The organism is Paracoccus maritimus, assembly GCF_025195095.1.
Lineage (GTDB): Bacteria > Pseudomonadota > Alphaproteobacteria > Rhodobacterales > Rhodobacteraceae > Paracoccus > Paracoccus maritimus.
The window spans coordinates 513,668-555,881 of sequence record NZ_JANAVZ010000002.1; the positions used below are offsets into that span (position 1 = coordinate 513,668).

The following is a 42,214-nucleotide window of genomic DNA, read 5'->3' on the forward strand; positions in this document are numbered from 1 at the left end:
AAAGTCCGGGCATCACGATTTCGGTCTGCGGCGAACATGGCGGCAATCCCGAATCGATCGGCTTCTGCCACGAGGCTGGTTTCGACTATGTCTCGTGCTCGCCATTCAGAGTGCCGGTCGCGCGCCTTGCCGCGGCACAGTCGGCGATCCGGGCGCGGCGCGAAGAGCGCTAGTCAGCCGTGACCTGCGATTCGCTGATCCCGCCCGGACAAACAACCTCAAGTTGCTGATTTTCGGTCCGAAACGGTCCTTTTCAAACCGCATCTTGCCGTTTCTCGCCGGTTGGACCGAAACGGCTCGGCAGAAAACCGCCGGAAAACTGGTTAACGCTGGGTTAGCCGGGTTTGTCTTGCCGAGGTCGTGGAATTCTCGTTCCTGAAAATCCTAGACATCTCGCTGATCTTGGTTCCGGGCCACCTGCTCGCGGTCGCGGCGCCATTCACAACCTGTCAACGAGATCCGTTTATAGGACCACACATGAAAACGCTGCTTTCGCGGCTGGCGCTGATCTGCCTCAGCACCGCCGCTGCCACCATTGCCATCACGAACAGCGCCTCTGCCGGGGGGAACGGGTCGCTGTTTTCGACCGATGCCCAGATGTTCGCCGCCGCGTCGAATCCGATGGATCTGCCGCGACCGAAACCGCTTCTATACACAGGTGCCGAACCTGTGAAGATCGAAAACGGACCCGAGCAGGTGTTTCTTGCCCGTTCGACCCCGCGCTACTCGAACGAGGATCTGGGGTGCCTTGCCGAGGCGCTGTATCACGAGGCGCGCGGAGAGGGCAGCAAGGGCCAGGCCGCCGTCGCCGAGGTTATCCTGAACCGCGTGGACAGCCGCGCCTTCCCGCCGACGGTCTGCGGCGTGGTGAACCAGCCCAGCCAGTTCAGCTATACGATCGGCGGGCGCAAGGCGATCCGCAACAAGGCGGCCTACATGCGGGCTCGTGCGATCGCCGAGGCAGCGCTGTCGGGGGCACCCCGCGTGCTGACCAGTGGCGCGACCTATTTCCACACCCCTGCGGTTCGCCCGGCATGGTCGCATCGCTTCCAGCGGACCGTCCAGATCGGGCGCCACATCTTCTATCGCCGCGGTCAACGCGTCGCATCAAACTGATCCAACTCGGGCTTGTCAGCCACCTTTTTTTGAGGTGAATGACCGTCATGGAAAAGCCCGACCGCATTCATCTGCGCGATCACGTCCTGTCGGCCGAGATCGGTGCGTTTCAATCGGAACGCGGCCGCGTGCAGCGGCTGAGATTCACAATCAGTGTGGATCTTGCCGATGCCGTCAGCGGATCGGACGATCAGGTCGATCGCATCCTGTCGTATGATGTGCTGACGCAGGCCGTGGATACGGCGCTGTCTGATCGCAGATATGCGCTTGTCGAGACATTGGCCGAAAAGATTGCGGCCGAGATTCTGGCACATCCCGCAGCTGCCCGCGTCGAGGTCAGCGTCGAGAAACTGGATCGCGGTCCGGGTGCGCTTGGCATCACCATCAGCCGCGATGCCCCCCGCGTGGCAGCGACGCCCCCGGACCTGCCCTGCGAGTTGATGGTCTGGCGCGCGCCGACAGAGTTGCCGCGGGGTGCCGTAGTCATCCTGCCCGCCATCCACGATCCTGCCCCGCCGTCCACCAGCATCGCGCGTCGCCGGATCGCCCTGCTGACGCTGGATCAGGCGGCATGGGCCTTGGCCGAGCGGATCGGGCTTGAGATCGCCGAAACTCGCACTGAACTTGACGCTGCCATCCACGATCGCCGCCCAGTGATCTGGGCGCCCGCGCGGCTTGCAGCCGACGATGCCGCCGCCGGCGAGACGGCGGAAACCATCGCCTTCTGGCTGGCCGCGCGGATGCCGGTTCGGCGGATCGCCTTCTCACTGGCGGAACCCGATCCGCTGCCCGTGGCGCCGGATGGGCTGGCCGTCACGATCTGCCGCGCATGATCCAAGTTGTCCGATGACTGAAGACCGTCCCTATTTTCGTCCCGTTCCGTCGTCCCATGGTGGTCGTTGGCCGCTGGCCGGGGGATCGGTGCGATTTTCACATCTTGAACGGCTGCAGCGCGGCCACGCGCCACAGATCGTCGATGACGCCCCGACCGAGGTGATTGCCGCGCTGACAGCGCCGCGTCGCCCGTTGCTGGGCCTGACGCTGGACCGGCCACGGCTTATGGGAATCGTGAACGCGACGCCGGACAGCTTTTCGGATGGCGGCGCGTATGACCCGCTTGCACAAGCTGCGTCGCTTGCGGACGCTGGCGCGGATATTCTGGATATCGGCGGGGAATCCACCCGCCCCGGTGCGGTCGAGGTTTCGGTGGACGACGAAATCGCCCGCATCAGTCCCGTCATCCGCGCGCTTGCCGGTCGGACACCGGTTTCCGTGGACACGCGCAAGGCCCAAGTTGCGCGCGCCGCGCTGGCGGACGGCGCGATGATGGTCAACGACGTTTCTGGATTCGACTTCGATCCGGGCCTTGCGGGGGTCGTCGCGGCGGCCGATGTGCCGGTCTGCCTGATGCATGCCCAGGGCCTGCCCCAGACGATGCAGGACGATCCGCGATACGACGACGTTCTCTTGGACATCTACGATGCGTTGCAGGCGCGGATCACGCGCGCCGAAAGCTTTGGCATCGTTCGGTCACAAATCGTGATCGATCCGGGCATCGGTTTCGGAAAGACGCTGGCGCATAATCTGGCGATCTTGCAGCGGATCTCGCTGTATCACGGTTTGGGATGCCCGATCCTTCTGGGCGTGTCGCGAAAGCGGTTCATAGGAACTGTCGGCGGGGCCGAGACCGCCGCAGACCGGTCGCCCGGAACCCTTGCACTGACGCTGGCCGCGGTGGCGCAGGGCGTGCAGCTGCATCGGGTCCACGACGTGGCCGAGATCGCGCAGGGATTGCGGCTTTGGCAGGCCGTCAACAAGAATGACGAGGCACAAGAATGAGCAGAAAGCTTTTCGGAACAGACGGGGTGCGCGGGCGCGCGAACAGCCATCCTATGACGGCGGAAATGGCATTGAGGCTGGGTGCCGCGGCAGGGCGCTTCTTTCGCCGCGACGGGCGCAATCGGCATCGCGTGGTGATCGGCAAGGACACAAGGCTGTCGGGCTACATGCTGGAAAACGCACTGACGGCGGGTTTGACCAGCACCGGCATGAACGTGCTGCTGCTGGGGCCGGTGCCAACGCCGGCGGTCGGCTATCTGACCCGGTCGATGCGGGCGGATCTGGGCATCATGATCTCGGCCAGCCACAACCCGGCCGAGGATAACGGCATCAAGTTCTTCGGCCCTGATGGTTTCAAACTGTCCGATCATGCCGAGACCGAAATCGAGGCGATCGTCGAAGGACAGATTGACCCTGCCCAGCCCCGCAATATCGGCCGCGCCAAGCGGATCGACGACGGGCGCGGCCGGTATGTCGAATATGCCAAGACGACGTTCCCCGCGGGTCAGCGGCTGGACGGGCTGAAGGTGGTTGTGGACTGCGCCAACGGCGCAGCCTATCGCGCCGCCCCCGAGGTCTTGTGGGAACTGGGTGCCGATGTGATCCCCTTGGGGGTCGAGCCAGACGGTTTCAACATCAATGATGGCGTCGGCTCGACCCATCCCGGCGCCTGCGCGGCGGCGGTGCTGGAACACGGCGCCCATCTGGGCATCAGCCTGGATGGCGATGCCGACCGGGTCGTGATCATCGACGAGACGGGCCGGCTGGCCGATGGCGACCAGATCATGGCGCTGCTGGCGGCGCGGTGGGCAGCGCAGGGGCGACTGAAGGGCGACGCGCTGGTCGCGACGGTGATGTCCAATCTTGGCCTTGAACATTTCCTTCAGGGGCGCGGCTTGCGCCTGGAGCGGACCCGCGTCGGAGATCGCTATGTGGTCGAACGCATGCGCGAGGCAGGCTTCAACCTTGGCGGCGAACAGTCGGGACATATCGTGATGACCGACTATGCCACGACCGGCGACGGGCTGATCGCGGCGATGCAGTTCCTGGCCGCGATGTCCGACACCGGCATGAAGGCCAGCCAATTGGCCAGCCAGTTCGATCCGGTGCCGCAACTGCTGAAGAATGTTCGCTACGCCGCCGGGGCGGACCCGTTGTCGGTCGATGCGGTCCGCGCGGTGATCGCCGACGCAGAACTGCGGCTGGCCGGTTCCGGCCGGGTGCTGATCCGCAAGTCGGGAACCGAGCCGCTGATCCGCGTCATGGCCGAGGCCGAGGACGAGACGGTGCTGCACGAGGTCGTCGACGGCATCGTCGCGGCGGTCGAACAGGCCGCCTGAGCCGCGTCGGGTCCATCAGTGCCGATGGACCACATCTTCGCGTGGATCAGCACTGCGCCGAGACCGGATCATGGTCATAGATCCAGTCGAATCGCGATATCAGCCGGGTGGGCGCCACCCGTCCGGCCAACCGCAGCACCGCGTGGGCGGCAAGCCGCCTGGATCCCGTCAGATGATAGTTTCGCGCGTTGGCGTTCGCGGCCTCGACGACGCGGCTGACGCGCGGCCTGCGCAGCGCCTGGAACCTGACAAGCGCGGAGTCCTGATCGGTCCCGGCGTCAAGGCAGGCCGCCAGGGTCCACGCATCCTCGATGGCCAAGGCCGCGCCCTGCGCCATGAACGGTAGGGTCGGATGGGCCGCGTCACCGATCAGGACGCATCTTCCGTCCTGCCAGACCGGCGCGACCGGATGGCGGAACAGCCCCCAGACATGAACCTTGTTCACCGCCGCAAGCCAGCGCGGCACAGGTCCCCCGAAGCCTGCGAATGCCGCCCGCAGATTGGCCGGATCGTCAGCATGCGACCAGCCTTCCGCTTGCCAGTCATGCCGCTCCTGCACAGCGACGATATTGCGTCTGCCTTCGGCCAGCGGATAGCTGACCAGATGTCGGCGCGGACCCATGAAGATCTCCGCTACCGGGTCTGGGTTATCATCTGGAATGACGGCGCGCCACGCGGTTTGATGGGTGAAGAAGGGAACTTCCCGACCGTTCAGATGGCGTCGGATCACGCTGTGCAACCCGTCCGCACCGACGACCAGCGCGTCGTCCGGAGGCTCGGATATAGGCGTGTCCAGAAGAATGCGAACACCGGCCCGACGCGCGGCGGCCTCCAGCACCGCAATCAGTCGCGCCCGATGGACAAGTCGGAACTGCGCCTGCGGGCGATGCCCGACCAGATCCAGCCTGACGACCCCTGCCCCGGTGGCATCGCGCAGTTGGACCGCGCGGCTGCGCAAGGACACGGCTTCGACCGCCTGTTGCAGATCCAGCACCTGCAGGACGCGCATCGCGTTGGGCGAAAGCTGGAGCCCGGCCCCAACCTCTTTGATCGCGGGCGCACGTTCAAGCACGGTCACGCTGGCCCCGCGACGGGTCAAGGCGATTGCCGTCGTCAACCCGCCGATCCCGGCACCGACAATGGTGACCCGCCTGCCCTTCAACGCACCGCGGTTCATCAGCGGGCCTCGTCGGTACGACAATGGAAAGGCCCGCCGATCACACGGATCGACGGGCCGTTTGCAAAGCCCGTGCCAGATGTTGCGGGCGTTGCAAGCTGTCTGTGACACATGGTCGTCATCGTGTCGCGGCCGATCGGTTCGGTGGCGATCACTCAGTCGTCGCGATGCACGCGTTCGCGACGCTCGTGCCGTTCCTGCGCCTCCAGCGTCATGGTCGCGATCGGACGGGCGTCCAGACGTTTCAGGCTGATCGGCTCTCCGGTCATTTCGCAATAACCGTATTCGCCGGTCTCGATACGGCGCAGCGCGGCATCGATCTTGCTGACCAGCTTTCGCTGACGGTCGCGGGTCCGCAGTTCCAGCGCGCGATCGGTTTCCTCGCTGGCGCGGTCGGCCAGGTCTGGCACTGCGCGGGCACTGTCCTGCAACCCTTCCAGCGTTTCTGCCGACTGGTCCAGCAATTCCTGTTTCCAGGCCTCCAGCTTCCGACGGAAATATTCCAGCTGCCGTTCGTTCATGAACGGCTCGTCCTCGGCGGGGCGGTAATCTTGGGGAAGGAAGGTCTGGGCTTTCATTTGTCCTCCGGCGGCGCCGGGCGGGATCTGAAATCCGGCACCTTGCGGCCCCATTAAAGGATGAAGTGAGGCTTGTCACTAGTCGATGAACCGCTATTTGTGCGATTGATACAGAACAGTTGGCCGTGCGGCTCGCCGGTGACGCTAATCCCGGCAAGCTTTTCACGTGAAAGGAGAGTTTTGATGCAATTCACGGGTACAGACCAGTATGTCGCGCCGCCAGAACTGGCCATTGCGGTCAATGCGGCCGTCACGCTGGAACGGCCGTTGCTGGTCAAGGGCGAACCCGGAACCGGCAAGACCGAGCTTGCCCGGCAGGTCGCGGCAAGCCTTGGCATGCCGATCATCGAATGGCATGTGAAATCAACGACCAAGGCGCAGCAGGGCCTGTATGAATATGATGCGGTCAGCAGGCTGCGCGACAGCCAGCTTGGCGATGAACGCGTCCACGACGTCGGAAACTATATCCGCAAGGGCAAGCTGTGGCAGGCCTTCGACGCGGAAACCCGCGTGGTTCTGCTGATCGACGAGATCGACAAGGCCGATATCGAGTTTCCGAACGATCTGCTTCAGGAACTGGACCGGATGGAGTTTCACGTTTACGAGACCGGCCAGACCGTGCGTGCGGCGCATCGCCCTGTCGTCGTCATCACCTCGAACAACGAAAAGGAACTGCCCGACGCATTTCTGCGCCGCTGTTTCTTCCACTATATCCGGTTCCCAGATGCAGACACGTTGAAGGCCATCGTCGAAGTGCATCATCCCGGCCTGAAACCACGTTTGCTGGACGAGGCTTTGAGCCAGTTTTTCGAGATGCGAGAGGCCCCGGGACTGAAAAAGAAACCCTCTACCAGCGAGTTTCTGGATTGGCTCAAACTGATCCTGGCCGAGGATCTGTCGCCCGAGGATCTGAAGCGTGAGCCCGGCGAGATGCTGCCCCGGCTGCACGGCGCGCTGCTGAAGAACGAACAGGATGTGGCATTGTTTGAAAAGCTGGCCTTCCTTGCGCGCCGCCAGGGCCGATAGCGGCGTCACCCACCTGTCTGGGGAAGCACGCAACGTGATTATTGGGGCGGATTGCCCATTGCCGCCGTGCCCGCCGCACGACTAGGCTGCCCGCGACCTAGACGGAGGGGACGATGACACAAGAGCTTGATTTCGACACGCTGACGATTCACGCGGGCGCGACGCCTGACCCGGCCACCGGCGCGCGGCAAACGCCGATCTATCAGACGACCTCTTATCAGTTCCGCGATGCCGACCACGCGGCGCGGCTGTTCAACCTGCAAGAGGTCGGCTACATCTATTCCCGGCTGACCAATCCGACCATCGCCGCCCTGCAGTCGCGCGTCGCAATGCTTGAGGGCGGCGCGGGCGCGGTCTGCTGTTCGTCGGGACATGCCGCGCAGATCCTGGCGTTGTTCCCGCTGATGGGTCCGGGCAAGAACATCGTCGCTTCGACAAGGCTTTATGGCGGAACCGTCACCCAGTTCAGCCATACGATCAGGCGTTTCGGCTGGTCCGCCAAATTCGTCGACATGGATGATCCGCAGGCCCTTGAAGCTGCCATCGACGACGACACGCGGGCAATCTTCTGCGAGTCCATCAGCAATCCCGGCGGCTATGTGACCGATATCCCGGCGGTAGCCAAGATCGCCGACGCGGCGGGCATCCCGCTGATCGTCGACAACACGCTGGCCACGCCCTATCTGTGCAAGCCGATCGAGATGGGCGCCACGCTGGTGGTGCACAGCCTGACGAAGTTCATGACCGGAAATGGCACCGTGACCGGTGGCGTCGTGGTGGATAGCGGCAAGTTCGACTGGTCGGCCAGCGACAAGTTCCCGTCCCTGTCCGAGCCGGAACCCGCCTATCACGGGCTGAAGTTCCACGAGACCTTCGGCGCACTGGCCTTTACCTTCCACGGGATCGCGATCGGGCTGCGGGACCTGGGCATGACGATGAACCCGCAAGGCGCCCATTACACACTGATGGGGATCGAGACGCTGGGGCTGCGGATGCCACGCCATGTGGAAAACGCCCTCAAGGTCGCCGAATGGCTGGAACAGGATCCGCGTGTCGAAAGCGTGACCTATGCCGGGCTGGCGTCGTCGCCATGGAACGCGACCGCCAAGCGTCTTTACCCGAAGGGCGCCGGATCGCTGTTCACGTTTTCGATCAAGGGCGGCTACGACGCGGCGGTGAAGCTTGTCGATGGGCTGGAGTTGTTCAGCCATGTCGCAAATCTGGGCGATGCGCGGTCGCTGGTGATCCATTCCGCATCGACCACACACAGACAGTTGACCGAAGATCAGCAGCGTGCCGCAGGCGCCGCGCCCGAGGTGGTCCGATTGTCCATCGGCATCGAGAACGCAGACGACCTGATCGCCGATCTGGATCAGGCTCTGGCCAAGGCAGCCGGCTGACCTTCGGCCGGTGAAGAAAAAAGGGGGCGCCATCGCCCCCTTTCATTCCAATGACTTGGATTGATCAGTTCGAATCGTTCTCGGGCACCTCGACGGCATCCTGATCTGCGGGCGCGGTTTTGCCATCCGCATCTTCCGCGTCCTTGCCGTGCATGCCGCCCTTCTTGCCTTTGCCCTTGTGCGGCCGACAATCCTGCTGCCCGCCGTTCAGCGCATATTCCATCTGCACGACGGCATTCACCGACAACTCGCCCGCCTCGACCGGGATGCTTTCGGCCATCGGCGCGGCGTCAGCGGCCATCCGCATCATCGGCCGTGGCCCACCGGACATCTGCGTATCCCCGATCACCAGAACCCGTCCCAGTGAAACACCCGCCGCCTCGGCCAGGATCTCGGCCTTGTGGCGCGCGTCCGCGACAGCGGCCCGGCGCGCCTCGTCCTCGGCATCCTTGCCGTCCTTCCGGCCGAAGGTGATGCCGTCGATCTGGTTGGCGCCTGCCGCCACGATGGCGTCCAGCACCTCGCCCAGGCGCCCCATGTCGGAGACGCGGACGGCAACCATGTTGCTGGCCTGATAGCCCGTCACGGACGGTGCCCGATTCTCGCCGTAATCCATCATCGGGTTCAGGTTCAGCCCCGAGGTCTGGATGTCGGTGTCGGCGATTCCCGCACTCTTCAGCGCCTCGATCACCGCCGATTGCTGGCTTGCGTTCTGGCGCATCGCCTCGGCCGCGCTATCTGCCTGACTGGTCACGCCAAGCTGGATGGTCGCCAGGTCGGGGGCGATCCGCGCCTCGCCCTGCCCGGTGACGGTCAGGCGCGAGGTCATACCCGGGGCGCAATGATGGGGCATCATGCCCTTGCCGGGGGCCGCGACAGCGGGCGTTGCCAGCGCCAGCCCGAAGGCCGCCGAAGCGATCATCGCCGAGCGCGTGATGACGTGGATCGGATGGGTCATGAAATTGTCCTTTATTCTCGTTTGCGCGACTGCGGCCGCAACGCGGGATCATAGCGCGGCGTTCGACGAAAAGCGTTCACACCTGCGCCAGATTCGCTTTTCTCACACCACAATTTGGGGTAGATCAAGACGAGGCCCACCAGATCGCGGCAAGACAGAACCGCGACGCCATTTCGAGCATGATATATAGATATGAACCAGCACGCGCCTGCCCCCGAATTCGCGATGAGCTTCACCCAAGAGGCCGTCCTGTTGGAACGCCATGACGGGCGAGACTGGCTGCCACTGGGTCAGGCCCGGTTCGGTGGTGGAAACCTGGGTGCGACACTGAACGCCCTGCGGGTCGAGGCGGGCGGCGCACCCGGCCAGTCCGACACCGTGCTGGTGATCCCCGACGATCAGATTCTTTACACCACACTGACCGTGCCTGTCGGTGCCGAGACCGGCGCCGTGGTGGCCCGCGCATTGGAGGCGATGACGCCGTATCAGGCGGACGAACTGGCCTTCGACTGGTGTCCGGCAGAGACCGGCGATATCGAAACCTTGCGCGTGGCCGCGGTTGCGCGCCGAACGCTGGACGAGGCCGAGGAATTCGCCCGCGCACAGGGCTTCTTTGCCACCGGCTTCGTGGCGCGTCCCGGCGATGCGCGGTTCGACGGGCAGCCGGACTTCGGTCCCAGCCGCGCCGCCGCACACGACGCGGCGATCCCGCCCTTCAGCGCGCCGGACCTGTCGCAGGCCCGGATCACGGCACCGGTGATCGAGGATCAGCCTGAACCCGTTGTGGCCTTGCAACGCGCAGAGGCACCGATCGTATCGCGGATTACGCCGCATCACCTGCCCGAACCCGAGGTCATCGAAACGGTCGTCGCAGCCGATAACGCACCCACCGGCGCGCCAGAGCCGCAGCCGATTCCTGACCAGCCGTCGAACGCCGGTCCCAACGAACCCGAAGCTTCGGTGGCCACTGCGCCGGTGGTGGCCGCCCCGCCGGTCATCCGCCATGGTGACCGCAAGCCGTCAGACACGCCTCGACTGTCGCCACGCGCTGCCGCCGTGCATGATCGCGCCGCCGAGGCTCGCGCGAGGCGCGTCGCGACCGAAGAACCCGCGCTGAAACCGCATCAGGCATTGATTGCCCGGCTGAAACGGATGGATCCGGCACGTCTGCCGGTCATGATGGGCTTGCTGGTCGCGGCGCTGGTCGCGGTTCTGCTGTTCTTCGGTGGCGCGGATGACACACAGCAGATCGCAGGCGACGCGCAGCCGCCCACATCCCAGTCGTCAGCGCCCCAGCCTTCCGAAGACCAGTCTTCCGCATCGCAGCCCTCGGCAGATCCCGTGGTGTCGGATATTTCCCCTGCGTCAGAGCCAGCCTCTGAAATCGCCGGCGAACCGGCCCTGCCTGACAGCGCGGTCACGGACCCCGCCGCCGCACCCGCGGAGACGACACAGTCCGCGATGGCAGAGAACGGCCCCGATACCACATCAGCCGAAGCACAACCCGTCGCACCGACCGAGACAACGGAGGCCCCGGAAACTGCCGCAGCGCCCCCCTCGACCGACGATGCGGGTTCCGATGCCTTGACCCGTGCCTTGAGCGAGGCCCTTGACGGCACGACCCGCGAAACAGCCTCGGCGCAAGCAACGCGCATCGCGGACGCCCCGACATCCGAGGCTGCCGCGCAGGATATCGACGCACCTCGTGCCGAGGCGTCGTCCGCAGCGCCCGAAACATCATCCACCGCGCCATCGCCCGAGGCCGCTGCCCGCGCGGCGGCTGCGGCAAGCACGCTGCGGCTGTCGCGCTCGGTCCGCCCAGGCACTGCACCCGTGCGCGCGGAAACGCCGCCCGCGCCGGATAGCCGGCCTGCCGTCCCGGCCAACCCGCTGCCCTTCGATCAGCGGACTCAGCCGGAACCGCCGCGTGTGACGGGCACGCGTCCCCCGGCGCGTCCTGCCGCAGCGGCCCGGTCCGCACCCCGCCCTGAAGCCGCTGCCCCGGCCACGTCGGGGACGGGTGCGCCGCGTCCGGCAGCCGCCAGCGCCCCCCAGCGCGCCCCCTCGGCGCAGCCGCTGGGATCGTCGCGCCGTCCACCAGCCCGCCCCGACAGCCTGACCCTGCTGGAGGAGGGCAGTGCCAGCGAATCTGGCACGCCGACGCGGCTAACCGCAGCCGAAGAGGCGTTTCTGACCGGATTGCTTCGCGATCTTCGCACCGCCGAAGCCGGTGCGACGGGTCTTAGCAATGCCGAGCATGATGTGCTGATCCGGCTGGCGGATGCGCGCCCGCAACGCCGGCCGGTATCGGTCTCGGCCCCGTCGGACAAGGCGGTTCGCGATGCGGTGGCGCAGGCCGTCGCAACCGCGGAACGCCCGGTCCCGCGGGACACATCAGCAGCCGCGCCACCCGCGCCCGCGCCATCAAGCAGCGTCCAGGCATCCCTTCGCCGATCGGCACGCCCCCTGACCCGCCCCTCGGATTCCGGTCCTGGCAATCCCAGCCTGTCCAGCGGCGCGGTCGACGATGCGATCGCCGCAGCCGTCGCGAATAGCCCGGCCCCCGCCGGGGCCGTCGCGCTGACAGCCCTCAAGGCCTCTGCGCTGCCACCCCGCCGCAGCGCTGCAGCGGCGCGGGCGGCAGCGTCGTCCCTGGCGCCATCGACCCCCGGCTCGGCGCCGTCGGCCGACGATCTTCGCGCTGCCGCCGAAGCACAGCAACGTGACGCCGCGCAGGCCGAACAGCGCCGGATGGACGAAGAACTGCAGCGTCAGGCCGAGGCGCGTGCCCGTGCCCGCGCCGCCGCGGATGCTCAGGCCGAGGCCCAAGCCCGCGCCCAGGCCGAAGCCCGCGCCCGCGCCCAAGCCGAGGCCGAAGCCCGCGCCGCCGCCGCGCGGAAACAGGCCTATACCCCACCCGAGGCCGAGAAAGAGCCAGAGGTTGCAGCCAATGTGGCAGTCGGGCGCGGACAGGGCAGCGCCGCCGCCAATGCGACTGTCAAGGATGGCATCACCCTCAGCCGGACCCAGATCATCGGCACGGTCGGTGCCGGCAAGGCCAGCCGCGCATTGGTCCGGCTGTCGAACGGACGCGTGATCACGCTGCGACTGGGCGACAAGATCAATGGCGGAACGATCACCGATATCGGCAACAGCCGGATCACCTATGTCAAGGCCGGACGGCCCCAGCAATTGTCGGTGCTGAACGGACAATAGCAAAGCGGACGGTACCAGGCGGCGATGGAAAACTTTCTGCTTCTTGCCACAGTCTATCTGATCACCATGGTGATCGCCGTGCCGCTGTCGGCGCGGCTTGGGCTTGGATCGGTGCTGGGCTATCTGATCTGCGGCATCCTGATCGGCCCGGTCCTGCAACTGACCGGAAACCAGATGGCCGATCTTCAGCATTTCGCCGAGTTCGGCGTGGTGATGATGCTGTTCCTGATCGGGCTGGAGCTTGAACCCCGCAGCTTGTGGAACATGCGTCACCGGCTGATTGGTCTTGGCGGCGCGCAGGTGTTGTTGTCGATGGGCGCCGTCGCGGGAGTGGCCATGCTGTTCGGACTGAGCTGGCCGACGGCGGTTGCGCTGGGGATGATCCTGTCCCTCAGTTCGACGGCGATCGTGCTGCAGACGCTGACGGAAAAGGGGCTGATGCAGACGGCGGGCGGACGCTCGGCCTTTTCGGTTCTGCTAACCCAGGACATCGCAGTGATCCCGATGATCGCGCTGATGCCCTTGCTGGCGCCCTTCGGCGGCAATGTCGCCACCGACGCACATGCAGCCACCGATACCCATGGCGAAGAACATATCGGCGAAATCTTCATGGCCGGATTGCCTGCGTGGGGCGCGACATTGGTCACGGTTGCCGCCGTGGCGGCAGTGATCCTGCTGGGTCAGTATCTGATCCGTCCGGTCTTTCGCTTCGTGATCTCGTCGCGGCTGCGAGAGATCGAGACAGCGATGGCGTTGCTGATCGTGGTGGGCATCGCCTCGCTGATGATCCTTGTCGGACTGTCTCCGGCGCTTGGCACATTTCTGGCGGGCGTGATGCTGGCAGGGTCCGAGTTCCGGCACGAACTGGAATCGCAGATCGAACCGTTCAAGGGGCTGCTGCTGGGACTGTTCTTCATCACCGTCGGCGCGGGCATGGATTTCGAGGTTCTGGCGCAACAGCCGGTGCTCATCCTGTCCGCAACCGCGGGGGTGATCGCAGCCAAGGCCGCGATCCTGTGGGTGATCGCGCGTTCGACCAAGATGGGCCGCAATGACCGGTCGCTGTTCACACTGTCACTGGCGCAGGCGGGCGAATTCGGCTTCGTGCTGATTTCATACGCTGTTTCTTTGACCATCCTGCCGACACCGCTGGCCAAATCGGTCCTTCTGGTCGTGGCGTTGACCATGCTGATCACGCCGCTGCTGTTCATCCTGCACGAACAACTGTCACGGCGGAAATCCGAGGCGGGACTGACCGAGGATCCCGATCAGATCGAGGAACAGCAACCGATCATCATCGCGGGCGTTGGGCGGTTCGGACAGGTCATCAACCGCATGGTCACCATGTCAGGGTTTCAGACCACCGTACTGGACCACGACCTGAAGCTGATCCAGCTGATGCGCCGTTTCGGCTTCAAGGGATATTTCGGCGATCCGACCCGCCCCGAGATCCTGACGGCCGCCGGACTGGACAAGGCGCGCATCCTGGTCGCCGCCCTGGACGATCCCGAAGCCAATCTCAAGCTGATCCGCTATGCCCGCGAACGCCGCCCTGACCTGCATATCGTGGCGCGGGCGCGCGACCGCGTGAATGTCTATCAGCTTTACAGTTCAGGCGCGAACGACATCGTCCGCGAAACCTTCGACAGCTCTCTGCGGGCCGGTCGTTATGTGCTTGAAAATGCGGGGCTTTCCGAATACGAGGCCTCCGAGCTGGAGCGGATCTTCTATCGCCTCGATCGCGCGTCCCTGCGCGAACTGGCCGAAGTGTGGAAACCGGGCGTGCCGCTGGACGAAAACCCGGAATATGTGCAACTGAGCCGAGAGTTGAACCGCAATCTGGAAAACGCCCTGATGGAGCGTTTCGCCAGCGGCCCCAGTGCCGCGCCGCTCAGTGACGACGATGACGAGGAAGAACCCGAACACGGTCTGGGCCGACCGCCTGAACCACGCAAGAGCCGACCGGGTGGGCGAAGCTGAGATCACCGGCTATCCGGGATCGGCCCGGCCGCGGTTTCAATCATCCAGCCGTTCGATCGTCCAGCCGTCCTTCTCAAGCAACCGCAGGACGCCCTGCTCGCCCGGCAAATGCAAGGCCCCGAAGCCAGCGACGATCCCGTGCCCTTGAAGGGCAGCTTCGTCGGCCGCGCGGCTTAGCGGCGCGATCCACGCCCTGTTGCGATCATCCATCAACTGCGTCTTGGCAAGCTGCATCTGTTCGTCTACCGCCGCGCGGGACAGGCCCGAATTCGCATAAGCGTCGATACGACCGAACTCCCATATCTGCCAGACATCGCCGGCGAAATACGCGTCCGTCAGCGTCACGGCATAATCGTCGGCATAGGATGCGGCAGGCAAGGCGGCGCGGATCATGTCGATTTCCTGCGCGGGCGACATATCGTCGAACAGCGTGAAGACCGTATCCCAAGGCTCAAGCGCGCGAACCGGCAGATCCAGCGCCTCGGCACGATCGACCAGCAAATGGTCCAGGCCGGCCGTGCCCCCCTCGGCCATGCCCTTCATCATGCACGGCGAGACGCCCAGCATCATCGCCACATACCAGGGCCGCAGCTTCGCCGTCACCACCGCCGGTGTCCCACGTTCGACCATGGCCTGCGACAGCGTATCCCATTCCGGCTGCGTCAGGCGTTCGGGCAGCGTCGGCCCATCGGCGTTCACCATCAGGTCCGGGTCGGCGACAAGCGCCTCGGTCAACTTCCGCTCCTCTTCCGGGCCAGCTTCGACGAACACCATTGCGGCGTCCCGCAGCGGTGCATCAAGTCGTTCCAGCATCGCCTGATGCCGGGGATCACCGAAATGGTAAGTGCCGACAATCGTCATCTGCGCATCGCCTCGCGTCGCGCGCCACAAAAGGCCCTGGTGATAGGGCACGCCGTCCACCGCCTGCTGGATCAAAGCGCGGCGATCAGACGGCATCGCTTCGATCAGGTTTCGACCTTCGCAGGTCGCGGCCGCCCCGTTTCCGGCAAAGCCCATCCAGATTGCCAAAGCCGTTGCCAGGTGTTTCATCCCGATCTCCTGCTCATCACCGCACCCATGATTGTCGGGCCGCGGCCGGACGCTGACACAAAACCCGACACGCGACCAGAGCGGCCGGTAATTTCGCTGAATTCGCCCGTTGACAGGCACCAGCAGCTTGCCTAGATCACTGTCATTGGCACTCGCATTCGGTGAGTGCCAACAAAGGCACTGGAACCTGAAACACGGAGTGTTCACCCATGGCATTCAAACCGCTGCATGACCGCGTGCTGGTCCGCCGCGTCGAGTCCGATGAAAAGACCAAGGGCGGTCTGATCATCCCCGACAGCGCCAAGGAAAAGCCCGCGGAAGGCGAAATCATCTCGGTCGGCGAAGGCGCCCGCAAGGATTCGGGCGAACTGATCGCACCGGCGGTGAAGGCGGGCGACCGCGTTCTGTTCGGCAAATGGTCGGGCACCGAGGTCACCATCGACGGCGAAGAGCTGCTGATCATGAAGGAAAGCGACATTCTGGGCATCATCGGCTGAACGGCCGCACCCAGAACACGCACTTCACGATAGAAATTCCAGGAGATTCAAATGGCTGGTAAAGAAGTCAAGTTTAGCACCGACGCCCGCGACCGGATGCTGAAAGGCGTCAACATCCTCGCCGATGCGGTGAAGGTGACGCTGGGCCCCAAGGGCCGCAACGTGGTCATCGACAAGTCGTTCGGCGCCCCGCGCATCACCAAGGACGGCGTCACCGTCGCCAAGGAAATCGAACTGACCGACAAGTTCGAGAACATGGGTGCACAGATGGTCCGCGAAGTCGCTTCGCGCACCAATGACGAAGCCGGCGACGGCACCACCACCGCGACGGTTCTGGCCCAGGCCATCGTCAAGGAAGGCATGAAGGCGGTTGCCGCCGGCATGAACCCGATGGACCTGAAGCGCGGTATCGACCAGGCCACCGCGAAGGTCGTCGAAGCCATCAAAGGCGCCTCGCGTCCGGTGAACGACAGCGACGAAGTCGCGCAGGTCGGCACCATCTCGGCCAACGGCGAAGCCTCGATCGGTCGTCAGATCGCCGACGCGATGCAGAAGGTCGGCAACGAGGGTGTCATCACCGTCGAAGAAAACAAGGGGATGGAGACCGAGGTCGAAGTCGTCGAAGGCATGCAGTTCGACCGCGGCTATCTGTCGCCCTATTTCGTGACCAACCCCGACAAGATGGTCGCTGAACTGGAAGACTGCTACATCCTGCTGCACGAAAAGAAACTGTCGTCGCTGCAGCCGATGGTTCCGCTGCTGGAATCGGTGATCCAGTCGCAGAAGCCGCTGCTGATCATCGGCGAAGACGTCGAAGGCGAGGCGCTGGCCACTCTGGTCGTCAACAAGCTGCGCGGTGGCCTGAAGATCGCAGCCGTCAAGGCACCGGGCTTCGGCGATCGCCGCAAGTCGATGCTGCAGGACATCGCGATCCTGACCGGCGGTCAGGTCATCAGCGAAGATCTGGGCATGAAGCTGGAAAACGTGACCATCGACATGCTGGGCACGGCCAAGAAAGTTTCGATCAACAAGGACAACACCACCATCGTCGATGGCAATGGAGAGAAGTCCGAGATCGAGGCACGCGTCAGCCAGATCCGTCAGCAGATCGAGGAAACCACCTCGGACTACGACAAGGAAAAACTGCAGGAACGCGTGGCCAAGCTGGCCGGCGGTGTTGCCGTGATCCGCGTCGGCGGCATGAGCGAAGTCGAAGTCAAAGAGCGCAAGGACCGCGTCGATGACGCGCTGAACGCGACCCGTGCGGCCGTTCAGGAAGGTGTTGTCGTGGGCGGCGGTGTCGCACTGGTCCAGGGCGGCAAGGCGCTGGAAGGCCTGAAAGGCGAGAACTCGGATCAGGATGCCGGGATTGCCATCGTGCGTCGCGCGCTGGAAGCTCCGATGCGCCAGATCGCCGAAAACGCCGGCGTCGATGGTGCGGTCGTTGCGGGCAAGATCCGCGAATCCAGCGACAAGGCCTTTGGTTTCAACGCTCAGACCGAGGAATATGGCGACATGTTCAAGTTCGGCGTTATCGACCCGGCCAAGGTCGTGCGGACCGCGCTGGAAGACGCGTCGTCGGTTGCCGGTCTGCTGATCACCACCGAAGCCATGATCGCCGAGAAGCCCGAGCCGAAGGGCCAAGGTGGCGGCGGCATGCCCGATATGGGCGGCATGGGCGGCATGGGCGGCATGATGTAATCATCGCCCTGCCCCAAGGCAGATATCGAAAGGGCGCCCTGTCGGGCGCCCTTTTTCGCATTCTCGGACAGGCTTTTCATTCCCGGTCCGCCGCCTAAAGTGGCACGGCAGCAGGCCAGAAGGGGGATACGAGCGTGAAGACGGCAATCGTCACGGGTGCGGCACGCGGGATCGGGCTGGCAACGGCACGACTGTTCGCGCAGCAAGGCTGGCAGGTCGCGATGGTCGATCGCGACTGCGCGGAATTGGAAAAGGTCGCGCCCGGAATTGATCATGCTTTCGCGGTCTGTTGCGACATATCGCAGGCCGATCAGGTCGAAGTCATGGTGCGGACGGTTCTAGAGCATTGCAAAACGATTGACGCGGTTGTCAACAATGCCGGCGTCGCCGATTTCGGGCCCATCGAGCAGACCGATTTCGACCGCTGGCGGACAGTGATGGCCACCAATCTGGACGGCACCTTCCTGGTCAGCCAAGCCTGCATTCCCGCGCTGAAGCACCGCGGCGGCGCCATCGTCAACATCGCCTCCATTTCCGGGCTGCGTGCCTCGACGCTGCGCGTCGCCTATGGGACGTCCAAGGCCGCGGTGATCCATCTGACCCGTCAACAGGCTGCGGAACTGGGTGAATACGGGATCCGCGCCAACTGCATTGCCCCCGGACCGGTCAGGACCAAGCTTGCCATGGCCGTCCACAGCCCCCAGATCATCGCGGCCTATCACGACGCGATCCCGTTGAACCGGTATGGAACCGAACAGGAACTGGCCGAGGCCATCGTGTTTCTGGCAGGCGACAAGGCCAGCTATATCACCGGACAGGTGCTGGCCGTGGATGGCGGGTTCGAATCGACCGGCGTCGGACTGCCGGCGCTGCGCGCCGACCCGGCCTAGTCGGAGACCAGCGGTTCGACCCCCATCGCGCTGCACAACGAACGGAACCGCGAATGGGCGACCTCGCCCATCAGGCTGCGGCCGGTTCGTGTCAGGGTCAGTTCAAGCTTTGACTTCTTGTCCTTCAGCTTCAACTGGCCGGCATCCGAAGGATCGTCGATTGCGAACATGGCACCGAACCGCATCGCCTTGCCCAGGATCTCGGCATCGCGGATTTCGTCCGGATCAAGCAGCGCAAATAGCGGCTCCATGGGGGATTTTGCACGGCTGTTCTTGTAGCGATGCAGCAGCGCAAGGCCCAGAAAGACCCGTTCGGGATGGCTAAGCGCGGCCATGTTCGCGCGGGTGACATTGTCGAAACAGGCCTCGGCGCGATAATCGGGATGGGCGCGCCAGGTCGTGTCGTGCAGCAGGCATGCCGCCCGGATCAGCCTTTCGCGTTCCGGGCCCACGTCGCCGAACAGCGGTAACAGGAAATGATACAGCTTCCTGCCGAAGCCGGGCATCCGGGCCATCTGCCGTTCGGTAAATCGTGCCGCCTCGATCAGCGGGTCGCGGCGGCGAAGGCTTTCGGACATGTGTTCGTACAGCAAGCCTTCGCGAATGCCATAGCTGCTGATGGCCAGTTCGGCAGGCTGGAACGTCTCGACCAGTTCGGACAGCACCCGCGATGCCAGCGGCACCAATTCCATTCGCGAGGATGAGATTCCCACCCGGCCACGCAAGTCGTTCAGATCGTTCGCGCCGATCCAGTCCACGGTTTCCTCGACCGCCTTCGGAGTCATGCGATATTCGTGCAGAACCGTCATCGGGTAGCCGCGCCGTTCCATGTCGAGACGCGCGATGGCCCGCCACGAGCCGCCGACCAGATAGATCCGCTGATGATCGGTGCCCAGCTTTTCGGCAAGCTCGGACATCATCTTGCGGATGTGCTTTTGCAGCCCGTCCTTGCCGCCCTTGACCTGCTGCAGTCGAAACGGCCCAAGCTGCGACGTGGCGCGACGCCCCACCTTGCCGCCCTCGACCTCGGCCAGTTCCATCGAGTTGCCGCCGATGTCGCAGACAAGGCCCTTCGCCTCGGGCCAGCCCAGAAGGACACCCTGCGCCGACAGCCGCGCCTCTTCCTCGCCGTCGATGACCAGCATCCTGATGCCCGTCTCGCGTTCCACGCGCTCCTGGAAGGCCGGGCCGTCTTCGGCCTCGCGGACGGCGGCGGTGGCCACGCAGGTCAGCGGCTCGATATCCATGCCACGGGCCAGCGCCGCAAAGCGCCGCAGCGCATCGAAGCCGCGTTCGACCCCGGCAGGGTTCAACCGACCGGTCGTCGCCATCTCGGCGCCCAGTCCTGCCATGACCTTTTCGTTGTAGAAATAGGCGGGCGATCGCGCCGCCCCGTCGAAGACCACCAGACGAATCGAGTTGGATCCGACGTCGACGACCCCAACCCGCGACAGCGCGCGCTTCGGAAGCTTGGCGAATGTCTTGACCAATGGATCGGCCTTCTTGCCGCTGGTCGTTGCCACACCGTTCATTGCAAGGCCTCCTGCTTGCGCATCGGGGCGTTAATGACCCGTCCGGGCGTCCGGGTCAATCGGACGAATGTGTCAGGGCCGGAACGTCACGCGCGCCCGCCGTGCCCCGCCCGGAAAGTGACGGATTTTCCATGAAGAAGCGATGACAATCGAACAGATCGTCGCGGCCATCGGGCAGATAGCGCACGAATCGCCCGTCGGGATGCAGCAGCCAGCTTTGCGCCTCGTCGGCCATGTTCGCGGCCATGATCTGGCTGACGATCTGCGCCTTGACCGTCTCGTTCATGCACTCGACCAGCGTCTCGACCCGCCGCGACAGGTTGCGCCCCATCCAGTCGGCCGAGGAAAAGAACACCCGCGCCTTTTTGGACGGCAGGCCATGACCGTTCCCGAAACACACGATTCGCGAATGTTCCAGATATCGACCGACGATCGATTTGACCCGAATGTTCTCCGACAACCCCTTGATTCCAGGACGTATGCCGCAGATCCCGCGAATGACAAGACTGATCTTGACCCCCGCCGCGCTGGCCGAATACAGCGCCTCGATCACGTCCTTCTCGATCAGCGAGTTCATCTTGGCCCAGATCGCCGCGGGGCGTCCCTGACGCGCAAATTCGGCCTCTTGCGCGATCAGCGACAAAAGCCGCTCCTTGAGATCCAGGGGTGAGATCGACAGGTTCTCAAGCCCGGCCGGCTGGACATAGCCGGACAGGTAGTTGAACACCTTCGTCGCATCGCGTCCCAGTGCGGGATCGCAGGTGAACATCGACAGGTCCGTATAGATCCGCGCGGTGATCGGATGATAGTTCCCGGTCCCGTAGTGGGTATAGGTCACCAGACGGTCGCCCTCGCGTCGCACCACCGTGCTGATCTTCGCGTGGGTCTTGTAGTTCACGAAACCATAGACGACATGCGCCCCGGCGCGCTCCAGTCGCCGCGACTGGCGGATATTGGCGGCCTCGTCAAACCGCGCCTTCAGTTCCACCAGCGCAGTGACCGACTTGCCCGCTTCGGCCGCCTCACACAGCGCCTCGACGATGGGGCTGTCGCGGCTGGTGCGGTAAAGGGTCTGCTTGATGGCCAGCACGTCGGGGTCGCGCGCTGCCTGCTGCAGGAAACGCACCACCATGTCAAAGGTCTCATAGGGATGATGCAGCAGCATGTCCTTTTGCCGGATCGCGGCGAACATGTCGCCGCCATGGTCCTGAACACGCTCGGGGACGCGCGGTGCGAAGCTGGGCCACAGCAGCTCGCGGCGGTGATCCAGCACCAGTTCCTTCAGGTCGGCCACACCCAGCAGCCCCTCGACTTCGATCACCTCGTCGGGGCTGACCTCCAGCTCGTCCATGATCAGCTGACGCAGCTTGTCCGATGCGCCTGCCGTGATCTTCAGCCGGATGACACTGCCGCGCCGCCGCCGCTTCAACGCGGTCTCGAATTCGCGCACCAGATCCTCGGCTTCTTCCTCGACCTCCAGATCGCTGTCGCGCAACACCCGGAAGGCACAGTATCCGGCATTGCGATAGCCCGGAAACAGGCTGGACAGATGCATCAGCAAGAGATCCTCGAGCCGCAGGAAACGCTCGGCTCCAGGCATCGGAACAAATCGTGGCAACTGCGCCGGTATGGGCAGCAAGGCTTGCATCGGGCGGCCCTTGCCCTCGGGCGCAAGTTCAAGCGCCAGCGAAAATCCGGTATTCGGAATGAAGGGGAACGGATGGGCCGGGTCAATCGCAAGCGGCGACAGGACCGGCAGCACGCTTTCCTCGAAATAGCCGCGCAGGAACTCTTCTTCCGTACGGGTGAGACGCGACCGCGAGAGGATGGTGATCCCCTGCTCTTCCATCTCGCGGCGCAGTCGGTTCCAGACGCCTTGCTGCGCGCTCATCAGCCTGCGCGCATCGGCGTTGATCAGGCTCAGCTGTTCTGCGGGGGTCAGCCCGTCATCCGAGATATTGGTGCTGCCTTCGCGCACCAGCTCGCGCAGTCCGGCGACGCGAACGGTGTAGAATTCGTCCAGATTTGCCGCGCTGATCGACACGAAGCGCAATCTTTCCAAAAGCGGCACCCGCGTGTTGCGCGCCTCGTCCAGGACCCGCCAGTTGAACGACAACCAGCTGAGCTCGCGATTGAAGAACCGCCCCGCCCCGTTCGGGGCACCCTCGGGCATGTCCTGCGGCTCTGGGAGCGGTGTGCGAAGAAAATCAGCCTGTGTCATCGTCGGTCGTCTCGGTTCGGAAGGCGCGCGATCATGCGTCAGCGGCGGCAAGATTGTCCAGAAGGTCGGCGGCGATCTTTCGTGTCACGGGCCCCTGTTTCGCCATCGCAGCGCGGTCGATCGCAGCCACAAGACGGCGTGCGGTGCCCAGATCCCGCTGCATCCGCATCACCAGCCAATCGATCAGGCCGGGCGGCACGGCAAGCTGACGATCCGAGAACAGCTTGACCAGCACGGCAGCCAGAAGCGCCTGGTCGGGCGGTCCCAACCGAACCTGCGGCATCGCGTCCATGCGGCTTCGCAGATCCGGCAGCACCAGCCCCCAGTCGCGCGGCGCACTGCGCGCGGTCAAAAGCAGCAGGCAGTCGCGCGGGCCGCACAGGTTCCACAGATGGAACAACGCCTGTTCGGCCCCCGCGGCCCGACCGGCCCGATCGGCATCCTCGACCACCAGCGCGCCGCCTTCCGTGGCCAGCAGATCGGCCGCCTCGGGCCGCAATGCGGCGGCCTTGATCCGGCGCGCGCCGTTCTCGGCCGCCCAGAAGGCCGCCATGTGGGTCTTGCCCGCACCCTCGGGACCAATCAGAAGCATTCGGCCCTGCGGCCAGTCCTGCGGTGCGTCCAGCGCGCTCAGCGCCGCGGCATTGGCGGGTGCGGGCAGGAAGTCGGCGCGCGAATGCGCAGGTGCCGTCGTCAGATCAAGGGTCAGCTGGCGGGACATTTCGCGTCAGTTCCGGCCGCGCTCAAGATCTTCGCGCTGCGTCTCGATCTCGGCGCGGGCCCGTGCACGATCGACCTTCAGCTGCGCATCGCGCAAATCGGCCGCGACGGTGCCTCGCGGGGCAAGTTCGACCAGGATTGGCGGCGACGGATCGGCGGGCGGGGTCTGGCCCGTGTACAACGCGCTGTCACGATAGCGTTCGATGGCGAACCGCGCCAGCACGCCCAATGCGGCTGCCAGCGGAACGGCGGCGACCATCCCGACAAAACCGAACAGCGCGCCGAAAACCGACAGCGCCAGCAGCAGCCAGACGGGATGCAGACCGACATGACCGCCGACGATCTTGGGCTGAAGATAATTCCCCTCGACCACCTGCCCGATCGCGAAGATCGCGATCACCGCGCCGATCCACAGCGGATCTCCCCAGAAGCTGAACAGGGCGACGCCAATGGCCGTCACCCCGCCGATCAGGACGCCCACATAGGGAATGAAGGACAGCACCGCCGCCATGATGCCGATGAAGAACCCGAACGGCAGCCCGACGAACATCAGGGCGATGGAATACCATGTGCCCAGGATCAAAATCACCAGCCCCTGCCCGCGCAGGAACCCGGACAGCGCCTTGTCGATCTCGGAGGCAAGACGCCGCAGTACCGGGGCGTGTTCGCGCGGCAGCAGCCGGTCGATCTGGTCCACCATCCGATCCCAATCCAGAAGCAGGTAGAACGCGACCACCGGCACGATCACCAGAATCGCCACCGCGCTGATCACACCGCCAAGCGAACTCATCAGGGTCTGGGCGACATTGCTCCACTGATCGCCCATCGCCTTGCCAAGATCGCTCAGGGCGGTGCCGATGGTGCCGCCCTCGGGCAACAACTCGGGGAAACGCGCGGCGACGAAGCCGTGAGCCTGCGCCATCATCTCGGGGGCAGTGTCGATAAGCGCGGTGGCCTGCCGGATCAGCACCGGCACGATCAGAAGGATGACCGCGACAAAGATCAGCAAGGCGCCGATGGTGATCACGACGACCGCCATGGTGCGCGACAGCCCGGCCCGTTCCAGCCGGTCCGCCAGCGGGTCCAGCAGATAGGCCAACCCCGCACCAAGGATGAAGGGCAGGATCGCCTGACCCAACAGCCACATCGTGACAAGCAGCGCCACGGCCGCAGCGCCCCACCAGATCAGTTGCTTGCGCACCGGCACGTGCATTGCGGCTCTCCTGCGAACGGGTTGCGCCGAATTTGGACGCGCGCGGTGGCGGTTGCAAGCAGAACCCCGCGGGAATTCGCGCCGCGCGGGCACGGGTTCTTGGCAAGGTCATGCCGATCCGATAACCCTCGGCGCAAATCGAACCAAAGGACCACGCCACATGCGTCTGTCGCGCTATTTCCTGCCCGTCCTGAAAGAGGACCCCAAAGAGGCCCAGATCGTCAGTCACCGGCTGATGTTGCGCGCGGGCATGATCAAGCAGCAGGCGGCGGGGATCTATTCCTGGTTGCCGCTTGGCTACAAGGTGCTGCGCAACATCGAACGGATCGTGCACGAGGAACAGCAGCGCGCCGGCCATATCCCGCTGCTGATGCCGACGCTGCAACCCGCCGATCTGTGGCGCGAAAGCGGCCGCTATGACGATTATGGCGAGGAAATGCTGCGCGTGAAGGATCGCCACAAGCGCGATCTTCTGTATGGTCCCACCAACGAGGAGATGATCACCGACATCTTCCGCGGCCATGTGAACAGCTACAAGGAACTGCCGCTGACGCTGTATCACATCCAGTGGAAATTCCGTGACGAGGTCCGCCCGCGCTTTGGCGTGATGCGCGGGCGCGAGTTCCTGATGAAGGACGGCTACAATTTCGACCTGACCCGCGAAGACGCGCTGCATGCCTATAACCGGCATCTGGTCAGCTATCTGCGCACCTATGAACGCATGGGCCTGCAAGCGATCCCGATGCGTGCCGACAGTGGCCCGATCGGCGGCGACGACACGCATGAATTCCTGGTGCTGGCCGAAACCGGTGAATCCGAGGTTTTCTATGACAGCGCGATCACCGACCTGACCTTCGGCGACCGTCAGATCAACTATGACAGCCATCAGGAATGCCAGGCGATCATGGATGAATTCACCAGTCGCTACGCCCGCACCGACGAAACCCACGACGAAGCTCTGTTCAACCAGGTCCCCGAAGAACGCCGCCGCAGCGCGCGCGGGATCGAGGTTGGTCAGATCTTCTATTTCGGCACCAAGTATTCCGAACCGATGGGCGCCACCGTGGTCGGCCCCGACGGCGCGAAGGTGCCGGTCCACATGGGCAGCCACGGCATCGGAGTCAGCCGCCTTCTGGGCGCGATCATCGAGGCCAGCCATGACGACAAGGGAATCATCTGGCCCGAAGGCGTGACGCCTTTCCATGTGGGCCTCGTCAACCTGAAGCAGGGCGATGCCTCGACCGACAGCGCGTGCGAGGCGATCTATTCCGAACTGAAGGCGCGCGGGCTGGACCCGCTTTACGACGACCGCGACGAACGGGCGGGCGCCAAGTTCGCGACTGCCGACCTGATCGGCCTTCCGTGGCGGATCACCGTCGGGCCGCGCGGCCTGTCGAACAACCGCGTCGAACTGACCAGCCGCAAGACCGGCGAAAGCCAGGAACTGTCGCCCAAGGACGCCGTGGCGAAGCTGGTCGAGATCTACCGGCCGGTGCTGACGGCCGGTGCATCGCTGCCTTGATCGGCTTGCTGCGGCTGGTTGCGGCGCTGTGTTGTGGCGCCGCCCTGTCGCAGTTTCCTGCGTTTTCGGACCAGTATGTGCAGCGTTTGGGCGGCCGCGTGGACGCCTTGCAGCAGGTCGCGGCCGATTTCGATGCAAGCGCGCGCGACGCCGGGCTGACCCGAGCGGAGGCGCTGGCCGATCTGTCGGGCAGCGCGTTTCGGAAGGCGCATCAATCCGACATGCGGCGCGTGTTTCGGCGCCTCGACAATGCCCGCGCCGATCTGACCATGCTGCGGATCGCCGGGCCACTGGAACGGATGCTGCTGCCGCATCGCCTGCGCGATGCCGAAACGCTTCGAAACACCTGGCAGGACTTTCGCCCGGCCTTGCCGATCACCGCCGCAGGGCTGACATGCGCGGCCATCGGCTTCTTGTTCGGTTGGCTGCTGCTGTCTGTGGTCAGTCTGGCCCTGCGCCGCAGTCCCGAGCCGTTGGGCTGGCGCTGAGACAATTTCGTGCGCCGTCACGAACCTGTCTCAAAGGCCAGAGAAAACGTCACGTTATGATACTTTCCTTTTTCAGGCGGGGCTTCTAACCTCGCCCTCAGGAACATGTTCCAACTGGGAGACAAACCAATGAAAAAGCTTCTTCTTGCGACCGCCGCCGGCGCTCTGATCGCCGGTGCCGCCGGTGCTGAAGACATCAAGATGGGCATCTCGCTCGGCTTCACGGGACCGCTGGAATCGATGGCCCCCGCGATGCGCGACGGTGCCAAACTGGCGATGAAGGAAGTCAGCGACTCGGGCCTGCTGCTGGACGGTTCGACCGTAACCGCGGTTGAAGGGGATTCGACCTGTGCAGATGCTGCCGCAGCGACCGCGACAGTCGAACGTCTGATTACCGCCGAAGGCGTGAAAGGCATCGTCGGCGGCATGTGCTCGGGCGAGACGATCGCCTCGCTGGAGAATGTCGCCAAGCCGAACGGCGTGGTGATGATCTCGCCCTCAGCTACCTCGCCGGCGCTGTCCACGATCGAGGATAACGGCCTGTTCTTCCGCACCTCTCCGTCGGATGCCCGTCAGGGTCAGGTGATGGCCGACATCATCATGGAAAAGGGCATCAACAGCGTTGCCGTCAGCTATACCAACAACGATTACGGCAAGGGTCTGGCCGACAGCTTCCAGGCCGCGTTCGAGGAAAAGGGCGGCACCGTCACGGTGAACAGCGCCCATGACGACGGCAAGGCCGACTATTCCGCCGAGGTTGCGGCGCTGGCAGCCGCGGGCGGCGATGCGCTGGTCGTGGCGGGTTATGTCGATCAGGGCGGTTCCGGCATCGTGCGCGCCGCGCTGGATACCGGTGCGTTCGACACCTTCGTGTTCCCCGACGGCATGGTCGGCACCGCGCTGGTCGAGAATTTCGGCACCGAGATCAGCGGCAGCTTCGGGCAGAACCCCGCTGCCGAGGGCGAAGGCCGCGACACATATCTGAAACTGGCCGAAGAGGCCGGATATGACGGCTCGGGGGCTTTCTCGGCCGAAGCCTATGACGGCGCCGCGCTGATGCTGCTGGCCATGGCCGCTGCGGGCAGCAGCGATCCCGGCACCTACAAGGACAAGATCATGGACGTCGCCAACGAGCCGGGCGAAAAGATCATGCCGGGCGAACTGGCCAAGGCGCTTGAGATCATCAACGGCGGCGGCGATGTAGATTATGTCGGCGCAACGTCGGTTGAACTGGTCGGCGCCGGTGAATCCGCAGGCGTCTATCGCGAGGTTTCGTTCAACGATGCCGGCGAAATGGAAGTCGTCGGCTATCGCTGAGACCCGCTGATCACAAGGGCCCGGCGCCATCGCGGCGCCGGGCCTTTTTTCAATGACAAGAGCCGCGTTGACGGCCACACTTCACCAATCCAGTGAAGACAGGGATGCAGGAATGATAAGGGTCGAAGACCTTCACCGCCATTTCGGCGGTTTCCGGGCCGTAGATGGGGCCAGCCTCACCATTCGCGAAGGCTCGATCACCGGGTTGATCGGGCCGAACGGTGCCGGAAAATCCACCTTGTTCAACGTCATTGCGGGCGTTCTGCCGCCGACATCGGGCAAGGTTTACATGGACGGCGAGGACATCACCGGCCTGCCCCCCCACGCGCTGTTCCATCGCGGCTTGCTGCGCACCTTCCAGCTTGCGCATGAATTCGCGTCGATGACGGTGCGCGAGAACCTGATGATGGTACCCGGCCAGCAGACCGGCGAAACGATCTGGAAGACCTGGTTCAAGCGCGGCCAGATCTGGCGCGAGGAAGATGCGTTGCGCCGCCGCGCCGACGAGGTGCTGGATTTCCTGACCATTCGCCATCTGGCGCATGAGAAGGCAGGCAACCTGTCGGGCGGCCAGAAGAAGCTGCTGGAACTGGGCCGCACGATGATGGTCGATGCCAAGATCGTATTCCTAGACGAGGTCGGCGCCGGGGTGAACCGCACGCTTCTGGGCACGATCGGCGATGCCATCGTGCGTCTGAACAGGGAACGCGGCTATACGTTCTGCGTGATCGAACACGACATGGATTTCATCGGCAAGTTGTGCGACCCGGTCATCGTCATGGCCGAGGGCAAGGTGCTGGCCGAAGGCAGTGCCGCCGACATCATGCAGAATGAAGAGGTGATCGAGGCCTATCTGGGCACCGGCCTGAAGAACAAGGACATGGTGGGCGCATGAGCGACGCGGAAAAGGCATTCGGCAAACGCGGTAATCGCGATGCCTCGGTCGTCAATCCGCGGCCTGCGGGCACGGTGGACGGCAGTCGGCGGTCGGGCCCGGTCGGACCGGGCCGCGAGGGCGATCCGTTCCTGATCGGTGAAGGCATGTCGGGCGGCTACGGACGCGGGCCAGACATTCTGCACGACTGCACCATCGCCGTCGAGAAGGGCCAGATCGCGGTTATTGTCGGTCCCAACGGGGCGGGCAAATCCACCGCCATGAAGGCGATATTCGGCATGCTGGATCTGCGCAAGGGCAGCGTCCGGCTGGACGGGCGCGACATCACGGCCCTGAACCCCCAGGACCGGGTCAAGGCCGGGATGGGTTTCGTGCCGCAGGTGAACAACATATTTCCGTCAATGAGTTGCGAAGAAAACCTGGAAATGGGTGCGTTCATCCGCAAAGACGACATCGCGGATACCATGGCGCAGGTCTATGACCTGTTCCCGATCCTGAAGGAAAAGCGCCGTCAGGCGGCCGGCGAGTTGTCGGGCGGTCAGCGCCAGCAGCTTGCCGTGGGACGGGCGCTGATGACGCGGCCCAGCCTGCTGATGCTGGACGAACCCACGGCGGGCGTCAGCCCGATCGTGATGGACGAACTGTTCGACCGGATCATCGCCATCGCGCGCGGTGGACTGCCGATTCTGATGGTGGAACAGAACGCAAAACAGGCCATGGCGATCGCCGACAAGGCCTATGTGTTGGTGCAGGGCGCCAACGCGCATACCGGATCGGGCAAGGAACTGATGAACAATGACGAGGTGCGCCGCACCTTCCTGGGGGGCTGAGGCATGGACATCCTGAACGCCCTCGTGGCCTTTCTGAACTTCGTCTTCATTCCCGCCGCGGCCTATGGCGCGCAGCTGGCGCTTGGCGCGCTGGGGGTGACGCTGATCTATGGCATCCTGCGGTTCTCGAACTTCGCGCATGGCGACACGATGGCCTTCGGGACCGCGGTGACAATTCTGGTGACATGGGCACTGCAGGCCGCCGGAATATCGTTGGGGCCGCTGCCCACCGCATTGCTTGCGCTACCGCTGGGAATCGCCGGAACGGCGGCGCTGGTCCTGCTGACAGACCGTGCGGTCTATCGCTTCTACCGGGTCCAGAAGGCCGCGCCGATCATCCTCGTGATGGCCTCGGTCGGGGTGATGTTCCTGATGAACGGGCTGACCCGCCTGCTGATCGGCGTCGATGAGCAACGTTTTGCGGACGGCGCGCGCTTTGTCATCAATGTCCGCGACTTCCGCGAGATGACCGGCCTGCAAGAGGGGCTGGCGCTGAAGACCACGCAGGCGTTGACCGTGATCGTCGCGGTCATCGTGGTCTGGGCGCTGTTCTGGTTCCTGAACCGCACCAAGTCGGGCAAGGCGATGCGGGCCTACTCCGACAACGAGGATCTGGCGCTGCTGTCCGGCATCGACCCCGAAAAGGTGGTGCGGCTGACATGGATCATCGCCGCCGGCCTGGCAACCATCGCGGGCGTGCTTTACGGTCTGGACAAGGCTTTCAAACCCTTCAACTATTTCCAGATTCTGCTGCCGATCTTCGCCGCCGCCATCGTCGGCGGTCTGGGCAATCCGCTGGGGGCGATCGCCGGCGGCTTTGTCGTGGCCTTTTCGGAGGTCGCGATTACCTATCCCTGGCTGAAGGTGGCGGGATACCTGTTCCCCGGCTGGGAGCCCGGGGGGCTGCTGCAATTGCTGGGGACGGAATACAAGTTCGCCGTCAGCTTTGTCATTCTGATCGTCGTGCTGCTGTTCAAGCCCACCGGGCTGTTCCGCGGCAAGTCCGTGTAAGGGAGGGCCGGTCATGTCAAGCAACCGTCAGGCCGCAACCACCAATCCGTGGCGCGCCCCGATCCTGTTCGCGATCCTTGCCGCATTGTTCGTCATGGAAGGCACCATGCGCAATGCGATGTTCTCGGGCAGCTGGAACACCGCGCTGGGGATCCTGAACATGGGCCTCATCTCGGCGATCACCGCGCTGGGTGTGAACATGCAATGGGGCTATGCCGGCCTGTTCAATGTCGGCGTCGTGGGTTTTCTTGCGCTTGGGGGCGTGGCCCCGGTGCTGATCGCCACCCAGCCGGTCGAGGGCGCCTGGAATGCCGGCGGGCCTCGTGTCCTGATCGCGCTGGCCGTCGGGCTGGGCACGCTGGCACTGGCCGTGCAGGCATGGAAACGTCTGCGCGCCGGACGCGGGCTTGCCGTGCTTGTCATTCTGATCGCCGGTTTCGTGATCTATCGCTGGCTGTTCGATCCTGCCGTCTCGGCGATCGAGGCCAACAACCCTGCCCGGCACGGCAATATCGGCGGGCTTGGCCTGCCCATCCTGCTGTCCTGGGCAGTGGGTGGTGCCTTTGCCGCCGCCGCCGCGTGGGCGGTGGGCAAGGTCGCGCTGGGGCTGCGGTCGGATTACCTGGCCATCGCCACGCTGGGGATCGGCGAAATCATCGTGGCGGTCCTGAAGAACGAGGACTGGCTGGCGCGCGGCGTCAAGAATGTCACCTCGATCCCCCGCCCTGTTCCCTACGAGATCGAACTGCAAGGCAACCCGGAATTCGTATCCTTCGCGCAGCGCTGGGGCTTCGGCGCAGCCGAGGCGTCGGGGATCTGGGTCAAGCTGTGCTACATGTCGCTGTTTCTTGTCGTGCTGCTTGCGATCATCCTGCTGGCCGAGCTGGCGCTGAAATCGCCCTGGGGCCGGATGATGCGCGCGATCCGCGACAACGAGACGGCGGCCGAAGCCATGGGCAAGGATGTCACGGCCCGGCATTTGCAGGTCTTCATCCTGGGTTCTGCCGTGATCGGCATCGCCGGGGCGATGATGATCACCCAGGACGGGCTGATGGCACCGGTCGGCTACAACCCGTTGCGGTACACGTTCCTGATCTGGGTCATGGTGATCGTCGGCGGGTCGGGCAACAACTGGGGCGCCGTGCTGGGGGCCGTGCTGATCTGGTTCCTGTGGATCAAGGCCGAGGTGTGGGGACCCGCGCTGATCGGCGTTCTGACCGCGCCCCTGCCAGAGGGTGGTCTGAAAGACCATCTACTGGACAGTGCCGCCCATATGCGTTTCATCGCGATGGGACTGGTGCTTCTGCTGGTGCTGCGTTTCGCGCCGCGCGGGCTGGTCCCCGAGAAATAGAGCCGCCCATACGCCAATAAAGAAACGGCGCGGTACATCCGCGCCGTTTTCCTGTTGGGCCGGGTGATGCGTTCAGGCGCAGTCGTCGCCCAGAACCACGCTCCACCAAAGCCGGCCATCCGGGCCACGCGCCGCGCCTGCCCCGATTTCATCGCTTGACTGGCCAAGCAGTTCGACGCGGTGCGGTTCCGACCCCAGCCAGCCCGCCACGACCCCGGATGGCGATCCTCCGATCGAGACAAGCTGGGCCACCCCGCAGGTCGGGTAATCGACCGCACGTGCCCGGTCGACGACGTTAGAGCCATTCGACCCCGCCACAGTCGCCCGCCGCATCGCCGCGACATCGCAGGCATGGGACTGCGCGATCTGGTTCAGCTTGGCGTTGGGCGCAAGCACGGTCTTGCCCTGCGCGGCACGCGCCGCATTCACGGCATCGGCCATCGCAGCCTGTTGTCCAGCGTCGCCCGAACACATTGCGGCCAACGCCTGATCGGCGGGAACGGCAGCGTCATCCGCACCCAGAAGGTCGGTTTCGGCACTTACCCGATTGCCCGGTTCACACGCCGCCAGCATGACCAGGCAAATCATCGCGGTGGAAGTGGTTTTCAGGTTCATCGGCAACCTCGCCTCAGAGACTTGTTAATATTGATATTTTGGAACGCCGAAGCGCGCCGTGGGGTTCCGCGTATGGCTGACCTCTTGCACCATCGCGAAACCGACCTTAAAGCGCATCCATGACCCAGCACCAGCGCCTTCTGATCATCGATTTCGGATCCCAGGTGACGCAATTGATCGCGCGACGCCTGCGCGAACTGAACGTCTACTGCGAGATCCGCCCCTTCAATGCCGTGACAGGCGACGACCTGCGGGCCGACCCGCCACAGGCGATCATCCTGTCGGGCGGCCCGGCCAGCGTGACCGAAAAGGACAGCCCCCGCGCACCCCAGACGGTGTTTGAACTGGGCGTGCCTGTCTTCGGCATCTGTTATGGCCAGCAGGTCATGATGACCCAGCTTGGCGGCAATGTCGAAGCGGGCCACCATGCCGAATACGGTCGTGCCTTCATCACCCCCGCGCCGGGTCACAAGCAGGACGGCATCTTCTCGGGTCTGTTCGAAAGCGGTCGCGAAGAAGTCTGGATGAGCCATGGCGACCGCGTGACCGAGATGGCGCCGGGTTTCGAAGTCATTGGCACCTCGACCGGCGCACCGATGGCGATGATCGCCGACGAGGCGCGCAACTTCTATGCCGTGCAGTTCCACCCCGAGGTGCACCACACCCCGCGCGGCCGCAAGATGCTGGAAAACTTCGTCCGGCTGGCGGGCTTCACCGGCGACTGGACGATGGCCAGCTACAAGGACGAGGCGATCCGCAAGATCCGCGAACAGGTTGGTGACCGCCGCGTGATCTGCGGGCTTTCCGGCGGTGTGGATTCCTCGGTCGCCGCGGTGCTGATCCACGAGGCAATCGGCGATCAGCTGACCTGCGTCTTCGTCGATCATGGCCTTTTGCGGCTTAACGAGGCCGACGAGGTGGTCACGATGTTCCGTGACCACTACAACATCCCTCTGATCCATGCCGATGAGGCCGATCTGTTTCTTGGTGCGCTGGAAGGGGTCAGCGACCCCGAGATCAAGCGCAAGACGATCGGCAAGCTGTTCATCGACGTGTTCCAGCGCGAAGCCGAAAAGATCGAGGGTGCCGAGTTTCTGGCACAGGGCACCCTGTATCCCGATGTCATTGAGAGCGTCAGCTTTTCGGGCGGACCTTCGGTCACCATCAAGTCGCACCACAATGTCGGCGGCCTGCCCGAGAAGATGGGCCTGAAGCTGGTCGAGCCGCTGCGCGAACTGTTCAAGGACGAGGTTCGCGCCCTTGGCCGCGAACTGGGCCTGCCCGCCAGCTTCATCGGACGCCACCCCTTCCCCGGTCCGGGCCTTGCCATCCGCTGCCCCGGAGAGATCACCCGCGACAAGCTGGAAATCCTGCGCAAGGCCGATGCGGTCTTCATTGACCAGATCCGCAAGCACGGTCTTTATGACGAGATCTGGCAGGCCTTCGTGGCAATCCTGCCGGTTCGCACCGTCGGCGTGATGGGCGACGGGCGAACCTATGATTACGCCTGCGCACTGCGCGCCGTGACATCGGTCGATGGCATGACTGCGGATTATTATCCCTTCACGCATGAGTTCCTGGGCGAAACGGCCACGCGGATCATCAACGAGGTGAAGGGCATCAACCGCTGCACCTATGACATCACCTCCAAACCGCCGGGCACGATCGAATGGGAATGACCTTCTGACGGGAACGCGCGGGGCAGCTCGCGCGTCCTTTCGTTTCAGGAGGTGTGCATGACCCGATTGATCCTTGTTCTTGGCGACCAGCTGTCGCGCGACGTCGCCGCCCTGCGCGAGGCCGGCAAGGACGACGTGATCGTGATGGCCGAGGTGATGGACGAAGCCAGCTACGTCCGCCACCACCCCAAGAAGATCGCCTTCCTCTTTGCCGCGATGCGCAAATTTGCCGCCCGGCTTGCGGATGACGGGTTTCGGGTCGCCTATACCCGGCTGGATGACCCAGACAACAGCCAGAAGATCGGCGGCGAATTGCTGCGCCGCGCGGCGGAATTCGATGCGGATGAGGTGATCGCGACCGAGCCCGGCGAATGGCGTCTGATCGACATCCTGACATATCTGCCGATCAAGGTGCATCAGCGCCCCGACGACCGCTTCTTTGCCAGCCATGACGACTTCGACACATGGGCCAAGGACCGCAAGGAGTTGCGGATGGAATGGTTCTATCGCGATATGCGCCGCAAGACCGGGTTGCTGATGGACGGCGACCAACCCGCGGGCGGAAAATGGAACTACGATCATGACAACCGCAAGCCGGCCGATGTGGACATGTTCCGCGAGCCGCCGCCACGCTTCGCCCCCGACGCGGTGACGAACGAGGTTCTGGATCTGGTCGCGGCGCGATTTCCTGACAATTTCGGCGACCTCCGGCCGTTCGACTACGCCACCGAACGCGACGGCGCATTGATCGCGCTGCAGCATTTCATCAGCCATTCCCTGGACGAATTCGGCCCCTATCAGGACGCGATGCTGCGGGACGATCCGCATCTGCACCATTCGGTCTTGTCGCCCTATCTCAATGCCGGGCTTTTGTCCCCGCGCGAGGTCTGCGACGCGGCGGCCAAGGCCCATGCCGACGGCAAGGCGCGCCTGAATTCCGCCGAGGGGTTCATCCGGCAGATCCTTGGCTGGCGCGAATACATGCGCGGCATCTATTTCCGCGAAGGTCCGGACTATACGCGGCGCAACGCCCTGAACCATCGGCGCAGGCTGCCATGGATGTATTGGGGCGGCGAAACGCGGATGGCCTGCATGGCCGCCGCCATCGGGCAGACAGGGCGTCTGGCCTATGCACATCATATCCAGCGGCTGATGGTGACAGGCAACTTCGCTTTGCTGGCCGGCATCGACCCGGCCGAAGTGCATGAATGGTACCTGTCCGTCTATATCGACGCCTATGAATGGGTCGAGGCCCCGAACACTATCGGGATGAGCCAGTTCGCCGATGGCGGGATCGTCGGCAGCAAGCCCTATGTCAGTTCCGGGAATTACATCAACAAGATGTCGGATTACTGTGGCGACTGCGCCTATTCGGTGACCGCGAAGACCGGCCAGAATGCCTGTCCCTTCAATCTGCTGTACTGGGACTTTCTGGTCCGCCACCGCGACCGGTTCGAGACCAATCCGCGCATGTCACGCATCTATGGCAACTGGGACCGGATGGACGCGGACAAACGCAGGACCATCCGCAGCGACGCCGCCGCCTTCCTGCGCAAGATGTCGGACGGCGCAGTGGTCTGACTTGACGCCCCGCCATCCCGCGCGGGATAGAAGGGTCTGACAATCGGAGGCAGACATGATCCGCATCGGCATCGGCGGCTGGAATTTCGCGGAATGGCGCGGGGTCTTCTATCCCGACGGTCTGCCGCAGCGGCGCGAGCTGGAATATGCCAGCACCCATCTGACCTCGATCGAGGTGAACGCCACCTATTACGGCAGCCAGAAACCCGCGACGTTCCGGAAATGGCATGACCAGACGCCCGAGGATTTCGTGTTCGCGGTCAAGGGCCCACGCTTTGCCACCAACCGTCGCGTACTGGCCGAAGGCGGGGACAGTGTGACAAGGTTCCTGAATTCCGGCGTCACCGAGTTGCGCGCAAAGCTGGGTCCGATCAACTGGCAACTGGCCGAGTCGAAGACATTCGACCCCGAGGATTTCGCCGCCTTTCTGGCGCTGCTGCCCGCCAGCCATGACGGTCTGACCCTGCGCCACGCCATCGAGGCGCGGCACGCAAGCTTCGCCAGCGACGAAGCCGCCGCGCTTTGCCGAGACCGCAATATCGCCATCATCCGCGCCGGCGACAGCAAGTTTCCCGAAATCGACGCGACGACCGCGGATTTTTCCTATCTTCGGCTGATGGGGACCACCGATATTCCAACCGGCTATTCCGACGCCGATCTTGACCGGTGGGCGGACACGGCACGCGGGATCGCCGGGGATCGAGACCTTTATCTTTATGTCATCTCGGGCGAAAAACCTCGTAACCCCGCCGCCGCCATGGCCCTGATCAAAAGGTTGACATCATGAACTGCGCTTGCGGACATCACCACACACGCCCCGAACATGACTGCGAGGATACCGGCACCCCGATCGATCTGGCCCGTCCGATGTCGGCGCTGCAGGGGCGTTTGATCTGCGCCGATGCCGCGCAGATGATGACGGCCCTGTCGCTGCTGTCCGATCATGCCGATCTCAGCCGGGCCGAACCGGGCTGCCTGAGATTCGATCTGTGGCAGGACGAAGACCCGTTGATCTGGAATCTGTCCGAGCTGTTCGTGGATGCCGACGCTTTCGCGGCACATCAGTCCCGCACCGCCGACAGCGACTGGGGTCGCGCCAGCACCGCGATCCGGCGCGATTTCGACAGGCGCGACGTGGTGCCGCGGATCCGCCCGGAACGCCGTGCCGATCACGATCCCATCGACACCCTGCTGCGCGCGGCGTTCGATGGTGAGGACGAAGCAAGACTTGTCCGCAAGCTGCGCGCGGACGGCGATCTGCATCTGTCGCTGGTCGCCGTGGCCGCCGGCACGGTCCTGGGTCACGTCGCGCTGTCGCCCGTGACAGGCGACCGCCCTGCCCTTGCGCTTGCACCGGTCGCGGTCGCGCCGGGTGCTCAACGCCTGGGGATCGGTGCCGCGCTGATCAACGAGGCGATCAGGCAGGCCGCCGACCTGCCTGTCGTGGTGGTTGGCGATCCCGCCTATTACGCGCGTTTCGGTTTCCTGCCCGCCGATCTGTCCTCACCCTATGCGGGACCGTATCTGCAGATGGTGGGCGACCTGCCTGCCAAGGCGACCATCCGCCATGCCGCAGCCTTCGCGGATCTGTAGCGCCTGTTCCTTCGAGCGCTGACCGCTGCGCTGGCCAAGGCTTGCGGTTCGGCCTGCGACGGTCCACATCTTGGGCCAATCAGGAAAAGGACATCGAACATGGCAGGACAACCGACCTTCGACGCAGCCGAACAGGTGAAGGCCACGCCGTTTGGCGATCTTCCCGTCTGGGACCTGACCGATCTTTACCCCGCGCCCGACGCGCCCGAACTGGCCGATGACATTGCGCGGCTGGAAACCATGGCTACCGATTTCGCCGCGCGCTATCAGGGCAAGCTGGCCGATCTGGATGCCGCCGCGATGCTGGACTGCATCGAGACCTATCAGCAGATCGACATCATCGCCGGTCGGATCATGTCCTATGCCGGGTTGCGCTATTACCAGAACACCGTCGATCCCGCGCGCGCCAAGATGCTGGGCGACCTGCAAGGCAGGATCACAGACATCACCACGCCGCTGGTGTTCTTCAGCCTCGAATTCAACCGGATCCCGGACGCGACCTACCAGGCCGTCTTTACCGACCCGAACGGTCCCGCACGCTACAAGCCGGTCTTCGACCGGATGCGTGCCATGCGCCCGCACCAGTTGTCGGACGAACTGGAACAGTTCTTGCACGACAATTCGGTCGTCGGCGCCGCTGCGTGGAACCGGCTGTTCGACGAAACGACCGCCTCGCTTGGCTTTCAGGTCGGCGACGCGACATTGAGCCTTGAAGAAACGCTGAACCTGCTGACCGAACATGACCGGGCCAAGCGCGAGGCCGCGGCCCATGCGCTGGCCAAGGTATTCGGCGACAACGTCAAGCTGTTCGCCCGTGTCCACAACACCTTGGCCAAGGAAAAGGCCATCGAGGACAAATGGCGCAAGATGCCCACGCCGCAGACCGCACGGCACCTGTCGAACCATGTCGAACCCGAGGTGGTCGAGGCGCTGCGCGACGCCGTAACGGCGGCCTATCCGCGCCTGTCCCATCGGTACTATGCGCTGAAGGCGAAATGGCTGGGGCTGGACAAGCTGCAGGTATGGGATCGCAATGCGCCGTTGCCGACCGACGCGCCACGCATCATCGGTTGGGACGAGGCGCGGGAAACTGTGCTGGATGCCTATTCCGGGTTCGCGCCGAAGCTGGCCGAACTGGCAGAGCCATTCTTCGACCGTGGCTGGATCGATGCCGCAGCAACGCCCGGCAAGGCGCCCGGCGCCTTCGCGCATCCGACCGTCTCGACGGTTCATCCCTACGTCCTGCTGAATTATCTGGGCAAGCCGCGCGACGTGATGACGCTGGCGCATGAGTTGGGCCACGGCGTCCATCAGCGGCTGGCGGCGGATCAGGGCGAGTTGCTTGCGGCGACGCCCCTGACCCTGGCCGAGACAGCGTCGGTCTTTGGCGAGATGCTGACCTTCCGCGCGCTGCTGGCCAAGACCACCGATCCGGCGCAGAAAAAGGCGCTGCTGGCCGGCAAGGTCGAGGACATGATCAATACGGTCGTCCGCCAGATCGCGTTCTACGATTTCGAATGCAAGCTGCATGCAGCCCGCGCCGAAGGCGAGTTGACCCCCGACGATATCAACGCGCTGTGGATGAGCGTGCAGGCCGAAAGCCTGGGCCCGGTCTTCGAATTCATGCCCGGCTACGAGACGTTCTGGACCTATGTGCCGCATTTCGTCCATTCGCCATTCTATGTCTATGCCTATGCGTTCGGGGACGGGCTGGTAAACGCGCTTTATGCCGCCTACGAGGATGGCTTGCCCGACTTTCAGTCGAAATATTTCGACATGCTGGCAGCGGGTGGTTCCAAACATCACAGCGAATTGCTGGCCCCGTTCGGACTGGACGCATCCGATCCCGCCTTCTGGGACAAGGGTCTGTCGATGATCGAGGGATTCATCGACGAACTGGAGGCGCTGGAGAAGTGATTTCGCTTCGGCCGCTGGACCGGCGCGATGCGGACCGGGTCGTGAATATCGCGCCCCGCCCCGATCAGGAGCGGTTTGCCGGAACGGTTGCAGCGGCGCTGGCCGAAGCGGAAACGGTCGATCTGCACGAGATCTGCGAGGGCGAACGCGCGGTCGGTCTGTTCAAGATCGACCGTGCCTATCATCTGAACCACGATTTCGCGGATCCCGGTGACCTGGGATTGCGGGGCGTCCTGCTGGACGCGGGCGTGCAGGGTCGCGGGATCGGCACCGGCGCGATGAGGTGCCTGCCAGATTATCTGCCGCCCCGATATCCGACCGCCGCAAAGGTCTACCTGACGGTGAATTTCCGCAATCCCGCAGCCATTGCCGTCTATCGCAAGGCTGGATTCACGGATGATGGTCGGGTCTTTCTTGGCGGGTCCGCCGGGCCGCAGCATGTCATGCATCTGGATCTGGCGCGGTGACCTGGCGCCACTTGCGCGATTTCGTCATGCAGATGTGGTCCGGGCGGTCTATGTTGGCCGCAACAACACGGAGGCAGATATGCTGAAGCGGTTTCTGATCGGGGTCCTTGTGCTGGTGGCTGTCGCGGCCGCTGCGTTCTTCACCTTCGCGCCGGCCTATGTCGAACGCAGTCTGAACCCGCTGCGGATGCCCGAAGGGGGCTGGCCCGTCACCGCCGAGGCCGAGGAATTGCACCGCAAGCTGGTGATCGGCGACTGGCACGCCGATCCCTTGCTGTGGGATCGCGATCTGCTGAAACGCGGCGACCGCGGCCACACCGATATCCCGCGCCTGCTGGAAGGCAATGTCGCCCTACAGGTCTTCACCACAGTGACCAAAAGCCCGCGCGGACAGAACTATGCCGCCAACAGCGCCGATGCACCTGACAACATCACTCCGCTGTTCATGGGTCAGTTGCGCCCGGTCCGGTCGTGGTTTTCACTGAAGGAACGCGCACTGGTGCAGGCCGAGGCGCTGCGCGACATGGCCGCACGCGCCCCAGACCGCCTGCGCCTGATCCGCAGCCGTGAGGACCTGCGCGACCTGCTGGCGGATCGTGCGGATGGACAACAGGTTCTGGGCGCCGTTCTGGGATCCGAAGGGGGGCATCCGCTGGAGGGCGATCTGACCAATCTGGACGCGCTTTACGACGCCGGCTTCCGGCTGATGGGGCTGACGCATTTCTTCGACAACGAACTGGGCGGCAGCCTGCATGGCGAGGGTGGATCGGGCGCCGGTCTCAGCGCCTTCGGAACCGAGGTCGTGCAGGGGATGATGGAAAAGGGCATGGTCATCGACCTGGCGCACGCCAGCCCTCAGATGGTCCGCGACGTGCTGTCGATCGACGGCACCCGGCCGGTTTTGTCACATACCGGCATCCACGGTCATTGCGACAGCCATCGTAACCTGGACGATGACCTGATGCAGGCCATCGCCGCCAAGGGCGGCGTCATCGGCATCGGTTTCTGGTCGGATGTCGTCTGCGGCGCCGAACCGTCGGACATCGCGGCCTCGATCAGGGCCGCGATCGCGCTGGTGGGCGAAGATCACGTGTCTCTGGGATCGGACTATGACGGCTCGGTTGACGCTCCGTTCGATGCCGCGCATCTGGCTGCCCTGACCCAAGCGCTGATGGATGCAGGCCTCGGTGATCAGCAGATCGCCAAGGTGATGGGAGGCAACATGATGCGATATCTGTCCGAAACCCTGCCCGAGAACCCGGCATGAAGCGCGCGGGCCTTCTTCACGCCGAATTGTCGGGCCTGATCGCCGCGATGGGTCACGGCGACCTTCTGGTCATCGGCGATGCCGGACTGCCGGTGCCGCCGGGTGTGCGCTGCATCGACCTGGCAGTGACGCGCGGACTGCCAGGCATGCTGGCTGTGCTGGACGCGGTATGTGCGGAAATGGTCATCGAGCGCGCCTGCATCGCACACGAAACGGGCCCGGACCTGCGCGAACAGTTTCGGCACCGTGACCTGGGCCACATCGAGGAACTGTCTCATTCGGACTTCAAGCTGTTGACCCGTCAGGCGCGGGCCGTAGTGCGCAGCGGCGAATTCACGCCATATGCAAATATCGGCCTGTTTTCAGGTGTCGCATTCTGATCGGGAACCTGAGACGTTCACCGGCGTTTCGCCCCTGAAACGCGTATCAGGAGACGAACATGCACAAGAAAATCATGATGATCGGCGCGGCTCTGGCAATGACTGCGCTTGCTGCCTGCGAGACGGTTCAGGGTGCGGGTCGCGATATCCAGACCGCAGGCCAAGTGGTTCAACAGGAAAGCGTCGAGGCGCAAACCGGCATGTAATCGCATCGCGATCCCCATAACTTTAAAGGCGACCGCAGGCGGTCGCCTTTTTCAATCGGTGTCGCCGGACTTGAATGGTCGGTCTTGCTGGCATCGAGGGCGATGACATCAGGACCGGCAAAACGCGACGATCCCTGGATCGAGGCTTGCCGTGACCTTGGGTAAAAGGGTTCAGGATGCGCGACCTGCGCGGCGGCAGCCACAATGACCTTCTGGTCGGCGGCTCAGGTCACGACCGCTTGGCAGGCGGCACCGGCGGAGACAGTTTGACGGGGGGATGGGGTCGAGACCTGCTTCTTGGCGGAGAGGGCGTCGATGTGCTGCACGGCGGCCCTGGTGCGGACACGTTCATCTTCCACTCTCCTCGCGACGCCCCGGCTGGCAGGACGATAGAGACGATCATCGATTTCCAGCGGGGCATCGATACGCTTGACCTTCACGTCATGGACGCCAACGTGTCGCGTCGCGGAAACCAGGCATTCGACTTCAGTGACAGCGGCCCTGCCGCGCACTCGGTCTGGGTTGTGTAGCGATACGGTAGCGCTTCCCCTGCAGGACAACGATAGATATCCGCATCGGCCTCATAGGCGAAGTCGGCCTTCTCATACATGCCTTTGAGGCGGTTGCCCGACGTCTCGGGG

38 protein-coding genes (1 of these 38 only partly in view) are annotated in these 42,214 nt (G+C 64.1%); 29 read left to right on the forward strand and 9 right to left on the reverse strand.

From position 1 onward, the window contains the following. The 5 genes from MU516_RS05465 to glmM form a co-directional block, all read left to right on the forward strand. Positions 1–173: the 3' portion of a pyruvate, phosphate dikinase gene (locus tag MU516_RS05465; protein WP_260276208.1), read on the forward strand. The gene continues 2,365 nt to the left of window position 1, outside the view; only the last 173 of its 2,538 coding nucleotides appear in the window; its start codon lies beyond the left edge, outside the window; its stop codon occupies positions 171–173. A 304-nt stretch (positions 174–477) separates the two neighbouring features. After that, on the forward strand, positions 478–1,116 hold the full coding sequence (locus tag MU516_RS05470) for a cell wall hydrolase (RefSeq protein WP_247740166.1): 639 nt from the start codon (positions 478–480) through the stop codon (positions 1,114–1,116). Between the two features lie 47 nt (positions 1,117–1,163). Beyond that, a complete protein-coding gene (locus MU516_RS05475) occupies positions 1,164–1,949 on the forward strand; it encodes a dihydroneopterin aldolase (RefSeq protein ID WP_260276209.1) in 786 nt (261 codons plus the stop codon). Between the two features lie 13 nt (positions 1,950–1,962). Continuing rightward, complete coding sequence (gene folP / locus MU516_RS05480; protein ID WP_260276210.1) at positions 1,963–2,955, forward strand: dihydropteroate synthase; 993 nt, start codon at positions 1,963–1,965, stop codon at positions 2,953–2,955. Continuing rightward, positions 2,952–4,295 carry a phosphoglucosamine mutase gene (gene glmM, locus MU516_RS05485; protein WP_260276211.1) on the forward strand — a complete coding sequence of 448 codons (1,344 nt, stop codon included), beginning with the start codon at positions 2,952–2,954 and terminating at the stop codon, positions 4,293–4,295. Before folP ends, glmM begins: the two co-directional genes overlap by 4 nt. 46 nt (positions 4,296–4,341) lie before the next feature. On the opposite strand, the gene MU516_RS05490 is transcribed toward glmM, so the two are convergent. Together MU516_RS05490 and dksA are read right to left on the reverse strand one after the other, a co-directional pair. Then, complete coding sequence (locus MU516_RS05490; protein ID WP_260276212.1) at positions 4,342–5,472, reverse strand: FAD-dependent oxidoreductase; 1,131 nt, start codon at positions 5,470–5,472, stop codon at positions 4,342–4,344. A gap of 155 nt (positions 5,473–5,627) precedes the next feature. Beyond that, a complete protein-coding gene (gene dksA / locus MU516_RS05495; RefSeq protein ID WP_209055277.1) occupies positions 5,628–6,050 on the reverse strand; it encodes an RNA polymerase-binding protein DksA in 423 nt (140 codons plus the stop codon). 183 nt (positions 6,051–6,233) lie between these two features. Here dksA and MU516_RS05500 point away from each other — a divergent pair, with 183 nt between their 5' ends. Together MU516_RS05500 and MU516_RS05505 are read left to right on the forward strand one after the other, a co-directional pair. After that, positions 6,234–7,076 carry an AAA family ATPase gene (locus MU516_RS05500; RefSeq protein WP_260276213.1) on the forward strand — a complete coding sequence of 281 codons (843 nt, stop codon included), beginning with the start codon at positions 6,234–6,236 and terminating at the stop codon, positions 7,074–7,076. 113 nt (positions 7,077–7,189) lie between these two features. Next, positions 7,190–8,476: an O-acetylhomoserine aminocarboxypropyltransferase/cysteine synthase family protein gene (locus tag MU516_RS05505; protein ID WP_260276214.1), complete on the forward strand. Its 1,287-nt coding sequence runs from the start codon at positions 7,190–7,192 to the stop codon at positions 8,474–8,476. A gap of 64 nt (positions 8,477–8,540) precedes the next feature. Here the strand turns inward: MU516_RS05505 and MU516_RS05510 are convergent, their stop codons facing one another. Next, on the reverse strand, positions 8,541–9,434 hold the full coding sequence (locus MU516_RS05510; protein ID WP_260276215.1) for an SIMPL domain-containing protein: 894 nt from the start codon (positions 9,432–9,434) through the stop codon (positions 8,541–8,543). 192 nt (positions 9,435–9,626) lie between these two features. On the opposite strand from MU516_RS05510, the gene MU516_RS05515 reads away from it, so the two are divergent. Together MU516_RS05515 and MU516_RS05520 are read left to right on the forward strand one after the other, a co-directional pair. Continuing rightward, positions 9,627–12,650: a hypothetical protein gene (locus MU516_RS05515; RefSeq protein WP_260276216.1), complete on the forward strand. Its 3,024-nt coding sequence runs from the start codon at positions 9,627–9,629 to the stop codon at positions 12,648–12,650. Positions 12,651–12,674: 24 nt separating this feature from the next. After that, on the forward strand, positions 12,675–14,630 hold the full coding sequence (locus MU516_RS05520) for a monovalent cation:proton antiporter-2 (CPA2) family protein (RefSeq protein ID WP_260276217.1): 1,956 nt from the start codon (positions 12,675–12,677) through the stop codon (positions 14,628–14,630). A 36-nt stretch (positions 14,631–14,666) separates the two neighbouring features. Here the strand turns inward: MU516_RS05520 and MU516_RS05525 are convergent, their stop codons facing one another. Beyond that, positions 14,667–15,680, reverse strand: coding sequence for a TraB/GumN family protein (locus MU516_RS05525; protein ID WP_260276218.1), 1,014 nt, complete (start codon positions 15,678–15,680; stop codon positions 14,667–14,669). A gap of 209 nt (positions 15,681–15,889) precedes the next feature. Here MU516_RS05525 and MU516_RS05530 point away from each other — a divergent pair, with 209 nt between their 5' ends. From MU516_RS05530 to MU516_RS05540, 3 genes are all read left to right on the forward strand, one after another. Next, entirely contained in the window at positions 15,890–16,177 is a 288-nt protein-coding gene (locus MU516_RS05530; protein ID WP_119748257.1) for a co-chaperone GroES, read from the forward strand. 51 nt (positions 16,178–16,228) lie between these two features. Beyond that, positions 16,229–17,878: a chaperonin GroEL gene (gene groL, locus MU516_RS05535; RefSeq protein ID WP_260276219.1), complete on the forward strand. Its 1,650-nt coding sequence runs from the start codon at positions 16,229–16,231 to the stop codon at positions 17,876–17,878. Positions 17,879–18,012: 134 nt separating this feature from the next. Then, a complete protein-coding gene (locus MU516_RS05540) occupies positions 18,013–18,768 on the forward strand; it encodes an SDR family NAD(P)-dependent oxidoreductase (protein WP_260276220.1) in 756 nt (251 codons plus the stop codon). Here MU516_RS05540 and MU516_RS05545 read toward each other — a convergent pair. Genes MU516_RS05545 through MU516_RS05560 form a run of 4 tightly spaced genes read right to left on the reverse strand, consistent with a single transcriptional unit; the run spans position 18,765 to position 24,454 of the window. After that, on the reverse strand, positions 18,765–20,300 hold the full coding sequence (locus MU516_RS05545) for a Ppx/GppA family phosphatase (RefSeq protein ID WP_260276221.1): 1,536 nt from the start codon (positions 20,298–20,300) through the stop codon (positions 18,765–18,767). The genes MU516_RS05540 and MU516_RS05545 overlap by 4 nt on opposite strands. A 55-nt stretch (positions 20,301–20,355) precedes the next feature. After that, positions 20,356–22,521: an RNA degradosome polyphosphate kinase gene (locus MU516_RS05550; RefSeq protein WP_260276222.1), complete on the reverse strand. Its 2,166-nt coding sequence runs from the start codon at positions 22,519–22,521 to the stop codon at positions 20,356–20,358. Positions 22,522–22,552: 31 nt separating this feature from the next. Further along, positions 22,553–23,242, reverse strand: coding sequence for a P-loop NTPase family protein (locus tag MU516_RS05555; RefSeq protein WP_209055287.1), 690 nt, complete (start codon positions 23,240–23,242; stop codon positions 22,553–22,555). A 6-nt stretch (positions 23,243–23,248) separates the two neighbouring features. Beyond that, entirely contained in the window at positions 23,249–24,454 is a 1,206-nt protein-coding gene (locus tag MU516_RS05560) for an AI-2E family transporter (RefSeq protein WP_260276223.1), read from the reverse strand. A gap of 160 nt (positions 24,455–24,614) precedes the next feature. Between MU516_RS05560 and proS the strand changes: the two genes are divergently transcribed. The 7 genes from proS to MU516_RS05595 all read left to right on the forward strand — a co-directional run bounded on the left by proS (position 24,615) and on the right by MU516_RS05595 (position 31,868). Further along, positions 24,615–25,976, forward strand: coding sequence for a proline--tRNA ligase (gene proS / locus MU516_RS05565; RefSeq protein WP_260276224.1), 1,362 nt, complete (start codon positions 24,615–24,617; stop codon positions 25,974–25,976). Then, positions 25,973–26,464, forward strand: coding sequence for a DUF2937 family protein (locus MU516_RS05570; RefSeq protein ID WP_260276225.1), 492 nt, complete (start codon positions 25,973–25,975; stop codon positions 26,462–26,464). Before proS ends, MU516_RS05570 begins: the two co-directional genes overlap by 4 nt. A gap of 129 nt (positions 26,465–26,593) precedes the next feature. Next, on the forward strand, positions 26,594–27,781 hold the full coding sequence (locus MU516_RS05575) for an ABC transporter substrate-binding protein (protein WP_260276226.1): 1,188 nt from the start codon (positions 26,594–26,596) through the stop codon (positions 27,779–27,781). A 112-nt stretch (positions 27,782–27,893) separates the two neighbouring features. Further along, positions 27,894–28,676 carry an ABC transporter ATP-binding protein gene (locus tag MU516_RS05580; protein WP_209055292.1) on the forward strand — a complete coding sequence of 261 codons (783 nt, stop codon included), beginning with the start codon at positions 27,894–27,896 and terminating at the stop codon, positions 28,674–28,676. Next, positions 28,673–29,506, forward strand: coding sequence for an ABC transporter ATP-binding protein (locus tag MU516_RS05585; protein ID WP_260276227.1), 834 nt, complete (start codon positions 28,673–28,675; stop codon positions 29,504–29,506). The genes MU516_RS05580 and MU516_RS05585 overlap by 4 nt, the downstream gene beginning before the upstream one ends. A 3-nt stretch (positions 29,507–29,509) precedes the next feature. Then, positions 29,510–30,517, forward strand: a complete 1,008-nt coding sequence (locus MU516_RS05590) for a branched-chain amino acid ABC transporter permease (protein ID WP_260276228.1) — start codon at positions 29,510–29,512, stop codon at positions 30,515–30,517. Positions 30,518–30,530: 13 nt separating this feature from the next. Continuing rightward, positions 30,531–31,868: a branched-chain amino acid ABC transporter permease gene (locus MU516_RS05595; RefSeq protein ID WP_260276229.1), complete on the forward strand. Its 1,338-nt coding sequence runs from the start codon at positions 30,531–30,533 to the stop codon at positions 31,866–31,868. 72 nt (positions 31,869–31,940) lie between these two features. Here the strand turns inward: MU516_RS05595 and MU516_RS05600 are convergent, their stop codons facing one another. Beyond that, the gene (locus MU516_RS05600; RefSeq protein ID WP_260276230.1) at positions 31,941–32,483 is read right to left on the reverse strand and encodes a CAP domain-containing protein; all 543 of its coding nucleotides are present in this window, start codon (positions 32,481–32,483) and stop codon (positions 31,941–31,943) included. 119 nt (positions 32,484–32,602) lie between these two features. Here MU516_RS05600 and guaA point away from each other — a divergent pair, with 119 nt between their 5' ends. The 10 genes from guaA (at position 32,603) to MU516_RS05650 (ending at position 42,103) form a co-directional block, all read left to right on the forward strand. Next, on the forward strand, positions 32,603–34,162 hold the full coding sequence (guaA, locus tag MU516_RS05605) for a glutamine-hydrolyzing GMP synthase (protein ID WP_260276231.1): 1,560 nt from the start codon (positions 32,603–32,605) through the stop codon (positions 34,160–34,162). Positions 34,163–34,219: 57 nt separating this feature from the next. Then, the gene (locus tag MU516_RS05610) at positions 34,220–35,743 is read left to right on the forward strand and encodes a cryptochrome/photolyase family protein (RefSeq protein ID WP_260276232.1); all 1,524 of its coding nucleotides are present in this window, start codon (positions 34,220–34,222) and stop codon (positions 35,741–35,743) included. A 55-nt stretch (positions 35,744–35,798) separates the two neighbouring features. Next, positions 35,799–36,530, forward strand: coding sequence for a DUF72 domain-containing protein (locus MU516_RS05615; RefSeq protein WP_260276233.1), 732 nt, complete (start codon positions 35,799–35,801; stop codon positions 36,528–36,530). Continuing rightward, a complete protein-coding gene (locus tag MU516_RS05620; protein ID WP_260276234.1) occupies positions 36,527–37,336 on the forward strand; it encodes a GNAT family N-acetyltransferase in 810 nt (269 codons plus the stop codon). The genes MU516_RS05615 and MU516_RS05620 overlap by 4 nt, the downstream gene beginning before the upstream one ends. A gap of 99 nt (positions 37,337–37,435) precedes the next feature. Beyond that, positions 37,436–39,253, forward strand: coding sequence for a M3 family oligoendopeptidase (locus MU516_RS05625; protein ID WP_260276235.1), 1,818 nt, complete (start codon positions 37,436–37,438; stop codon positions 39,251–39,253). Then, complete coding sequence (locus MU516_RS05630; protein WP_260276236.1) at positions 39,250–39,720, forward strand: GNAT family N-acetyltransferase; 471 nt, start codon at positions 39,250–39,252, stop codon at positions 39,718–39,720. The genes MU516_RS05625 and MU516_RS05630 overlap by 4 nt, the downstream gene beginning before the upstream one ends. 79 nt (positions 39,721–39,799) lie before the next feature. Continuing rightward, entirely contained in the window at positions 39,800–40,987 is a 1,188-nt protein-coding gene (locus MU516_RS05635; RefSeq protein WP_260276237.1) for a dipeptidase, read from the forward strand. Then, positions 40,984–41,367 carry a D-ribose pyranase gene (gene rbsD / locus MU516_RS05640; protein ID WP_260276238.1) on the forward strand — a complete coding sequence of 128 codons (384 nt, stop codon included), beginning with the start codon at positions 40,984–40,986 and terminating at the stop codon, positions 41,365–41,367. The genes MU516_RS05635 and rbsD overlap by 4 nt, the downstream gene beginning before the upstream one ends. A 59-nt stretch (positions 41,368–41,426) precedes the next feature. Further along, on the forward strand, positions 41,427–41,573 hold the full coding sequence (locus MU516_RS05645) for an entericidin A/B family lipoprotein (RefSeq protein ID WP_209055305.1): 147 nt from the start codon (positions 41,427–41,429) through the stop codon (positions 41,571–41,573). 176 nt (positions 41,574–41,749) lie between these two features. After that, positions 41,750–42,103, forward strand: a complete 354-nt coding sequence (locus tag MU516_RS05650) for a M10 family metallopeptidase C-terminal domain-containing protein (RefSeq protein ID WP_260276239.1) — start codon at positions 41,750–41,752, stop codon at positions 42,101–42,103. Positions 42,104–42,214: the final 111 nt, after the last annotated feature.

What these genes read in the sequence shown, in the direction of transcription:
- MU516_RS05470 (WP_247740166.1), top strand. Translation starts at nt 478, where the DNA reads ATGAAAACGCTGCTTTCGCGGCTGGCGCTGATCTGCCTCAGCACCGCC.
- MU516_RS05620 (WP_260276234.1), top strand. Translation starts at nt 36,527, where the DNA reads ATGAACTGCGCTTGCGGACATCACCACACACGCCCCGAACATGACTGC.
- MU516_RS05610 (WP_260276232.1), top strand. Translation starts at nt 34,220, where the DNA reads ATGACCCGATTGATCCTTGTTCTTGGCGACCAGCTGTCGCGCGACGTC.
- MU516_RS05545 (WP_260276221.1), bottom strand. Translation starts at nt 20,300, where the DNA reads ATGAACGGTGTGGCAACGACCAGCGGCAAGAAGGCCGATCCATTGGTC.
- MU516_RS05615 (WP_260276233.1), top strand. Translation starts at nt 35,799, where the DNA reads ATGATCCGCATCGGCATCGGCGGCTGGAATTTCGCGGAATGGCGCGGG.
- MU516_RS05595 (WP_260276229.1), top strand. Translation starts at nt 30,531, where the DNA reads ATGTCAAGCAACCGTCAGGCCGCAACCACCAATCCGTGGCGCGCCCCG.
- rbsD (WP_260276238.1), top strand. Translation starts at nt 40,984, where the DNA reads ATGAAGCGCGCGGGCCTTCTTCACGCCGAATTGTCGGGCCTGATCGCC.
- MU516_RS05500 (WP_260276213.1), top strand. Translation starts at nt 6,234, where the DNA reads ATGCAATTCACGGGTACAGACCAGTATGTCGCGCCGCCAGAACTGGCC.
- MU516_RS05475 (WP_260276209.1), top strand. Translation starts at nt 1,164, where the DNA reads ATGGAAAAGCCCGACCGCATTCATCTGCGCGATCACGTCCTGTCGGCC.
- groL (WP_260276219.1), top strand. Translation starts at nt 16,229, where the DNA reads ATGGCTGGTAAAGAAGTCAAGTTTAGCACCGACGCCCGCGACCGGATG.
- MU516_RS05585 (WP_260276227.1), top strand. Translation starts at nt 28,673, where the DNA reads ATGAGCGACGCGGAAAAGGCATTCGGCAAACGCGGTAATCGCGATGCC.
- guaA (WP_260276231.1), top strand. Translation starts at nt 32,603, where the DNA reads ATGACCCAGCACCAGCGCCTTCTGATCATCGATTTCGGATCCCAGGTG.
- MU516_RS05600 (WP_260276230.1), bottom strand. Translation starts at nt 32,483, where the DNA reads ATGAACCTGAAAACCACTTCCACCGCGATGATTTGCCTGGTCATGCTG.
- proS (WP_260276224.1), top strand. Translation starts at nt 24,615, where the DNA reads ATGCGTCTGTCGCGCTATTTCCTGCCCGTCCTGAAAGAGGACCCCAAA.
- MU516_RS05520 (WP_260276217.1), top strand. Translation starts at nt 12,675, where the DNA reads ATGGAAAACTTTCTGCTTCTTGCCACAGTCTATCTGATCACCATGGTG.
- MU516_RS05490 (WP_260276212.1), bottom strand. Translation starts at nt 5,472, where the DNA reads ATGAACCGCGGTGCGTTGAAGGGCAGGCGGGTCACCATTGTCGGTGCC.
- MU516_RS05560 (WP_260276223.1), bottom strand. Translation starts at nt 24,454, where the DNA reads ATGCACGTGCCGGTGCGCAAGCAACTGATCTGGTGGGGCGCTGCGGCC.
- MU516_RS05590 (WP_260276228.1), top strand. Translation starts at nt 29,510, where the DNA reads ATGGACATCCTGAACGCCCTCGTGGCCTTTCTGAACTTCGTCTTCATT.
- dksA (WP_209055277.1), bottom strand. Translation starts at nt 6,050, where the DNA reads ATGAAAGCCCAGACCTTCCTTCCCCAAGATTACCGCCCCGCCGAGGAC.
- MU516_RS05575 (WP_260276226.1), top strand. Translation starts at nt 26,594, where the DNA reads ATGAAAAAGCTTCTTCTTGCGACCGCCGCCGGCGCTCTGATCGCCGGT.
- folP (WP_260276210.1), top strand. Translation starts at nt 1,963, where the DNA reads ATGACTGAAGACCGTCCCTATTTTCGTCCCGTTCCGTCGTCCCATGGT.
- MU516_RS05550 (WP_260276222.1), bottom strand. Translation starts at nt 22,521, where the DNA reads ATGACACAGGCTGATTTTCTTCGCACACCGCTCCCAGAGCCGCAGGAC.
- MU516_RS05635 (WP_260276237.1), top strand. Translation starts at nt 39,800, where the DNA reads ATGCTGAAGCGGTTTCTGATCGGGGTCCTTGTGCTGGTGGCTGTCGCG.
- MU516_RS05645 (WP_209055305.1), top strand. Translation starts at nt 41,427, where the DNA reads ATGCACAAGAAAATCATGATGATCGGCGCGGCTCTGGCAATGACTGCG.
- MU516_RS05530 (WP_119748257.1), top strand. Translation starts at nt 15,890, where the DNA reads ATGGCATTCAAACCGCTGCATGACCGCGTGCTGGTCCGCCGCGTCGAG.
- MU516_RS05650 (WP_260276239.1), top strand. Translation starts at nt 41,750, where the DNA reads ATGCGCGACCTGCGCGGCGGCAGCCACAATGACCTTCTGGTCGGCGGC.
- MU516_RS05515 (WP_260276216.1), top strand. Translation starts at nt 9,627, where the DNA reads ATGAACCAGCACGCGCCTGCCCCCGAATTCGCGATGAGCTTCACCCAA.
- MU516_RS05505 (WP_260276214.1), top strand. Translation starts at nt 7,190, where the DNA reads ATGACACAAGAGCTTGATTTCGACACGCTGACGATTCACGCGGGCGCG.
- MU516_RS05555 (WP_209055287.1), bottom strand. Translation starts at nt 23,242, where the DNA reads ATGTCCCGCCAGCTGACCCTTGATCTGACGACGGCACCTGCGCATTCG.
- MU516_RS05525 (WP_260276218.1), bottom strand. Translation starts at nt 15,680, where the DNA reads ATGAAACACCTGGCAACGGCTTTGGCAATCTGGATGGGCTTTGCCGGA.
- MU516_RS05625 (WP_260276235.1), top strand. Translation starts at nt 37,436, where the DNA reads ATGGCAGGACAACCGACCTTCGACGCAGCCGAACAGGTGAAGGCCACG.
- glmM (WP_260276211.1), top strand. Translation starts at nt 2,952, where the DNA reads ATGAGCAGAAAGCTTTTCGGAACAGACGGGGTGCGCGGGCGCGCGAAC.
- MU516_RS05580 (WP_209055292.1), top strand. Translation starts at nt 27,894, where the DNA reads ATGATAAGGGTCGAAGACCTTCACCGCCATTTCGGCGGTTTCCGGGCC.
- MU516_RS05510 (WP_260276215.1), bottom strand. Translation starts at nt 9,434, where the DNA reads ATGACCCATCCGATCCACGTCATCACGCGCTCGGCGATGATCGCTTCG.